Annotated in this window: 45 protein-coding genes, 3 tRNA genes and 2 pseudogenes (2 of these 50 cut by a window edge); 37 read left to right on the top strand and 13 right to left on the bottom strand. The window is 68.5% G+C overall.

From position 1 onward, the window contains the following. From AC5Y6X_RS11815 to AC5Y6X_RS11830, 4 genes are all read left to right on the top strand, one after another. Positions 1-118 carry the end of an HpcH/HpaI aldolase/citrate lyase family protein gene (locus AC5Y6X_RS11815; RefSeq protein WP_499986629.1) on the top strand. It extends 698 nt beyond the left edge of the window, so the window shows 118 of its 816 coding nt (coding positions 699-816); its start codon lies off the left edge, out of view; the stop codon is at positions 116-118. A gap of 224 nt (positions 119-342) precedes the next feature. Next, positions 343-1,434: a pyruvate dehydrogenase (acetyl-transferring) E1 component subunit alpha gene (gene pdhA, locus AC5Y6X_RS11820; RefSeq protein ID WP_499986630.1), complete on the top strand. Its 1,092-nt coding sequence runs from the start codon at positions 343-345 to the stop codon at positions 1,432-1,434. After that, positions 1,431-2,486, top strand: a complete 1,056-nt coding sequence (gene bkdB, locus AC5Y6X_RS11825; RefSeq protein ID WP_499986631.1) for a 3-methyl-2-oxobutanoate dehydrogenase subunit beta — start codon at positions 1,431-1,433, stop codon at positions 2,484-2,486. The genes pdhA and bkdB overlap by 4 nt, the downstream gene beginning before the upstream one ends. Further along, a complete protein-coding gene (locus AC5Y6X_RS11830; protein ID WP_499986632.1) occupies positions 2,483-3,655 on the top strand; it encodes a dihydrolipoamide acetyltransferase family protein in 1,173 nt (390 codons plus the stop codon). The genes bkdB and AC5Y6X_RS11830 overlap by 4 nt, the downstream gene beginning before the upstream one ends. A gap of 8 nt (positions 3,656-3,663) precedes the next feature. Here the strand turns inward: AC5Y6X_RS11830 and AC5Y6X_RS11835 are convergent, their stop codons facing one another. The 3 genes from AC5Y6X_RS11835 to AC5Y6X_RS11845 all read right to left on the bottom strand — a co-directional run bounded on the left by AC5Y6X_RS11835 (position 3,664) and on the right by AC5Y6X_RS11845 (position 5,082). Next, positions 3,664-3,954: an Mtp family mycobacterial-type pilin gene (locus AC5Y6X_RS11835; RefSeq protein ID WP_499986633.1), complete on the bottom strand. Its 291-nt coding sequence runs from the start codon at positions 3,952-3,954 to the stop codon at positions 3,664-3,666. Between the two features lie 95 nt (positions 3,955-4,049). Beyond that, the gene (locus AC5Y6X_RS11840) at positions 4,050-4,820 is read right to left on the bottom strand and encodes an enoyl-CoA hydratase (protein ID WP_499986635.1); all 771 of its coding nucleotides are present in this window, start codon (positions 4,818-4,820) and stop codon (positions 4,050-4,052) included. Positions 4,821-5,008: 188 nt separating this feature from the next. Further along, a tRNA-Arg gene (locus AC5Y6X_RS11845) sits at positions 5,009-5,082 on the bottom strand. A gap of 185 nt (positions 5,083-5,267) precedes the next feature. Here AC5Y6X_RS11845 and lipQ point away from each other — a divergent pair. From lipQ to AC5Y6X_RS11870, 5 genes are all read left to right on the top strand, one after another. Then, the gene (gene lipQ, locus AC5Y6X_RS11850; RefSeq protein WP_499986636.1) at positions 5,268-6,515 is read left to right on the top strand and encodes an esterase LipQ; all 1,248 of its coding nucleotides are present in this window, start codon (positions 5,268-5,270) and stop codon (positions 6,513-6,515) included. A gap of 130 nt (positions 6,516-6,645) precedes the next feature. Further along, a complete protein-coding gene (locus tag AC5Y6X_RS11855) occupies positions 6,646-8,118 on the top strand; it encodes a WS/DGAT/MGAT family O-acyltransferase (protein WP_499986637.1) in 1,473 nt (490 codons plus the stop codon). Beyond that, entirely contained in the window at positions 8,115-9,851 is a 1,737-nt protein-coding gene (locus AC5Y6X_RS11860) for an HAD-IB family hydrolase (protein ID WP_499986638.1), read from the top strand. Before AC5Y6X_RS11855 ends, AC5Y6X_RS11860 begins: the two co-directional genes overlap by 4 nt. Then, entirely contained in the window at positions 9,848-12,220 is a 2,373-nt protein-coding gene (locus tag AC5Y6X_RS11865) for a glycerol-3-phosphate 1-O-acyltransferase (protein WP_499986639.1), read from the top strand. Before AC5Y6X_RS11860 ends, AC5Y6X_RS11865 begins: the two co-directional genes overlap by 4 nt. 28 nt (positions 12,221-12,248) lie before the next feature. Beyond that, complete coding sequence (locus AC5Y6X_RS11870) at positions 12,249-14,279, top strand: bifunctional copper resistance protein CopD/cytochrome c oxidase assembly protein (protein ID WP_499986640.1); 2,031 nt, start codon at positions 12,249-12,251, stop codon at positions 14,277-14,279. Between the two features lie 61 nt (positions 14,280-14,340). Here AC5Y6X_RS11870 and AC5Y6X_RS11875 read toward each other — a convergent pair. From AC5Y6X_RS11875 to AC5Y6X_RS11885, 3 genes and pseudogenes are all read right to left on the bottom strand, one after another. Further along, positions 14,341-15,032: pseudogene (locus tag AC5Y6X_RS11875) on the bottom strand (DUF222 domain-containing protein); the annotation flags it as partial. A 164-nt stretch (positions 15,033-15,196) separates the two neighbouring features. Further along, a pseudogene (locus AC5Y6X_RS11880) lies at positions 15,197-15,412 on the bottom strand (type II toxin-antitoxin system Phd/YefM family antitoxin); the annotation flags it as partial. Between the two features lie 39 nt (positions 15,413-15,451). Continuing rightward, the gene (locus AC5Y6X_RS11885) at positions 15,452-16,969 is read right to left on the bottom strand and encodes an adenylate/guanylate cyclase domain-containing protein (protein ID WP_499986641.1); all 1,518 of its coding nucleotides are present in this window, start codon (positions 16,967-16,969) and stop codon (positions 15,452-15,454) included. Between the two features lie 238 nt (positions 16,970-17,207). Here AC5Y6X_RS11885 and AC5Y6X_RS11890 point away from each other — a divergent pair, with 238 nt between their 5' ends. The 5 genes from AC5Y6X_RS11890 to AC5Y6X_RS11910 all read left to right on the top strand — a co-directional run bounded on the left by AC5Y6X_RS11890 (position 17,208) and on the right by AC5Y6X_RS11910 (position 25,455). After that, positions 17,208-17,690 (top strand): single-stranded DNA-binding protein, encoded by a 483-nt coding sequence (locus AC5Y6X_RS11890; RefSeq protein WP_499986642.1) that lies wholly within the window; start codon positions 17,208-17,210, stop codon positions 17,688-17,690. An 80-nt stretch (positions 17,691-17,770) separates the two neighbouring features. Continuing rightward, positions 17,771-19,447: an energy-dependent translational throttle protein EttA gene (gene ettA, locus AC5Y6X_RS11895; protein WP_324680681.1), complete on the top strand. Its 1,677-nt coding sequence runs from the start codon at positions 17,771-17,773 to the stop codon at positions 19,445-19,447. 94 nt (positions 19,448-19,541) lie between these two features. Then, positions 19,542-24,386, top strand: coding sequence for an NAD-glutamate dehydrogenase (locus AC5Y6X_RS11900; RefSeq protein ID WP_499986643.1), 4,845 nt, complete (start codon positions 19,542-19,544; stop codon positions 24,384-24,386). Further along, on the top strand, positions 24,383-24,796 hold the full coding sequence (locus AC5Y6X_RS11905; protein ID WP_499986644.1) for an acyl-CoA thioesterase: 414 nt from the start codon (positions 24,383-24,385) through the stop codon (positions 24,794-24,796). Before AC5Y6X_RS11900 ends, AC5Y6X_RS11905 begins: the two co-directional genes overlap by 4 nt. Next, positions 24,784-25,455, top strand: a complete 672-nt coding sequence (locus tag AC5Y6X_RS11910) for a DUF8010 domain-containing protein (protein ID WP_499986646.1) — start codon at positions 24,784-24,786, stop codon at positions 25,453-25,455. Before AC5Y6X_RS11905 ends, AC5Y6X_RS11910 begins: the two co-directional genes overlap by 13 nt. Here the strand turns inward: AC5Y6X_RS11910 and AC5Y6X_RS11915 are convergent. Next, a complete protein-coding gene (locus AC5Y6X_RS11915; RefSeq protein ID WP_499986647.1) occupies positions 25,452-27,041 on the bottom strand; it encodes a glycoside hydrolase family 13 protein in 1,590 nt (529 codons plus the stop codon). The two genes, AC5Y6X_RS11910 and AC5Y6X_RS11915, sit on opposite strands and share 4 nt — an antisense overlap. Further along, on the bottom strand, positions 27,041-27,430 hold the full coding sequence (locus tag AC5Y6X_RS11920) for a globin (RefSeq protein WP_499986648.1): 390 nt from the start codon (positions 27,428-27,430) through the stop codon (positions 27,041-27,043). Before AC5Y6X_RS11920 ends, AC5Y6X_RS11915 begins: the two co-directional genes overlap by 1 nt. Positions 27,431-27,585: 155 nt before the next feature. Here AC5Y6X_RS11920 and AC5Y6X_RS11925 point away from each other — a divergent pair, with 155 nt between their 5' ends. The 3 genes from AC5Y6X_RS11925 (at position 27,586) to AC5Y6X_RS11935 (ending at position 28,981) form a co-directional block, all read left to right on the top strand. Further along, the gene (locus AC5Y6X_RS11925; protein ID WP_324680692.1) at positions 27,586-28,233 is read left to right on the top strand and encodes an HNH endonuclease; all 648 of its coding nucleotides are present in this window, start codon (positions 27,586-27,588) and stop codon (positions 28,231-28,233) included. Between the two features lie 66 nt (positions 28,234-28,299). Next, positions 28,300-28,527 (top strand): aa3-type cytochrome oxidase subunit CtaJ, encoded by a 228-nt coding sequence (ctaJ, locus tag AC5Y6X_RS11930; RefSeq protein WP_499987035.1) that lies wholly within the window; start codon positions 28,300-28,302, stop codon positions 28,525-28,527. Continuing rightward, positions 28,514-28,981, top strand: a complete 468-nt coding sequence (locus AC5Y6X_RS11935; RefSeq protein WP_324680693.1) for a DUF5130 domain-containing protein — start codon at positions 28,514-28,516, stop codon at positions 28,979-28,981. The genes ctaJ and AC5Y6X_RS11935 overlap by 14 nt, the downstream gene beginning before the upstream one ends. Positions 28,982-29,073: 92 nt before the next feature. On the opposite strand, the gene pepN is transcribed toward AC5Y6X_RS11935, so the two are convergent. Next, a complete protein-coding gene (pepN, locus tag AC5Y6X_RS11940) occupies positions 29,074-31,668 on the bottom strand; it encodes an aminopeptidase N (RefSeq protein ID WP_499986649.1) in 2,595 nt (864 codons plus the stop codon). Between the two features lie 100 nt (positions 31,669-31,768). Here pepN and AC5Y6X_RS11945 point away from each other — a divergent pair, with 100 nt between their 5' ends. From AC5Y6X_RS11945 to AC5Y6X_RS11955, 3 genes are read left to right on the top strand one after another with little or no spacing between them, the layout of a single operon-like run. Further along, complete coding sequence (locus AC5Y6X_RS11945; RefSeq protein ID WP_324680696.1) at positions 31,769-32,392, top strand: Rv2466c family mycothiol-dependent reductase; 624 nt, start codon at positions 31,769-31,771, stop codon at positions 32,390-32,392. A 35-nt stretch (positions 32,393-32,427) separates the two neighbouring features. Beyond that, on the top strand, positions 32,428-32,907 hold the full coding sequence (locus AC5Y6X_RS11950) for a ribose-5-phosphate isomerase (RefSeq protein WP_499986650.1): 480 nt from the start codon (positions 32,428-32,430) through the stop codon (positions 32,905-32,907). Between the two features lie 9 nt (positions 32,908-32,916). Beyond that, the gene (locus AC5Y6X_RS11955) at positions 32,917-33,723 is read left to right on the top strand and encodes an Fpg/Nei family DNA glycosylase (protein ID WP_499986651.1); all 807 of its coding nucleotides are present in this window, start codon (positions 32,917-32,919) and stop codon (positions 33,721-33,723) included. Here AC5Y6X_RS11955 and AC5Y6X_RS11960 read toward each other — a convergent pair. From AC5Y6X_RS11960 to AC5Y6X_RS11970, 3 genes are all read right to left on the bottom strand, one after another. Next, positions 33,714-34,931 (bottom strand): serine hydrolase domain-containing protein, encoded by a 1,218-nt coding sequence (locus AC5Y6X_RS11960; RefSeq protein WP_499986652.1) that lies wholly within the window; start codon positions 34,929-34,931, stop codon positions 33,714-33,716. The two genes, AC5Y6X_RS11955 and AC5Y6X_RS11960, sit on opposite strands and share 10 nt — an antisense overlap. Positions 34,932-35,037: 106 nt before the next feature. Further along, complete coding sequence (locus tag AC5Y6X_RS11965; RefSeq protein ID WP_499986653.1) at positions 35,038-36,222, bottom strand: serine hydrolase domain-containing protein; 1,185 nt, start codon at positions 36,220-36,222, stop codon at positions 35,038-35,040. A 31-nt stretch (positions 36,223-36,253) separates the two neighbouring features. After that, positions 36,254-36,324 (bottom strand) — tRNA-Gly (locus AC5Y6X_RS11970). 144 nt (positions 36,325-36,468) lie between these two features. Between AC5Y6X_RS11970 and AC5Y6X_RS11975 the strand changes: the two genes are divergently transcribed. The 4 genes from AC5Y6X_RS11975 (at position 36,469) to clpP2 (ending at position 39,317) form a co-directional block, all read left to right on the top strand. After that, positions 36,469-36,542: transfer RNA gene (locus AC5Y6X_RS11975), tRNA-Pro, on the top strand. 37 nt (positions 36,543-36,579) lie between these two features. Continuing rightward, a complete protein-coding gene (gene tig / locus AC5Y6X_RS11980) occupies positions 36,580-37,968 on the top strand; it encodes a trigger factor (RefSeq protein WP_499986655.1) in 1,389 nt (462 codons plus the stop codon). A gap of 108 nt (positions 37,969-38,076) precedes the next feature. After that, positions 38,077-38,685 carry an ATP-dependent Clp protease proteolytic subunit gene (locus tag AC5Y6X_RS11985; RefSeq protein ID WP_499986656.1) on the top strand — a complete coding sequence of 203 codons (609 nt, stop codon included), beginning with the start codon at positions 38,077-38,079 and terminating at the stop codon, positions 38,683-38,685. Then, positions 38,682-39,317 (top strand): ATP-dependent CLP protease proteolytic subunit ClpP2, encoded by a 636-nt coding sequence (gene clpP2 / locus AC5Y6X_RS11990; protein WP_324680710.1) that lies wholly within the window; start codon positions 38,682-38,684, stop codon positions 39,315-39,317. Before AC5Y6X_RS11985 ends, clpP2 begins: the two co-directional genes overlap by 4 nt. Before the next feature lie 62 nt (positions 39,318-39,379). On the opposite strand, the gene mmuM is transcribed toward clpP2, so the two are convergent. Further along, positions 39,380-40,270, bottom strand: a complete 891-nt coding sequence (gene mmuM, locus AC5Y6X_RS11995; protein WP_499986657.1) for a homocysteine S-methyltransferase — start codon at positions 40,268-40,270, stop codon at positions 39,380-39,382. Between the two features lie 290 nt (positions 40,271-40,560). Between mmuM and clpX the strand changes: the two genes are divergently transcribed. The 13 genes from clpX to rpmA all read left to right on the top strand — a co-directional run. Next, positions 40,561-41,841 carry an ATP-dependent Clp protease ATP-binding subunit ClpX gene (gene clpX / locus AC5Y6X_RS12000; protein WP_324680714.1) on the top strand — a complete coding sequence of 427 codons (1,281 nt, stop codon included), beginning with the start codon at positions 40,561-40,563 and terminating at the stop codon, positions 41,839-41,841. Positions 41,842-42,100: 259 nt separating this feature from the next. After that, positions 42,101-44,062, top strand: coding sequence for a 2-oxoacid:acceptor oxidoreductase subunit alpha (locus tag AC5Y6X_RS12005; protein WP_499986658.1), 1,962 nt, complete (start codon positions 42,101-42,103; stop codon positions 44,060-44,062). Next, positions 44,059-45,153: a 2-oxoacid:ferredoxin oxidoreductase subunit beta gene (locus tag AC5Y6X_RS12010; protein WP_499986659.1), complete on the top strand. Its 1,095-nt coding sequence runs from the start codon at positions 44,059-44,061 to the stop codon at positions 45,151-45,153. Before AC5Y6X_RS12005 ends, AC5Y6X_RS12010 begins: the two co-directional genes overlap by 4 nt. Positions 45,154-45,156: 3 nt before the next feature. Further along, positions 45,157-45,771, top strand: coding sequence for a molybdenum cofactor guanylyltransferase (gene mobA, locus AC5Y6X_RS12015; RefSeq protein WP_499986660.1), 615 nt, complete (start codon positions 45,157-45,159; stop codon positions 45,769-45,771). A gap of 1,115 nt (positions 45,772-46,886) precedes the next feature. Further along, positions 46,887-47,549, top strand: coding sequence for a transglycosylase family protein (locus AC5Y6X_RS12020; protein WP_499986661.1), 663 nt, complete (start codon positions 46,887-46,889; stop codon positions 47,547-47,549). Between the two features lie 90 nt (positions 47,550-47,639). Beyond that, positions 47,640-48,899 (top strand): saccharopine dehydrogenase family protein, encoded by a 1,260-nt coding sequence (locus AC5Y6X_RS12025; protein ID WP_499986662.1) that lies wholly within the window; start codon positions 47,640-47,642, stop codon positions 48,897-48,899. 26 nt (positions 48,900-48,925) lie between these two features. After that, on the top strand, positions 48,926-51,592 hold the full coding sequence (locus AC5Y6X_RS12030; RefSeq protein ID WP_499986663.1) for a valine--tRNA ligase: 2,667 nt from the start codon (positions 48,926-48,928) through the stop codon (positions 51,590-51,592). Then, positions 51,589-53,031 (top strand): bifunctional tetrahydrofolate synthase/dihydrofolate synthase, encoded by a 1,443-nt coding sequence (gene folC / locus AC5Y6X_RS12035; RefSeq protein ID WP_499986664.1) that lies wholly within the window; start codon positions 51,589-51,591, stop codon positions 53,029-53,031. The genes AC5Y6X_RS12030 and folC overlap by 4 nt, the downstream gene beginning before the upstream one ends. Continuing rightward, a complete protein-coding gene (locus AC5Y6X_RS12040; protein WP_499986665.1) occupies positions 53,028-53,444 on the top strand; it encodes a DUF4233 domain-containing protein in 417 nt (138 codons plus the stop codon). Before folC ends, AC5Y6X_RS12040 begins: the two co-directional genes overlap by 4 nt. Positions 53,445-53,473: 29 nt before the next feature. Beyond that, complete coding sequence (gene ndk, locus AC5Y6X_RS12045) at positions 53,474-53,884, top strand: nucleoside-diphosphate kinase (protein WP_499986666.1); 411 nt, start codon at positions 53,474-53,476, stop codon at positions 53,882-53,884. Between the two features lie 319 nt (positions 53,885-54,203). Next, the gene (gene rne, locus AC5Y6X_RS12050; protein WP_499986668.1) at positions 54,204-56,996 is read left to right on the top strand and encodes a ribonuclease E; all 2,793 of its coding nucleotides are present in this window, start codon (positions 54,204-54,206) and stop codon (positions 56,994-56,996) included. A 157-nt stretch (positions 56,997-57,153) separates the two neighbouring features. Further along, positions 57,154-57,465 carry a 50S ribosomal protein L21 gene (rplU, locus tag AC5Y6X_RS12055; protein ID WP_324680736.1) on the top strand — a complete coding sequence of 104 codons (312 nt, stop codon included), beginning with the start codon at positions 57,154-57,156 and terminating at the stop codon, positions 57,463-57,465. A 19-nt stretch (positions 57,466-57,484) separates the two neighbouring features. Beyond that, positions 57,485-57,671 carry the 5' portion of a 50S ribosomal protein L27 gene (gene rpmA, locus AC5Y6X_RS12060; protein ID WP_499986669.1) on the top strand. 71 nt of this gene lie beyond the right edge of the window, so only the first 187 of its 258 coding nucleotides appear in the window; the start codon lies at positions 57,485-57,487; its stop codon lies beyond the right edge, outside the window.

Consider the following 57,671-nt stretch of genomic DNA (forward strand, 5'->3'; position numbering starts at 1 on the left):
GGTTTTGGCGGCGGCGCAGACCGAGCGAGGGGTGTTCGCGTTCGAGGGACAGATGGTCGACTCGCCGGTTCTGAAGCACGCGGAAATGGTGCTGCGGCGGGCCGGAAAGCCGGCCTGAAGCGCGCGCGACACGTTCGGTCGGGATCCGCGATCAACGAGGTCTCTTCGCATTTGAGCGCATAATGGAAAGTGCGTCAGTGTCGCGGCGAGGTGAGCCCCGACCGTGGTTTTGCTGCGGGTTTGTCACGGCACTTGCGCGCAAAAGGCACAGGACGGAACGCAGGGCGAATCGAGAGGGCGGCATTTTTCAAACGGCGTGACCCCTGGAGCTGGGGAGGCGGTATGGCACAGGCAACTCAGGCGCCGATGACTGTCGACCTCGACCCGGTGCAACTCGTCGCCCCGGACGGCACGTCGACGGCCGAACGCCGCTACAGCCGCGACCTTCCCGCCGAGACACTGTGCTGGCTCTACGAGACGATGGTGGTCACCCGGGAGCTGGACATCGAATTCGTCAACCTCAAGCGCCAGGGGCAACTGGCGCTGTTCGCGTCGTGCCGCGGCCAGGAGGCCGCCCAAGTCGGCGCGACCGCCTGCCTGCGCAAAACGGACTGGTTGTTTCCGCAATATCGCGAGCTGGGCGCCTTCCTGGTGCGCGGCATCCCGCCTGGGCATGTGGGCGCCGCGTGGCGCGGAACCTGGCACGGCGGGCTGGAATTCACCAAGAAATGCTGCGCCCCGATGGCGATTTCGATCGGCACCCAGACCCTGCACGCCGTCGGTGCGGCGATGGCCGCGCAACGCCTCGGCGAGGACTCGGTGACGGTGGCCTTCCTCGGTGACGGCGCCACCAGCGAGGGCGACGTGCACGAGGCGCTCAACTTCGCCGCGGTGTTCACCACGCCGTGCGTGTTCTACGTGCAGAACAACCAGTGGGCGATCTCGGTGCCGATCTCCAGGCAGACGGCCGCACCGTCCATCGCGCACAAGGCGATTGGCTACGGCATGCCGGGACTCCGGGTGGACGGCAACGACGTGCTGGCGTGCTACGCGGTGGTCGCCGAGGCCGCCGCCCGGGCCCGCTCCGGCGGCGGCCCGACGCTGATCGAGGCGGTCACCTACCGGCTGGGCCCGCACACCACCGCCGATGATCCGAGCCGGTACCGGACGCGGGAAGAGGTCGAGCGCTGGGAGGCGCTGGACCCAATTCCTCGTTACCGCGCCTACTTACAGGGCCAGGGGCTGTGGTCGGAACGCCTGGAGGAGCGGGTCGCGGCCCGGTCGAAACGACTGCGCGCCGAGCTGCGCGACGCGGTGTTCGATGCGCCCGACATCGACATCGACGAAGTCTTCACCACCGTCTACGCCGAAATCACTCCCGGATTGCAGGCGCAGCGCCAACAGCTGCGCGCCGAGCTGGGGAGGCTTGAATGACCCAGCTCGCCGATCGTCCGGCCGGTTCGGATGAAACGCTAAGGGCGACAGCCGAAGACGGCGCGCTGGGCGCGCGGCCGCTGACGATGGTGCAGGCGCTCAACCGCGCGCTGCATGACGCGATGGCCGCCGACGATCGGGTCCTGGTGTTCGGCGAGGACGTCTCGGTCGAGGGCGGGGTGTTCCGGGTGACCGAGGGACTGGCCCGGACGTTCGGCGAGGACCGATGCTTCGACACCCCGCTGGCGGAGTCCGCGCTGATCGGGATCGCGGTCGGGCTGGCCCTGCGCGGCTTCGTGCCCGTGCCCGAGATCCAGTTCGACGGCTTCTCCTATCCGGCGTTCGACCAGCTGGTCAGCCACCTGGCGAAGTACCGCACCCGCACCCGCGGCGAGGTGAACATGCCGGTCACCGTCCGAATCCCGTCGTTCGGCGGTATCGGTGCGGCCGAGCATCATTCGGATTCCACCGAGGCGTACTGGGCGCACACCGCCGGCCTGAAGGTGGTGGTCCCGTCGAATCCGTCCGACGCCTATTGGCTGCTTCGACACGCGATCGCCTGCCCCGACCCGGTGATCTTCCTGGAACCGAAGCGGCGCTATCACGGGCGCGGTGCGGTCGACACCGATCGGCCCGAACCGCCCATCGGCCAGGCGATGGTGCGCCGCCCGGGCACCGACGTAACCGTCATCACCTACGGCAACCTGGTGAACACCGCCGTCGCCACCGCGGAAGAGGCGCAGCGCCAACGCGGTTGGAGCCTGGAGGTCATCGATCTGCGATCGCTGGTCCCGTTGGACTTCGACACCGTCGCGGCCTCGATTCATCGAACCGGGCGCTGCGTGGTGATGCACGAGGGGCCGCGCAGCCTGGGCTACGGGGCCGGCCTGGCCGCCCGCATCCAGGAGGAGATGTTCTACGAGCTGGAGGCACCGGTGTTGCGGGCCTGCGGATTTGACACGCCTTACCCGCCGGCGCGGCTGGAGCGGTTGTGGCTGCCCGGCCCCGACCGGCTGCTGGACTGCGTCGAGCGCGCGCTGGAGCAGTCGTGAGCGCCGACGAGCGGATCAAGGCATTCCGGGTTCCCGATCTCGGCGAGGGACTCGAAGACGTCACCGTGACGCGCTGGAACGTCGCGGTCGGTGACGAGGTCGAGCTCAATCAGGTCCTGTGTTCGGTGGAGACCGCCAAGGCCGAGGTGGAAATCCCGAGCCCGTATGCGGGCCGGATCGTCGAAATGCACGGCGCCGAGGGCGATGTGCTCGACGTGGGCGCGGTGCTGGTGCGGATCGAGACTGCCCCGGCGAGCGCGGAGGCCCCCGCGGCCAACGGCCAATCCACGGCGCCCACGCTGGTCGGTTATGGCGCGAATGACGACATCGACGTCAGCCGGCGCCGGGGCCGGCCGCGCGCCGCGCCTCCGGTGCGCAAACTGGCCAAGGAGCTCTCCGTCGACCTCGCCTCGATCCAGCATCGTGGGGTGATCACCCGCGCGGACGTGATCTCGGCCGCCGAGGGCTCAAGGGCCGCCCCCGACGTTCGGCCCGTGCAGGGCGTGCAGGCGCGGATGGCGGAGAAAATGACGTTGTCCCACAAGGAGATTCCGGCCGCAAAAGTCAGTGCGGGTGTCGATTGCTCCGAATTGCTGCGGTTGCGCGACCGGTTCCGCCCTGCGCAGCCGGAGATCACGCCGTTCGTGCTGACGCTGAGGCTGCTGGTCATCGCGCTGTCCCACAACGGGGTCCTCAACTCGACGTGGGTCGATTCCCCGGATGGGCCGCAGGTGCACGTACACCGCCACGTGCACCTCGGCTTCGGGGTGGCCACCGAACGCGGCCTGCTCGTCCCGGTGATCACCGATGCCCACAAGAAGACAACACGCGAACTGGCCGGCCGGACAGGCGAATTGATCGCCGAAGCGCGCGAGGGCACGCTCGCGCCCACCGAGCTGCGCGGCTCGACGTTCACCGTGTCCAACTTCGGCGCCCTGGGCGTCGACGACGGCGTGTCGGTGATCAACCATCCCGAGGCCGCGATCCTGGGCATGGGAGCGATCAAGCCGCGGCCGGTGGCCGTCGGCGACAAGGTGGTGGTGCGTCCGGTGATGACGCTGTCGTGCGTATTCGACCACCGCGTGGCCGACGGGGCCCAGGCGGCCCAATTCCTCTGCGAGCTCAGGGATCTGATCGAGTCTCCCGAGACCGCGCTGCTGGATCTTTAGCCCGCTCGTCAGGAGTGCGGCGGCACCGGGCACCAGAAGAGGCCGCAGTTGAAATTCGGCTGGTGGAACGGCGGTGGCGGCGGGTAGGACGGCGGGTTGTCGGTGTCCCAGCACTGATTCCAGTATTTGTTGTCACCCCACGCCGGGTTCCACGGCTGGTTCGGGCACCAATAGACCTGCGGCGCAACGCCGGGCTGGGCCTGCGCGGTTCCTGCGGCCAGCCCGAACCCGGCCATCGCGACACCGCTGGACAGCAGCGATCCGGCGACAAGCCGCTTCAGAGTGGGGGTGGAGATCATGCTGTGCTTCCTTTGCTAGGGGCGCCGCCTCGCGCGGCGTCTTCGCGGCAAGTTCACCCGGGACGGATCGCTACCGATCCCAAAAACACGCAACGCTAGCGGCGCCGCGCCGCGGCCAGCCGGGCGGCGAACTCGGGGGACTGGATGGACTTGGCCTGCGGCCCCAACTCGGCGCGCATCGTCAGTTCGTGTTGCTCGTTGTCCAGCGAACCAGGGCTGAACGTGGCGCGCATCGTGGCCTTGGTTGCCAGCACCACGTCGCGCGGCGCGCCCGCGGGCCCGGACGCCAGTTCCCGCGCGGCCGCGACGGGGTCGTCGGCGACGCTGAGCGCCAGCCCGTGCCGCACGGCGGAGTCGGCGTCGAAGCACATGCCGAACAACAGGGCCGCCCGGGCCACCTGCGGGCCGACCGCTCGCTGCAGCATCCAGGTCGCGCCGCCGCCGGGATGCAGGCCGAGCTTCTGGAAGCGGGCGTCGAACAGTGCGGCCGGCCCGGCGATGCGCACGTCGGCGGCCAGCGCCAGGTTGAGTCCGGCGCCGACGGCCGGGCCGTTGACCGCGGCGATGGTGGGCAGCTTGCATTTGCTCACGGCCATGAAGCCGTCGTAGATCAGCGTCAGCCCCGACTCGGCCGCCCCGCCGCCCGCGGCGCCCAGCGCGCTGAGGTCGGCGCCAGCGCAGAACGCCTTGCCCGCGCCCGTGACCACCACGGCGTGCACGCCGGGATCGGCTTCGGCCCGCTCGACGGCCGCGCGTAGCAACGCCGACATCTCCGCGGTGAACGCGTTACGCCGGTCGGGGTCGTTGACGGTGATGAGCGCGACGTGATCGTCGACGCTGTACAGCACGAGTTCGGGTTCGGCCACCGGGCACCTCCGCGGGTTTCAGGGGTTTGCTGGCGGCGTCCCGGGCGGATGACCGGAGATCGATGCCAGGCACCTCATTGCCCAGCAACATTAACTTCGCAGCCCGTTGGCCCCACCGGGGCGGTCGAAAGCGACGGCCATCAAGTCACGCCGGCGCTCGAACTGATGTGCCCCGGCACGAACTGATGTGCCCCCGGCACGACTCGAACGTGCGACCTAGGGATTAGAAGGCCCTTGCTCTATCCACCTGAGCTACGGAGGCAATATGCAGGTCAGTGTATCCAACCGGGCCGCCGATCCGATTCCGCGCCCGCCACGCGGACGAAAAGTGTTCCGGCGCCGAGGTTATCCGTTATGGTGTGACCCTCGACACACGCACAACATCGGTTGGTAAACAGCCGTTAACCGCAACGAGGCGTGTGCCTAACGTCGAGGGGTGGCGTTGCTATGAGCGTGGCCATTAACGTGACCTCGCGGGTCTCGTGGGCCGGTGCCCAGGCACAGCGCCTGGCGGCCGATGCCAGGGACACGTATCGCGCCGGCGCGCTGTTGCTGCGCGGCTCGCCGTTCGCGCTCGGCTGGTTCGCCGGCTGGCTGTCCGCGGAGTTTCCGCCGCACGTGTTGACCGGCCACGCGCTGTCCCGGGTATCGCGCCCCTCCATCGGCCGCGTCGGCACCACCTGGGCCGCGCAGCGGGCGGACCAAACCCTCACCGCCGCGCTCGAGGAGTCCTTCGGGCCGGACTTTCGCGAGCTGGTGTGCCATCCGACCTGCGAACAGTCCGAATGCGCGCCGCGCGACGGGTTATTGCGCATGCCGGGGCCACACCGCAGGTACGCGAGGCACACCTCCGACATCTCCTATGGCCCCGGTGGTCGCGACAATCTGCTGGACATCTGGCGGCGACACGACCTGGCGCCCGGTCGCCGCGCGCCGGTGCTGATACAGGTTCCCGGCGGGGCGTGGGCCGTCAACGGCAAGCGCGGGCAGGCTTACACGCTGATGAGCCGGATGGTCGAGCTCGGCTGGATCTGCGTCTCGATCGACTACAGCAGGAGCCCGCGCAGCACATTTCCGGCGCACATCATCGACGTGAAGCGGGCCATCGCGTGGGTCCGGGAAAACATCGCCGACTACGGCGGCGACCCGGGTTTCATCGCGATCACCGGCGGTTCCGCGGGCGCACACCTGGCCTCGCTGGCCGCGCTCACCCCCAACGACCCGGCGTTTCAGCCCGGGTTCGAAGGCGCCGACACGACGGTGCAGGCGGTGGCCCCCTACTACGGCGTCTACGACTTCACCGACGTCGAGAACATGCACGCGCTGATGATGCCGTTCCTCGAGCAGTTCGTGATGCGCGCCCGCTACGCCGAAGATCCCGAGCGGTTCCGGGCGGCATCGCCGATCTCCTACGCGCACGCCGAGGCACCCCCGTTCTTCGTCCTGCACGGGGAGAAGGACGAACTGGTTCCCTGCGGGCAGGCCCGGGAATTCTGCGCGGCCCTGCGTGCGGCCGGGGCGCCCACGGTGGCCTACGCCGAGCTCACCAACGCGCACCACGCGTTCGACATCACCCCGACGGTTCGATCGCGGCTGGCCGCCGACGCCGTCTCGGACTTCTTGGGTGTCGTCTACGCGCGGCGCGCCAGCTCGCTACTGGATTCGTTGTCGCTGCCGGCGACGTCGGCCAGCTGATCCCGCGAGCCTCATCGCGCCTTTCACCAGCGCGTCGAGCCGACTAGCGTTGTGTTGGCAACTGGGTTGGCAAGTCCGAGGCAGGAGGCTTGATCGGCGGTGACAAGGCTGACGCGTCGAGTAAACGATCATGACTGAGCCCGTCGAGGCCGTGGGATTGTCCGACGAACTCGGACCGGTCGACTATCTGATGCACCGGGGCGAGGCGAACCCCCGGACCCGGTCGGGGATCATGGCGCTGGAGCTTCTCGACACGACGCCGGACTGGGAGCGGTTCCGGACCCGGTTCGAAAACGCCTCCCGACGGGTGTTGCGGCTGCGGCAGAAGGTGGTGGTGCCGACGCTGCCGACGGCGGCGCCGCGCTGGGTGGTCGATCCGGATTTCAATCTCGACTTCCACGTGCGCCGGGTGCGCGTGTCGGAACCCGGCACCCTGCGCGAGGTGTTCGATCTGGCCGAGGTCATCCTGCAGTCGCCGATGGACATATCGCGGCCGCTGTGGACCGCGACCCTGGTCGAGGGTCTGGCCGACGGCAGGGCCGCGACGCTGCTGCACGTCAGCCACGCCGTCACCGACGGCGTCGGCGGCGTCGAGATGTTCGCGCAAATCTATGACCTCGAGCGCGATCCACCGCCCAAACCGACTGCCCCGCAACCCATTCCGCAGGACCTGTCACCCAACGACCTGATGCGGCAGGGCATCAACCACCTGCCCTTCGCCATCGTCAACGGCGCCCTGGGCGCGCTGTCCGGGGCCGTATCGGTGACCGGGCGCGCGGTCTTGGACCCGGTGTCCACGGTGTCGGGGATCGTGCGCTACGCCACGTCGGGCATGCGGGTGATCAATCGGGCCGCCGAGCCGTCGCCGCTGCTGCGCCGGCGCAGCCTGGCCACCCGCACCGAAGCGATCGACATCCCGCTCTCCGATCTGCACAAGGCCGCGAAGGCCGGCGGCGGATCGATCAACGACGCCTACCTCGCCGGCCTGTCCGGCGCCCTGCGCCGCTACCACGAGGCCCTCGGCGTCCCGATCAGCACGCTGCCGATGGCGGTGCCGGTGAACCTGCGGGCCGACGCGGACACCGCCGGCGGCAACCGGTTCACCGGCGTCAACCTGGCGGCACCGTTGGGCACCGCCGATCCCGTCGCCCGGATGAGGAAGATCCGCGCGCAGATGACCCAGCGCCGCGAGGAGCCGGCGATGAACATCATCGGCTCCATCGCGCCGGTGCTGAGCGTCCTGCCGACCGCGGTCCTGGAGGGGATCACCGGCTCGGTCATCGGCTCCGACGTGCAGGCCAGCAACGTCCCGGTCTACCCGGGAGACACCTACATCGCCGGTGCAAAGATATTGCGGCAGTACGGGATCGGCCCGCTCCCCGGGGTGGCGATGATGGTGGTGCTCATTTCCCGCGGCGGCTGGTGCACCATCACCGTGCGCTACGACAGGGCGTCGGTGCGCAACGAGGCGCTGTTCGCCCGGTGCCTGCTCGACGGCTTCGACGAGATCCTGGCGCTGGCCGGCGACCCGCCGCCGCGCGCGGTCCCGGCGTCGTTCGCCGAACCCGCCGCCGCGGCGTCGCGATCGGTGTCGGGCTCATGAGCGCCACCGGCGAGCGGAAAGCCGAGGGCGCCAAGCCCAAGGCGGCGGAGGACATGCGGTTGCCCGGCTCGGTCGCCGAGATCATGGCCAGCCCCCCCGGCCCCAAGATCGGTGCGTTTTTCGACCTCGACGGCACGTTGGTCGCCGGCTTCACCGCCGTCATCCTCACCCAGGAGCGCCTGCGCCGCCGCGACATGGGCGTCGGTGAGCTGCTCAGCATGGTCCAGGCGGGCCTGAGCCACACGCTCGGCCGAATCGAGTTCGAAGACCTCATCGGCAAGGCCGCCTCGGCGCTGGCCGGGCGGCTGATCGACGACCTGGAGGAGATCGGCGAGCGGCTCTTCGTCCAGCGGATCGAGTCGCGGATCTACCCGGAGATGCGCGAGCTGGTGCGGGCACATGTGGCCCGCGGCCATACCGTGGTGCTCAGCTCGTCGGCGTTGACCATCCAGGTCAATCCGGTGGCCCGCTTCCTCGGGATCAGCAACATGCTCACCAACAAGTTCGAGACCAACGAAGACGGGTTGCTCACCGGCGGGGTGGTGAAGCCGATCCTGTGGGGGCCGGGCAAAGCCGCTGCGGTGCAACGGTTTGCCGCCGAGCACGACATCGACCTCAAGGACAGCTACTTCTACGCCGACGGTGACGAGGACGTCGCCCTGATGTACCTGGTCGGCAATCCGCGCCCGACCAACCCCGAGGGCAAGATGGCCGCCGTCGCCAAGAAGCGTGGCTGGCCGATCCTGAGATTCGACAGCCGGGGTCGCGTGGGCCTGCGCCGGCAGGTGCGCACACTCGCCGGCCTGGGCTCGATGTTCCCGGTCGCGGCCGGCGCGGTGGGAATCGGTGTGCTGACGGGCAGTCGGCGCCGCGGGGTGAACTTTTTCACCTCCACGTTCTCCCAATTGGCGTTGGCGATCAGTGGTGTGCATTTGAACGTCATCGGCAAGGAAAACCTGACCGCGCAGCGCCCCGCCGTCTTTATCTTCAACCACCGCAACCAAGTTGACCCGATCATCACAGGTGCGTTGGTGCGGGACAACTGGACCGCGGTGGGCAAGAAGGAACTGGCCAAAGACCCGATCATGGGCACGATTGGCAAGGCGATGGACGCGGCGTTCATCGACCGCGACGACCCGGTGGCCGCCGTGGAGTCGCTGCACCAGATCGAAGAACTCGCCAGAAAAGGGCTGTCGATCGTCATCGCCCCGGAAGGCACCCGGGTCGACACGACGGAGGTGGGACCGTTCAAGAAGGGCGCGTTCCGCATCGCGATGGCGGTGGGAATTCCGATCGTTCCCATCGTGATTCGCAATGCCGAGATCGTGGCGGCCCGAAACTCCTCCACGATCAACCCCGGCACGGTCGACGTCGCGGTGTTCCCGCCGGTCCCGGTCGACGACTGGACACTGGACACCTTGCCGGAGCGCATCGCCGAGGTGCGCCAGCTGTATCTGGACACCCTGGCCAACTGGCCCGTCGACGAGCTGCCCGAGGTCGGCCTGTACGCCGAGCGGAAGGCGGCGAAGAGGGCCAGGGCCAAGCCTGCTGCCAAGCCGGCCGCCAAGGCCGCCGCGCGCAAGGCCCCGGCGAAGAAAACCACCGCGAAGAAAACCACCGCGAAAAAAACCGCGACCAAGGCAAAGCCGGCCAAGGCGGATCCGAACGCGTCCAAGGTCGCTCTCAAAGACGGTGAGGTGCAACAGCCTTCGCGTCCCAGAGGGCGGCCGTGACACAACCGGCCGCAGATGCCAGCGCGGTACTGACCGCGCAGGACTCGCTGGTACTGGCGTCGATGCGGACCAGCATCGAACGGGAGCTGGTCATGGATTGGCTGGGCAAGCAGCGGGCCCGGCATCCCGAGACCAGGTTCGACATATTGAAGTTGCCGTCGCGCGATGCGCCGCCGGGGGCGCTGACCGCGCTCGCCGAGCAGCTCGAGTCCGACCCCGAATCCGCCGACGATCGGCTGGTGGTGCCGGTGCGGGTGTTCTGGCTGCCGCCGGCGGAACGCGGCAGGATGGCCAAGCTCGCCGGGCTGTTCCCGGGCCGAGATCCCTACCACCCCAACGAACGTCAGCAACGACACATCGTGCGCGATGCACCGCACCGGGCGCGGGTGGTGGCCGGCGAACCCGCCAAGGTGTCCGAGCTGCGCCAGCAGTGGCGCGACACCACCGTCGGGGAGGACAAGCGCGACTTCGCGCATTTCGTCAGGCGCCGCGCCATCCTGGCGATGGAGCGCGCCGAGTACCGCATCCTCGGACCGCACTACAAGTCTCCGCGGCTGGTCAAGCCGGAAATCTTGGCGTCCACGCGGTTTCGCGCCGGGCTGGAAAAGATCCCGGGCGCCACCGTCGAAGAGGCCGGGAAGATGCTCGACGAACTCGCCACCGGGTGGAGCCGGGTGTCCGTCGACCTGGTCGGTGTCCTCGGCAGGGCGCTCAGCCGCGGATTCGACCCGGACCTCGACTACGACGAATATCAGGTCGCGGCGATGCGTGCGGGGCTCGAAGCGCATCCGGCGGTACTGCTCTTCTCGCACCGGTCCTACATCGACGGCGCGGTGGTGCCGGTGGCGATGCAGGAGAATCGGCTGCCGCCGGTGCACGTGTTCGCCGGCATCAACCTGTCGTTCGGGTTGATGGGGCCGCTGCTGCGGCGCTCCGGCGTCATCTTCATCCGCCGCAACATCGGCGACAACGCGCTCTACAAGTACGTCTTGCGCGAATTCGTCGGCTACATCGTCGAGAAGCGGTTCAACCTGAGCTGGTCGATCGAGGGAACGAGGTCGCGTACCGGAAAGATGTTGCCGCCCAAGCTCGGTCTGATGTCCTATGTGGCCGATGCCTACCTGGACGGCCGCAGCGAGGACATCCTGCTGCAGCCGGTGTCGATCAGCTTCGACCAGCTGCACGAGACCGCCGAGTACGCCGCCTACGCGCGCGGGGGCGAGAAAACACCCGAGGGCATCCTGTGGCTGTACAACTTCATCCGCGCGCAGGGCGAACGCAACTACGGCAAGATCTACGTGCGCTTCCCCGAGGCGGTCTCGATGCGCGAGCACCTCGGTCCTCCGCACGGACCGCTGGCCCAGGATCCGGACGCCAAACGCCTTGCCCTGCAGAAGATGTCGTTCGAAGTGGCGTGGCGGATCTTGCAGGCAACGCCGGTGACGGCGACGGGCTTGGTGTGCGCGTTGCTGCTGACCACCCGGGGCGCGGCGTTGACGCTCGACCAGCTGCACCACACCTTGCAGGATTCGCTGGACTATCTCGAGCGCAAGCGAAACCCGATGTCCACGAGCGCGTTGCGGCTGCGCTCGCGCGACGGGGTGCGGGCGGCGGTGGACGCCCTGTCCAGCGGCCACCCGATCACCCGGGTCGACAGTGGCCGGGAGCCGGTGTGGCTCATCGCGCCCGAGGAACAACACACCGCGGCGTTCTACCGCAACTCGGTGATCCACGCCTTTCTGGAGACTTCCATCGTCGAGCTCGCGTTGGCGCACGCCAGGCACGTCGACGGCGCCCAAGCCGACCGCATGGAGGCCTTCTGGACCCAGGCGATGCGGCTGCGCGATCTGCTGAAATTCGATTTCTACTTCGCGGACTCGGCCGCGTTTCGCGACAACATCGCCGAAGAGATGGCGTGGCACGACGATTGGGAGGCCCACGTGGGCGCCGGGGGAGGTGACATCGACGCCATGTTGTTCGCCAAGCGTCCGCTGATGTCGGAAGCGATGTTGCGGGTGTTCTTCGAAGCGTATGCGATCGTCGCCGACGTGCTGTGCGATGCGCCGGCGGATATCGCTCAACAGGATCTGACCGAGTTGGCGCTCGGCGTCGGGCGGCAATACGTGGCGCAGACCCGGGTCCGCAGCAGTGAGTCGGTGTCGACGCTATTGTTCGCCACCGCGTATCAGGTCGTCGCCGACCAGGATCTGATCGCACCCGCCGCCGACCTGGCCGAGAGACGGATAGCGTTCCGGCGGGAATTGCGAGACATAATCCGCGATTCCGACCACGTCGGGAACATCGCGCGCGCCCAATTCGTCGCCCGCGAACGGGCCCGGCACAGCCGTCCGGACAGCCAAACTCCGTAGTGGGTGGCCCCGCCCATACCCTGGGTACATGACGGTTGCCAGGCCCGCCGGCAAGCCCGCTGCGCTGGTGTGGCCCCTGTTGATCGGCGTCGCGGTGCTGGCGGGCTGCACGGCCGCCGGAATCGGCGCGCTGTCACTGGCCGACGCGTTGAATCTCACCGGCTTGCCCAATCCTGGCCCGGCAACCACGATGGGGCTGCCGTTCGTCCGGGCGGCCGGTGAGATCGCGGCGGCGTTGGCCGTCGGATCCTTCCTTTTCGCCGCGTTTCTGGTGTCCCCGCAGGCCAGCGGTGTGCTGGACGCCGGCGGATATCGCGCGCTTCGGCTGGGCACGGTGGCGTCGGGGGTGTGGGCGGTGTGCGCGGCCCTGCTGGTTCCGCTGACCATTTCCGACGTATCCGGGCAACCACTGGCCGACCACCTCAACCCGGTGACGATCTGGAGGCTGGCCGACCTGATCTACACCGCGTCGGCGTGGCGCTGGACGGCGTTGTTGGCCGCGACGGTGACCCTGGCGAGCCTGTCGGTGCTGCGCTGGTCGTGGACGCCGCCGCTGCTCGCGGGGTCGCTGGTGACGCTGATTCCGCTCGGGCTGACCGGCCACTCGTCGGCGGGCGGCGCCCACGACCTGGCCACCAACAGCCTGCTGATCCACCTCGTCGCCGCCACCCTGTGGGCCGGTGGCCTGCTGGCCCTGCTGACGCACGCGCTGCGCGGCGGCGAGCACCTCGGGCTGGCGGCGCGGCGCTTCTCGGCGATCGCGCTGTGGTGCTGGGTGGCGATGGCGCTCAGCGGTTTGGTCAACGCCCTCGTGCGGGTGACGCCCGCCGACACGCTGAGCACCGGTTACGGGCGGCTGGTGGTGGCCAAGTTCGTCGCGCTGTGCGTCCTGGGTGTCGTCGGCTGGCGCCAGCGACGCACCGGAGTCGCTGCGCTGCAAGCGGATTCGAGTCCTCCCACGGTCGCGCGTGCTGCCCTGATTCGGCTGGCGCTGACCGAGGCCGTCGTTTTCGGCCTGACATTCGGTGTGGCCGTCGGGCTGGGCCGCACCCCGCCGCCGCCACCGCCGCTGCGGTTGCCGTCGATTCCCGAGGCCGAGATCGGCTACAACCTCGAGGGGCCGCCCACCCTGGCCCGCATCCTGTTCGACTGGCGCTTCGACCTGATCTTCGGCACGGCCGCGCTGGTCCTCGCCGGCCTGTACGTGGCGGCCGTGGTGCGGCTGCGCCGCCGCGGCGACCGCTGGCCGCCGGGGCGGGTCGTGGCCTGGCTGCTCGGCTGCCTGGCCTTGCTGTTCGTGACGTCGTCGGGGGTGGGCCGCTACATGCCGGCGATGTTCAGCATGCACATGGTCGCCCACATGGGCCTGTCGATGCTGGTGCCGATCCTGCTGGTGCTCGGCGCCCCGGTCAGCCTGGCGTTACGGGCGCTGCCCGCCGCCGGCCGGGGTGATCCGCCGGGGATGCGGGAGTGGATATTGGCCGCGCTGCACAGCCGGTTGTCGCGGCTGCTGACCAACCCGGTGGTCGCCACGGTGCTGTTCGTCGCGGGCTTCTACGGGCTATATTTCTCGAACCTTTTCGACACCACGGTGAGCAGCCACGCCGGCCACATGGCCATGAATCTGCACTTTCTCCTCAGCGGTTACCTGTTCTACTGGGTGGTGATCGGGGTGGACCCGACGCCGCGGCCGATCCCGCCGCTGGCCAAGGTGGGCGTGGTGTTCGCCTCGCTGCCGTTGCATGCGTTCTTCGGGGTGGAGCTGATGGGCACCCGGACCGTCCTCGGGGCCGCCTACTACCGGTCGCTGGGTCTGCCCTGGCACACCGATTTGCTGGGGGACCAGCGACTGGGCGGCGGAATCGCTTGGGCGGCAGGGGAAATGCCGCTGGTGATCGTCATGATCGCGCTGCTCGTGCAGTGGGCGCGCAGCGATGCGCGCACGGCGCGGCGGCTGGACCGGGCCGCCGATCGCGATGACGACGCGGAGCTGACCGCCTACAACGCGATGCTGGCCGAACTGTCGCGGCGCGAAACGCCCGGCCCGCGTGGGTCATAGACCGGACGATCAGTCCGCGATCAGTGACGCGATATACGAGTCTTGTGGTCCGAACGAATTTCTGGATGTCCCACCCGGCCTCGACCAGCCGCATAAACGCCTCGATGGTGCCCGGCAGCGGCGGAGCGTTATCCGATGCCGGCCCGTGGTTGTCGCGGTCGTGTTTCCACTCGGCGATCAGCGCATCCAAATGCGATTGCAGCGCCGCGTCGAACTTGGCCGCGTCGTCGTGGCCGAGTTTGATCCGATAACACGCGGAATTCTCATCGGCGGTCTTGGTGATCGAGCGCGCGGGTGGTGTCCAGCACTCGGGATCGGGGGGCTCGGGTTCGGGTCGCGGTTCGAGTTTGACCGCGGTGCGCAACTGGCCCACCGTGGCCACGGCGGCCAACTGCGCGTAATGCTCATCGGATCCATCGCCGGCCCGCCCGGCGATCACGCCGATCTGATCCAGCGACAGCCGGCCCTCCCGCATGCCCGCCACGCAGCGCGGAAACTGCTCAACCCGGGCCGCCACGGTCGCGATCGCGTGGGCGTTGGTCGACGACAAACCCAGCTTCCACGCCACCAACGCCGGTAGCGAACGCGCGCCGGTGGCACCCCACAACTGGTCACCATCAATCTCGGCGACGATGTCCACGATGCGCCCATCAATCGCGTTGCGCTGACCGGCCAACTCCGCCAACTCCTCAACAGCACCCCCAGGCGATCGGCAGGGCGCAACTCCGAGTCAAGCGCTGCGGTCGACGACATGACCACATCAAAGCAGAGGGCTACGACAAGTTTCGGCCACAATCCGCACCGGCCCCCAGGCCCCACATGGACCGCGATGAGCTTGTTGATTTGCTTGAGCACCGTCCGGCGTGCGGCGTGCCAATGCAGGTAGTCCTTCCACGCCTGAGGCGAGAAGACAAACTTCAATCGGCGAATTCGCCCGGGATTCCGGGGCTCTGGTCCAAGGCGTCGGCGGCGTCCAGGAGTCGGCGCGCATTGCCCCGGGATCGGAACAAGTACGCCGTCTCCTGCCACGCTTCCCAGTCATCGGCGGACGTCAACACCGTGCGCCCGGCGTTCGACGCGATCTCAACCGAACTCCGGTCGGCATTCACTTTCTTAGTCAGAAGGAACAGGTTCTTGCGCGCCTGATTCCCCCGCTAGTTGATGAGGCAAACTCACGCGTCGGCCTCTTGTCCGAGCCCGAACACCTGTATCGCCGCCGACTTTCCTTTCAGCACATGGAATCCCCGGTCGATGAGTTTGGGCGGCCGGGACGCTAAGGCGTCGATGCACTGCTGGGTGAGAAGGATGGCATCACCGGTGGATTTGGTGAGCTGCTCGACGCGGGCTGCCACGTTGACGGTGTCACCGATAAGGGTGAACTCGAGCTTGCCGCCGCCGCCGATGGTTCCCGCGATCACCGCGCCGGTGTTGATCCCGATGCCGATGCGAAGCTCCCCGCCGAATCGCTCGGCGACACGGCGGTAAATCAATTCCGCGGCGCTCACGGCGGCATCGGCATGCCCCGCGAGGTCGTTCGGGGCGCCGAAGACGGCCAGCGCCCCGTCGCCGAGAAACTTGTTGACGTGCCCACCGGCGTCGACGACCGCAGGCACGACAATTTCGAACAACGCATTCAGGCGCGCGACCGTGTCCTCGGCGGTGTTGGCCTCGGCGAACGGGGTGAAATCGCGGATGTCGACAAACATCACCGTCACCTCCCGGCGCTCACCGGTGAACACATCGTCGCCCTGCTCAAGCAACCGCGCCGCGAGGGCCGGGTCGACGTAGGTTCCGAACGCTCCCTGAAGTCGTTGCCGCTCAGCCAAACCCGCCTGCATGCGGTTGAACGACGCGGCCAATGCGCCGAGGTCATCGTCCTGAACGACCGGCAGGCGCTGGCTGTAGTCCCCGGCCGCGACGCGTTCGGCGCCCTTGGCGAGGTCGCGAATGGGCTGCAAAGAACGCGAGAAGCCAAGTCCGACGGAGACCGGCACCGCGAATACGACCGTCAACGCAGCTCCGATCACCAGCGACAGAACGGGGGCCGCACTGACTCGATTCGATACGGCGGCAAGCAATGCGCCACCGACGGCGTACCCAAAGGCGACGGCAACCATGGACACGTTCGACCTTGTTGCGAAAGTCGGGCGAGAGCGGGGCAGCGAATCGCCGATCCCCGTTTCACCGACGAGGGCGACCCTGGCTGGCCACCACGCTGCTTCCACGCTGTTATGAAGCGCGACCAGTTGGACCGCTACTGCGATGGCGGCAGCCAAAACCCCGTATTGCACCAGCCGTAACCAACTCGCTCCCGCGATCGCGCCGACAACGACCGCCAACGCGGCGGCCCAGACACCGGCGGCCCACATCGTGCGAGAAGTCGCCCTGCGGGCAAAGACATAGGTGCCCTCTAGGGCCGCTGCTCGATCGACGTCTTTGCCGGCCGCCCACTGCTCGGCCAGTCGTGCCCATCGGCGATCGGGAAGAACCATGATGCATGCGAGCACCAGTACGGCCACGACGGTGACTGCCGCCGCGTCAACGTAGCGATCAGATTTCTCAAAAGCGATGATCGGAAACGACACGAAGGTGAGGTAGATCGGCAGCGAGATCAGAAATGCGCCCACCCCACCCGCCCAGATGTACCTCGCCCCGTACCGATCCCAGGTCCACTGCCAGATGCGGTCCATGCCGGCAGACTAAGCGACCACCCGCCATGTGCTGCGCGTTTGAACGCGCGTCGGTGGCGGCACCATCGCTCGCGATCACGCCGGCCGGCAGGCTTATCCACAGTCTCGGTTCTTTCCACAGGTTTGCCGACCGGGCCCGAGTTCGGCACGGGACCCGTCGGTGGTACGGCGCTGAATGGTGGCCAGATAGGGCGCGGTCACCGCGCGAAGAGAAAGCAAAACGAGAAGGGACAAGCCAATGTTCGAAACCCCGCTGACCGTCGTCGGCCACATCGTCAACAACCCCGAGCGTCGACAGGTCGGCACCCAGGAGGTCATGAAATTCCGGGTCGCCAGCAATTCGCGCCGCCGCACCGCTGATGGCAGCTGGGAGCCGGGCAACTCACTGTTCATCAACGTCAACTGCTGGGGCAAGCTGGTCACCGGCGTGGGTGCCGCGTTGGGCAAGGGCGCGCCGGTGATCGTGGTGGGCCACGTCTACACCAGCGAGTACGAGGACCGGGACGGCAATCGACGTTCGTCGCTGGAGATGCGCGCGACGTCGGTAGGCCCGGATGTGTCGCGGGCGATCGTGCGCATCGAGAAGCCGGGCTACACCGGTCCAACCGCCGACGAGACCACCGCGCCCACCGCGGATGCGTCCGACGCCGCTGGTGAGGACACCGATGCCGATGACACCCTCGAGCCCGCCGCAACGGGGCCGGTGTCGCTGTCCGCTTAGCTGCCCGGTCAGCGCCGCGGGGTGATGCCTAGGATGGTTCGCGAGGCAATTCTGCACGACCAGAGAGGCAAACCCGCGGCATGGCTGAGTTCATCTACACGATGAAAAAGGTCCGCAAGGCGCACGGCGACAAGGTGATCCTGGACGACGTCACGTTGAGCTTCTTGCCGGGAGCCAAGATCGGCGTCGTCGGCCCCAACGGGGCCGGTAAGTCGAGCGTCTTGCGGATCATGGCCGGCCTGGACAAGCCGAACAACGGCGAAGCCTTCCTGGCCAACGACGCCACGGTCGGCATCCTGCTGCAGGAGCCGCCGCTGAACGAGGAGAAAACGGTTCGCGGCAACGTGGAAGAGGGCCTCGGCGACATCAAGGTCAAGCTGGACCGCTTCAACGAGGTCGCCGAGTTGATGGCCACCGACTACTCCGACGAGTTGATGGAAGAGATGGGCCGGCTGCAGGAGGAGCTGGACCACGCCGATGCGTGGGACCTCGACTCACAGCTGGAGCAGGCCATGGACGCGCTGCGCTGCCCGCCGCCGGACGACCCGGTGACGAATCTGTCCGGCGGCGAGCGACGCCGCGTGGCGCTGTGCAAGCTGCTGCTGTCCAAACCCGACCTGCTGCTGCTCGACGAGCCCACAAACCACCTCGACGCCGAAAGCGTGCAGTGGCTCGAACAGCACCTGGCCGCCTACCCCGGCGCGATCCTGGCCGTCACCCACGACCGCTACTTCCTGGACAACGTCGCCGAATGGATCCTGGAACTCGACCGCGGGCGCGCGTATCCGTACGAGGGCAACTACTCGACCTACCTGGAGAAGAAGGCCGAGCGGCTGGCGGTGCAGGGACGCAAGGACGCCAAGCTGCAAAAGCGGCTGGCCGACGAGCTGGCCTGGGTCCGGTCCGGGGCCAAGGCCCGCCAGGCCAAGGGCAAGGCGCGGCTGCAGCGCTACGAGGAGATGGTCGCCGAGGCGGAGAAGACCCGCAAGCTCGATTTCGAGGAGATCCAGATTCCCGTCGGGCCACGGCTGGGCAACGTGGTCGTCGAGGTCGAACACCTCGACAAGGGCTACGACGGGCGCACCCTGATCAAGGACCTGTCCTTCACCCTGCCCCGCAACGGCATCGTCGGCGTCATCGGCCCCAACGGGGTCGGCAAGACCACGCTGTTCAAAACCATCGTCGGGCTCGAGCAGCCGGACAGCGGCACCGTCAAGGTCGGCGAGACCGTCAAGCTCAGTTACGTGGATCAGGCCCGCGCGGGCATCGATCCGAAGAAGACGGTGTGGGAGGTCGTCTCGGACGGGCTGGACCATATCCAGGTCGGCCAGAGTGAGATACCGTCGCGGGCCTACGTGTCGGCGTTCGGCTTCAAGGGCCCCGACCAGCAAAAGCCGGCCGGCGTGCTGTCCGGCGGCGAACGCAACCGGCTCAACCTCGCGCTGACGCTCAAGCAGGGCGGCAACCTGATCCTGCTGGACGAGCCGACCAATGACCTGGACGTCGAGACGCTGGGTTCGCTGGAGAACGCGCTGGAGAAGTTCCCCGGGTGCGCGGTGGTGATCTCGCACGACCGCTGGTTCCTGGACCGGACGTGCACGCACATCCTGGCGTGGGAGGGCGACGACGACAACGAGGCGAAGTGGTTCTGGTTCGAGGGCAACTTCGGTGCGTATGAGGAGAACAAGGTGGAGCGGCTCGGCGAGGAAGCCGCCCGGCCGCACAGAGTGACCCACCGCAAGCTCACACGCGACTAGTGTCAGCTCTGCCAACGCCACGTGACGACGCGGCCGGACGGGCCGTCGAGGAGCGGGGCGCACTGGCATCCGTCGCGAGTTGGGAGCAATCGGCATGACGATCGATCCCGGAGCAAAGCAGGAACACAAGCCCTGGACCGCGTTCACCAACAAAGACGACATTCCCGACTGGATCGCGAAGGCCTACATAGAGAGCTACCGGGGCCCGCACGGTGAGGAGCCGGGCGCAGAAACCGGCACCCTCGACCTGACTGTCCCGGCCCGGATGGTGACCCCCGCCATGCTGAGCGCTCACTACCGGCTCGCCCAATGCCGCCCGGCCGGCTGCAGCTGCGTATGCGTCCACCCCCCGGACGATCCCGCGGGATTCGGGCCGGCGCTGCAGGTCGTCACCGACCACGGCGGCATGCTGATGGACTCCGTCACGGTGCTGTTGCACCGGCTCGGGGTGCAGTACTCGGCCATCATGACCCCGGTCTTCGAGGTGCGCCGCAACGCGCAAGGGGATTTGCTCAGCGTGGAACCGAAGGCCCCCGGCACGCCGCAATACGTCGGCGAGGCTTGGATATACGTCCAGCTGTTGCCTTCGGTCGACACCAAGGCCCTCGCCGAGGTCGAGAAACTGTTGCCCAAGGTCCTCGGCGACGTGCAACAGGTCGCCAGCGACGCGGCGGCGTTGATCGCCGCGCTCGGCAACCTGGCCGCCGACGTCGAAGCCAACAAGGAAGGCCACTACACGGCGCCGGACCGCGAGGATGTCGCGGCGCTGCTGCGCTGGCTGGGCAACGGGAACTTCCTGCTGCTGGGCTACCAGCGGTGCCGGGTGCACGACGGCAGGGTCTCCGGCGACGGGTCACCCGGCCTCGGCGTGCTGCGCACCCGCACCGGTTCCCGCCCCCGATTGACCGACGACGACAAGCTGCTGGTTCTGGCCCAGTCCGTCGTCGGCAGCTACCTGCGCTACGGCGCCTACCCGTACGCCATCGCGGTCCGCGAAAACGTCGACGACGGCATCATCGAGCATCGCTTCGTCGGCCTGTTCACGGTCGCCGCCATGAACGCCGACGTGCTGGAGATCCCGTCGATCTCGAACCGGGTCCGCGAGGCGCTTTCGATGGCCGACAGCGATCCGGCCCACCCGGGCCAGCTGCTGCTCGACGTCATCCAGACCGTTCCGCGCTCGGAGCTGTTCACGCTCAGCGCCGATCGGCTCTTCGCGATGGCCAAAGCCGTGGTGGACCTGGGGTCGCAGCGCCGCGCGTTGTTGTTCCTGCGCGCCGATCGGTTGCAGTACTTCGTGTCCTGCCTGGTGTACGTGCCGCGCGATCGCTACACCACCGCCGTGCGGCTGCAGATCGAGGACATCCTGGTCCGCGAGTTCGGCGGCACGCGGCTGGAATTCACCGCCCGCGTGAGCGAATCACCTTGGGCGCTCATGCATTTCATGGTGCGGCTGCCCGAACACGCCACCCCGGTCGACGTTTCCGAGGCCAACAGGTCCCGGATACAGGCGCTGTTGAGCGAAGCCGCGCGGACCTGGGGCGACCGGCTCATCGGGGCCGCGGGGACCGGCGCCGTCTCGCACGACGACGCCGAGCATTACGCGGCCGCCTTCTCCGAGGCCTACAAGCAGGCCGTCACCCCCGACGACGCTATCGAACACATCGCCATCATCAACGAGCTGACCGACGACTCGGTCAAGCTGGTGTTCTCCGATCGCGGTGAGGACGGGCTCGCCCTGCTGACCTGGTTCCTGGGGGGACGCACCGCGTCGTTGAGCCAGTTGCTGCCCATGCTGCAGAGCATGGGCGTCGTGGTGCTCGAGGAGCGACCGTTCTCCGTCACCCGCCCGGACGGGCTGCCGGTGTGGATCTATCAGTTCAAGATCTCACCGCACCCGACCATCCCGCTGGCGTCGACGACGGCCGAACGGGACGCGATGGCCGAGCGATTCGCCGACGCGGTCACGGCGATATGGCAGGGCCGCGTGGAGATCGACCGGTTCAACGAGCTGGTGATGCGCGCGCGGCTGACGTGGCAGCAGGTCGTGCTGCTGCGCGCCTACGCGAAATACCTGCGGCAGGCGAACTTTCCCTACAGCCAGTCCCACATCGAAACGGTGCTCAACGACCACCCCTCCACCGCGCGGTCGCTGGTCCTGTTGTTCGAGGCGCTCTTCGACCCCCGTGCTTCGTCCGTTAAGGGATCGCCGACGAGCCGCGACGCGCAAGCGGCCGCCGCGTCGGTCGCCGCGGACATCGACGCGGTGGTGGGTCTGGACACCGACCGGATTTTGCGTGCGTTCGCGTCGCTGGTGCAGGCGACGTTGCGGACCAATTACTTTGTGACGCGCGAGGGTTCGGCCCGCGCGCGCAACGTGTTGGCGCTCAAGCTCGACGCCCAGCTGATCGAGGAGCTGCCGCTGCCGCGCCCCAAGTTCGAGATCTTCGTGTACTCGCCGCGCGTGGAAGGCGTGCACCTGCGGTTCGGCCCGGTGGCCCGCGGCGGCCTGCGCTGGTCGGATCGCCGCGACGACTTCCGCACCGAAATCCTGGGCCTGGTCAAGGCGCAGGCGGTGAAGAACGCCGTCATCGTGCCGGTCGGGGCCAAGGGCGGGTTCGTCCTCAACCGCCCGCCGCTGCCCACCGGCGACGCCGCCGCCGACCGCGAGGCGCTGCGCGCCGAAGGCGTGGCCTGCTACCAGCTGTTCATCTCCGGGTTGCTGGACGTCACCGACAACGTCGACCACGCCACCGGAAAGGTAAGCGCGCCACCGGAAGTCATACGCCGCGACGGCGACGACGCCTACCTGGTGGTCGCCGCCGACAAGGGCACCGCCACCTTCTCCGACATCGCCAACGACGTCGCCAAGTCCTACGGCTTCTGGCTGGGCGACGCGTTCGCGTCCGGGGGCTCGGTGGGTTACGACCACAAGGCGATGGGCATCACCGCCAAGGGCGCGTGGGAGGCGGTCAAACGACACTTCCGGGAGATGGGCGTCGACACCCAGACCGAGGACTTCACCGTCGTCGGCATCGGGGACATGAGCGGCGACGTGTTCGGCAACGGCATGCTGCTGAGCGAGCACATCCGACTGGTCGCCGCCTTCGATCACCGGCACGTCTTCCTCGACCCGAACCCCGACGCCGCGTCGTCGTTTCGAGAACGCCGGCGGATGTTCGACCTGCCGCGGTCCAGCTGGGACGACTACGACAGGTCGCAGATCAGCGAGGGCGGCGGCGTGTACAGCCGTGAGCAGAAGTCCATCCCGATCAGCCCGCAGGTGCGCGACGCCCTGGGCATCGAGGGCGAAACCAGCGAGATGACCCCGCCGAACCTGATCAAGGCGATCCTGCAGGCGCCGGTGGATCTGCTGTTCAATGGCGGCATCGGCACCTACATCAAGGCCGAAACCGAGTCCGACGCCGACGTCGGCGACCGCGCCAACGACCCGGTGCGGGTCAACGCAAATCAGGTGCGCGCCAAGGTCATCGGCGAAGGCGGCAACCTCGGCGTGACGGCGTTGGGCCGCGTCGAATTCGACCTGGCGGGCGGGCGCATCAACACCGACGCGATGGACAACTCCGCTGGCGTGGACTGTTCCGACCACGAGGTCAACATCAAGATTCTGATCGACTCGCTGGTCACCGCCGGCAAGGTCAAAGCGCAGGAGCGCAAGCAACTGCTCGAGTCGATGACCGACGAGGTCGCGCGGCTGGTGCTGACCGACAACGAGGACCAGAACGATCTGATCGGCACCAGCCGCGCCAACGCGGCCAGCCTGCTCCCGGTGCACGCAATGCAGATCAGGTACCTGGCCGAGGAACGCGGCGTCAACCGCGAATTGGAGGCGCTGCCGTCGGAGAAGGAGATTCACCGGCGGACCGAGGCCGGCATCGGGCTCACCTCGCCCGAGCTCTGCACGCTGATGGCGCACGTCAAGCTGGGGCTGAAAGAGGAGATGCTGACCACCGAGCTGCCGGAGCAGGACGTGTTCGCGTCCAGGCTGCCGGAATACTTCCCGAGGCCGCTGCGGGAGCGGTTCACCCCGGAGATCCGCACGCATCAGCTGCGCCGGGAGATCGTCACCACGATGCTGATCAACGATCTGGTGGACACCGCCGGCATCAGCTATGCCTTCCGGATCACCGAGGACGTCGGCGTCGGGCCGATCGACGCCATTCGCACCTACGTGGCCACCGACGCCATCTTCGGTGTGGGTCACATCTGGCGGCGGATCCGCGCGGCGAACATGCCGGTCGCGGTGTCCGACCGGATGACGCTGGACACCCGGCGGCTGATCGACCGCGCCGGACGGTGGCTGCTCAACTATCGTCCGCAGCCGCTGGCCGTCGGCGCCGAGATCAACCGGTTCGCCGCCATGGTCAAGGCGATGACGCCGCGCATGTCGGAGTGGCTGCGCGGCGACGACAAGGCCATCGTCGAAAAGGAAGCCGCCGAATTCGCCTCGCAGGGTGCGCCGCGCGACCTGGCCTACCGGGTCGCGACCGGCCTGTACCGCTACAGCCTGCTCGACATCATCGACATCGCCGACATCACCGAGATCGACACCGCCGAGGTCGCCGACACCTATTTCGCGCTGATGGACCGGCTCGGCACCGACGCCCTGCTGACCGCGGTGTCCGAGCTGCCCCGATATGATCGCTGGCATTCGTTGGCGCGCTTGGCGATTCGCGACGACATCTATTCCTCGCTGCGGTCGTTGTGCTTCGATGTGCTGGCGGTCGGGGAGCCCGACGAAAGCGGGGAAGAGAAAATCGCCGAGTGGGAGCACATCAGCGCGTCCCGGGTGGAGCGGGCGCGACGGACCCTCAACGAGATCCAGGAAAGCGGCGCAAAGGATCTCGCGACGCTGTCGGTGGCCGCGCGGCAGATCCGCCGCATGACCCGCACCAGCGGCAGGGGATCGTCGAGTTGAGTGTTGGATTCGTCGCGCCGGTGCCGGTGCGCTGGTCGGACATCGACATGTACCAGCACATCAACCACGCCACCATGGTCACCATCCTCGAGGAGGCGCGGGTCCCGTTCCTCAGGGAGCCGTTCGCGGCCGACATCACCACCATCGGCTTGCTGATCGCCGACGTTCGGGTCACCTACAAGGATCAGCTGCGGCTGGCCGATTCGCCCCTGCAGGTGACCATTTGGACCAAGCGGCTGCGGGCGGTCGATTTCACGCTCGGCTACGAGGTGCGTTCTGTCAACGCCGATCCCGGGTCCAAGCCCGCCGTCATCGCCGAGTCGCAGCTGGCCGCGGTCCACATCGAGGAGCAGCGGCTGGTGCGGCTCTCCCCACAGCATCGGGAGTATCTGCAACGTTGGGTGCGGTAGCCGAGCGCGGACTGTGGCTGGGGCCGGAACACCGGGAGGCCCACCGCGCGGACCTGGCCGCATTCGTCGACCATGCGATGCGGCTGGACGACGCCGCGGTCATCCGCCTGCGCGCCCGATCCGCCGGACTGCTGACGGCATGGGTGGCAACGGGTTTCGACGTGCTGGCCAGCCGGGTGGTGGTGGGCAGGCTGCGGCCGGGGGACGTGACCGTGGGCGCCGACGGGTTGGCGCGCGGGCTGTCCGCGATGGACGATTCGGGCCACGTCGACCCCGGCTTCGCGATGGACTCAGCGTGGCGATCGGCGTTGCCGCCGGAGTCCGGCTTCGTCCATCTCGACGACGTGCCCGCCCGGGTGATGCTGGACCTGGCGCAGCGCGGCGCGCGACTTGCTCAGGAACACAGCAGTTCTCACGGCCCGCCGGTCTCGCTGCTCGACCAGGAGGTCATTCGGGTCAGCGCGGCCGACGTCAGCGTGGGCCTGCCGATGCGCTGCGTGTTCGCGTTGACCGCGATGGGCTTTCTGCCGCAGTCGCCGGATGCGATCGACAGCGACGAAGTCATCCGCGTCCGGATACTGCCGGCGTGGTTGCGCCTCGACGCCAAATTCGGCTCGGTGCACCGGCGTCGCGGTCATGCGGCGCTGGTGCTGCGCTAAGCGCAGATCACCCAGGCCGCGCCGTCGGCCGGCAACTTGCCGCGTTCCAGCGGCGCGCTGGCCAGGATGAGCTCGCCCGGTGGCAATGCGATCGGGCGCCGGCCGGCGTTGAGCGCGCACACCACGCCCCGGGCGCCGCGCCGGAATGTCAGCGCATCGCGCGGCGCGCTCAGCCACTCGATGTCGTCGCCCTCGAATTCGGCTCGTGTACGGCGTAATTCGATCGCCTTCCGGAAGAACGACAACGTCGACCCGGGATCCGCGGTCTGCCTTTCGACGGTCAGCGCCGCCCAGTCCGCCGGCATCGGCAGCCAGGTGTCGGCGTTCGTCGAGAAGCCGAACGGGGGAGTGTCGCCCGACCACGGCATCGGGACCCGGCACTTGTCGCGGCCGCGCTCGGTATGTCCGGAGCGTTCCCATGTCGGGTCCTGCAGCACATCGTCGGGCAGCTCGACGTCGGGCAGGCCGAGTTCCTCACCGTTGTAGATGAACACCGCGCCCGGCAGGGCGAGCATCACCATCGCCATGGCCCGCGCCCGGCGCAGCCCGATCTCCCCGCCGCCGTAGCGGGTCACCTCGCGGCCCACGTCGTGGTTGGACAGCGTCCACGTCGGGACGGCGTTCTCGAGAGCCGTTGCGGCCAGCGAGTTCTCGATCGCCTCGCGGATCTCGGCGGCGTCGAAGCCGACCTTCGCAAGCCGGAAATTGAAGCCGAGATGCAGCTCGTCGGGCCGCAGGTACTCCGCCCAGCGGACGTTGTCGGTGACCCAGACCTCGCCCACGGTCACCGCCGCCGGATAGTCGTTGACGACCCTGCGGATGTCGCGGTGAATCTCGTGCACGCTCGGGTGGTTGAAGCGCGGGTCGTCGTCGCTGTGGTGCAACACCTTCGCGTCGACGGCCGGCGAGTCCGGCAGGCCGGGCGGCTTGGCCATCCCGTGCGCCACGTCGATGCGAAACCCGTCCACGCCGCGTTCCAGCCAGAACCGCAGCGTCTTCTCGAAGTCGTCGAAGACATCCGGGTGCTCCCAGTTCAGGTCCGGCTGCTCGGCATCGAAGAGGTGCAGATACCACTGGCCGGGCTTGCCGTCGGGCTCGACCACCCGCGTCCACGCCGGCCCCCCGAACACCGACCTCCAGTTGTTCGGCGGCAGCTCCCCGTCGGCGCCCCGGCCGTCGCGGAAGAAATAGCGTGCCCGCGCGTCGGCGCCCGGGCCCGCGGCCACGGCCGCCCGGAACCACCCGTGGGCCGAGCTGGTGTGGTTGGGCACCACGTCCATGGTGATCTTCATGCCCCGCTGGTGGGCCGCGGCGATCAGCCGTTCGATCGCGGCCATCCCGCCGAACAGCGGGTCGATGTCGCGGGGATCGGCGACGTCGTAGCCGTGGTCGGCCATGGGCGAGACGGTGACCGGGTTGAGCCAGATGGCGTCCACGCCGAGCCGCTCCAGGTGCCCCAGCCGGGCCGTCACCCCGTCCAGGTCGCCGACGCCGTCGCCGTCGCTGTCGGCGAACGACCGCGGATACACCTGATAGAAGACCGCGCTTGACCACCACGGCCTGGAGTCCATTGCGTTGGCCGACATCAAAACGGCGAGTTGACGAGCGAGTGGGCGGCCATTTCCAGATAGTCGAGCAACTCCCGGCGGTGCTCGTCGTCGAGGGTCTGCGAGTCGATGGATGCGACGGCCGTGTGCATGCAGCGCAGCCAGGCGTCGCGCTCGATGGGGCTGATGCGGAAAGGGACGTGGCGCATCCGCAGCCGGGGATGCCCGCGCCGGTCGGAGTAGGTTCGCGGGCCGCCCCAGTACTGCTCGAGGAACATGCGCAAGCGCTCCTCGGCGCCCTCGAGGTCGTCCAGCGGATACACCTCGCGCAGTATCTCGTCCTCGGGAACCTGTGCGTAGAAGCGCGAAACGATCGCTCGGAACGTCTCGGCACCGCCGACAGCGTCGTAGAAGCTCACCTGATCCATCGCCGTCCATTGTGGTGCATCGCCGGCCCGACAAGGCGCGGCGGGCTTCGACAACCGCCCAGCCACGCCCGCCGTTCACCGGATCGACACGGCGTTCACCTGCAAGAGACGTGCGATTGGCGGCGAATCATGGTGGACTGTTCCGCGGAGGATCTATGGCGCAGCGCAAGAGACGCCGCAGCCACCGAAGTTCCGGTGCCGCGGCAGGGCTAACCGGGCCCGTAACAGCGCCATGCCTGCACAGCGTCGACACCCACGCGCCGACCCGCCACGAGAGCGCGTCGATCTGGAGCCGCCGGCGGGTGCTGCTGCTGAATTCCACCTACGAGCCGCTGACCGCCCTGCCGATGCGGCGGGCGATCGTCATGGTGATCTGCGGCAAGGCCGACGTGGTGCACGACGATCCGGCCGGGCCGGTCATCCACTCGGCGACCAGGTCGATCGTGGTGCCGTCGGTGATCCAGCTGCGGAAGTATGTGCGGGTGCCCTACCGCGCCCGCGTCCCGATGACCCGCGCCGCGCTCATGCACCGCGACCGGTTCTGCTGCGCCTATTGCGGCGCGAAGGCCGACACCGTCGACCATGTGGTGCCACGCAGCCGCGGCGGTGACCATTCGTGGGAGAACTGCGTCGCGTGCTGCTCGACCTGCAACCACCGCAAGGGCGACAAGCTGCTCACCGAGCTGGGCTGGGCGCTGCGGCGCGCGCCGCTGCCCCCGACGGGACAGCACTGGCGACTGCTGTCCACCGTCAAGGAATTGGATCCCGCCTGGGCCCGATACCTCGGTGAAGGCGCCGCCTGAGGACGACTCGGGTCCTGAGTGCGTGTGTTCGCCGCGCGGTGGGTTACGGTTTGCGTCGTGAGCGTTGTGCAGATCCACCTGTTGTTCGTCGGCATCCCGTTGTTGATCGTGGTCGTGCTTGCGGGGCTGATCTGGTCGCACAAGGGGCCACACCCGGCGACCTACACGATGTCGGAGCCGTGGACCCATCCGCCCATCCTGTGGGCGGCCACCGACGAAGCCGTCGGCGGCGAGCACGGCGGGCACGGCACGTCGGAGTTCTCGGTCGGGGGTGGCGCCAGTGGCACGTGGTGAGGTAGCGACGGTCGAGCCCGCCGAGCTGCCCAAGGGCTCGGTGATCACCACCAGCGGACGCATCTCGGGGGTCACCGAGCCCGGGGACGTGTCGGTGCACTACCCCTTCCCGATCAAGGACCTCGTCGCCATCGACGACGCGCTGAAATACGCCTCGCGGTCGTCCATGGCGCGGTTCGCCATCTACCTCGGCGACCTGGGCAGCGACACCGCCGCGCGGGCCCGCGAAATCCTGGCCCGGGTGCCCACGCCCAACAACGCGGTGTTGCTCGCGGTCTCGCCGAACCAGTCCGCCATCGAGGTCGTCTACGGCGCGCAGGTGCGCGGGCGCGGCGCCGAGTCGGCCGCGCCGCTCGGGGTTGCCGCGGCCGCGTCGGCGTTCCAGCAGGGCGACCTGGTCGACGGGCTGGTCAGCGCGATCCGCGTGCTCAGCTCCGGGATCTCGCCGGCCTGATCCGCCGGCCGCCCCGCGGTCGCGAGCGTCCCCAAAATGCCGTGCAACACGGCGTGTCGGCGTACAAATGAGCGCGCTCGCGGGAGGCAGTATCAGGAACCGTCGAAGCGGCGGGCTTTCAGTGACCGCTTCACCCCCGCCTGGCCCTCCAGCACCAGCCGGCGCAACGCGGGCGGCACCTCGGACTCCGGGGCCTGCAGGAACCGGTCGGCGGCCGCGACGCCGTCGTCGCTGATGTCCCAACCCGGGTACAGCCCGATCACCACGGTCTGGGCGACCTCGCTGGACCGTCGCGCCCAAACGCCGGGGATGGCCTCGAAGTAGCGCTCGGTGAACGGCTTGAGCAGCTCCTGCTGCCCCGGCGCCGCGAAGCCCGCGATGATCGAGCGCGCGGTGACGTTGGGCAGGGTGTCGTCCTCGACCACCGTGGTGAACGCCTCCTCCTTGACGCGCAGCTGCGGCCGGGCCGCCGCCGCCTGCGCGCCGTGGCGCTTGCCGGCCGCGGTGGGGTCACGCTGCACCTCGGCGTCGATGAACGGCGTCGCCGGCCCGTCGGCGTCGATCGCGGCGGCGGTGGCCAGCGCGGTCACGATGCGCCAGCGCAGGTCGGTGTCGATCTGCAGGCCGGTCAGCCCCAAGTCGGCGGGTTCCCGGTCGAGCAGGCCGGCCAGCACCTCGACGTGCCGGGGCGACAGCACCGACGCGCACAGCGCGTTGAGGAACGCGAGCTGCCGATCCGATCCGGGCTCCGCGCCGCGGGCCAACTCCAGCAGCCGGTCCGCGAACTGCGGCCAGCCATGCTCGCGGGCCCAGGCCGGCTCGGCGTAGGAGCCCAGCGCCGTCTGGGCCTGCATCAGCAGCCGCTGCAACACCGCGACCTCGGTTTCGGCGTGCACGCCGCGCGACACCAGCGCCACGAAGTCGCGGGCCCTCAGCTCGGCCTCGCGGGTCATCTCCCAGGCCGCCGACCACACCAGCGTGCGCGGCAGCGCCTCGGTGATGTCGGCGATCCGGTCCAGCGCCGTCCGCAGCGACTGCGCGTCCAGCCGCACCGAGCAGTAGGTCAGGTCGTCGTCGTTGACCAGAACCAGCTTGCCGCGCGAAACGCCAACCAGCGCAGGGACTTCCGTCTCCGGGCCCTCGACGTCGAGTTCCTCGCGGTGCACCCGCACCAGCTTGCCGGCGCCATCGTCGACCGAGTCGTCGTAGATACCGATCGCCAGCCGGTGCACCCGCGTCTCGCCCGCACCGGGCGCGGCGCCGCCCTGGCGAACCACGAACCGGGTGAACCTGCCGTCGGGGCCGTCGTCGTCGACGTCGAAATCCGCCGAAAGCGTGTTGAGCCCGGTGGTTTTCAGCCACTGCCGGCCCCAGTCCGACAGGTCGCGGCCGGACGCCTTCTCCAGCGCGGCCAGCAGGTCGTCGAACGTGGCGTTGCCGTACGCGTGGGCGCGGAAGTAGTCGCGCAGCCCGGCCAGGAACTGCTCCAGCCCGACGTAGGCGACCAGCTGCTTGAGCACCGAAGCGCCCTTGGCGTAGGTGATTCCGTCGAAGTTCACCTCGACGGCGGCCAGGTCGGGGATGTCCGCGGCGATCGGGTGCGTCGACGGCAGCTGGTCTTGGCGGTACGCCCAGGACTTCTCGACGGTGGCGAACGTCGTCCAGGCCTCGGTGAATTCGGTTGCCTCGCTTTGGCAGAGCACCGACGCGAACGTCGCGAACGACTCGTTCAGCCACAGGTCGTCCCACCACCTCATGGTGACCAGGTCGCCGAACCACATGTGCGCCATCTCGTGCAGCACCGTCTCGGCGCGCCGCTCGTAGGACGCGCGGGTGACCTTGCTGCGAAAGACGTAGTCCTCCAGGAACGTCACCGCGCCGGCGTTTTCCATTGCGCCGGCGTTGAATTCGGGCACGAACAACTGGTCGTACTTGCCGAACGCATACGGCAGCCCGAAGTTTCGGTGGTAGAAGCCGAAGCCCTGTTTGGTCTGGGTGAACAGCCGGTCGGCGTCCATGTACTGCGCCAGCGAGGCCCGGCAGTAGATGCCCAGCGGGATATCGCCGTGTTCGTCGGTGTAGGTGTCTTTCCACTCGGCGTACGGCCCGGCGATCAACGCCACCAGATACGTGCTCATCCGCGGGGTGGTGGCGAAGGTGTGCACCCCGTGCTTGTCGAAGTCTTGCACCGACACGGTCGCGCCGTTGGAGATCACCCTCCAGTGCCTGGGCGCCCTCACCTGGATGGCGAACGACGCCTTGAGGTCGGGCTGGTCGAAGCAGGCGAACATGCGCTTGGCGTCGGCGGTTTCGAATTGCGAATACAGGTATGTCTCGTCGTCCACGGGGTCGACGAAGCGGTGCAGCCCCTCGCCGGTGTTGGAGTAGCGGCAGTGCGCGTCGACGACCACGACGTTGCGGTCGGCCAGCCCGGCCAGCGGGATGCCGGTCGATTCGTCGTAGCCGGAGACGTCGAGCTCGCGGCCGTTGAGGGTGGCGCTGTGGATGGCGTCGGCGGCGATGTCGATGAACGTGTCGGCGCCGGCCAGCGCGTCGAACACCACGGTGGTGGTGGACCGGAACGTGCGGTCGCCGTCGGTGAGATCGAGGTTGATCCGGTAGCTGTCGACGGTGATCAGGGCGGCGCGTTCGACGGCCTGGTCCCTGGTGAGGTTAGGAAGGGCCACGCGTCCAACTTAGAGCGTGCGGGACCGGCGCCGCAGGGCGGGAACAGGCGTGCGCCGTCTACGGTTGTGCTCAACGGTGCCGTTGACGAGAGGACTGGCAATGCCCGAGAAGGCCCCCGTGAAAAACCAAGCCGATTTCTGGTTCGACCCGCTGTGTCCGTGGTGCTGGATCACGTCGCGCTGGATCCTCGAGGTGGAGAAGGTCCGCGACATCGAGGTGAACTTCCACGTCATGAGCCTGGCGATACTCAACGAGAACCGCGAAGGCCTGCCCGACAAATATCGCGAGTTGATGAAGCATGCGTGGGGGCCGGTGCGCGTGGCGATCGCCGCCGAGCAGGCCCACGGGGCGGGCGTTTTGGACCCGCTGTACACCGCGATGGGCACCCGGATTCACAACGAGGACAACAAGGACCTCGAGGAGGTCATCAGGTTGTCGCTCGCCGACGCCGGGCTGCCCGCGGAGCTGGCCAAGGCCGCGGACAGCGACGCCTACGACGACGCGCTGCGCAAGAGCCATCACGCCGGGATGGACGCCGTCGGTGACGATGTCGGCACGCCGACCATCCACGTCAACGGGGTGGCATTCTTCGGTCCGGTCCTGTCGAAGATCCCGCGCGGCGAGGAGGCCGGCAAGCTCTGGGACGCGTCGGTGACCTTCGCCTCCTACCCACACTTCTTCGAGCTCAAGCGGACCCGCACCGAGAAGCCGGAATTCGACTAGCCTCGGCGGCCCGCGGCTGTGTAAGGATTGCGGGCATGCGCGTCTACCTCGGCTCTGACCACGCGGGATTCGAGCTCAAGCAGCAGATCGTCGAGCACCTCGAGAAGACCGGGCACGAGCCGATCGACTGCGGCGCCTTCGGTTACGACCCCGACGACGACTACCCGGCGTTCTGCATCGCCGCCGCGACGCGCACGGTGGCCGACCCGGACAGCCTGGGCATCGTGCTGGGCGGCTCGGGCAACGGCGAGCAGATCGCGGCCAACAAGGTCCCCGGGGCCCGCTGCGCGCTGGCGTGGAGCGTCGAGACCGCGACGCTGGCGCGGGAACACAACGACGCGCAGCTGATCGGCATCGGCGGCCGCATGCACACCGTCGACGAGGCGTTGTCCATCGTGGACGCCTTCCTGACCGCGCAGTGGTCGAAAGCCGAACGCCACCAACGGCGTATCGACATACTCGCCGAGTACGAACGCACGCATCAGGCGCCGCCGGTGCCCGGCGCCCAGGCCTGAGGTCGTCTCGTGCCCGAGGGGCATACCCTGCACCGGCTGGCACGGCTGCATCAGCGCCGATTTCGCGACGCGCCGGTGGCGGTGTCCAGCCCGCAGGGCCGGTTCGCCGATTCGGCGGCCGTGGTGGACGGCCGGGTGCTGCGCCGCGCCAGCGCCTGGGGCAAGCACCTGTTCCATTACTACGCCGGCGGCCCCATCGTGCACGTGCACCTCGGCCTCTACGGCACCTTCACCGAATGGGAACGGCCTGACGACGGCACGTTTCCGGAAGCGGTGGGGCAGGTGCGGATGCGGATGGTCGGCGACGGCTACGGCACCGACCTGCGCGGCCCGACGGTGTGCGAGGTCATCGACGAGGCACAGGTCTCCGACGTGCTCGCCCGGCTCGGACCCGACCCGCTGCGCGCCGACGCCGACCCGGCCTGGGCGTGGGCCCGGATTGCCAAGTCGCGCAGGCCGATTGGCGCGTTGCTGATGGACCAGACGGTGATCGCCGGGGTCGGCAACGTGTACCGCAGCGAGTTGCTGTTCCGGCACGGCATCGACCCGTTCCGGCCCGGCCAGAAGATCGGCGACGCCGAGTTCGACGCGGCGTGGACCGATCTGGTGGCGCTGATGAGGGTCGGCCTGCGCCGCGGCAAGATCATCGTGGTGCGGCCCGAACACGATCACGGTCCGCCGTCGTACGGGCCCGGGCGGCCGCGGACGTACGTGTACCGGCGAGCCGCCGAGGCGTGCCGGGTGTGCGGCGACCCGATCCGCACCGCGGTCCTGGAGGGCCGAAACGTGTTCTGGTGCCCCACCTGTCAGACGTGAACTCCCAGCGCGGCGTAGACCTCGTCGATGAGGGCGACGCTGCGCGGGTCGGCATTGGCCTGGGTCATGTCGTAGTAATCCATCACGTAGGCGTAACCGATCCGGTGTTCCAGGTCGACGAATCCGAACGCGCCGCCCGAGCCGCCGTGGCCGAAGATGCGCGGGTTTGGTCCGACGACGCGGCGCTGGTTGAGCATGTAGCCCAGACCCCAGCCGTGGTCTGCGACCCGGGAACCCAGCACCAGGTCCCGCTCGAAGCCACCCTGCGATGTGCGGATCAGGTCCATGTGGCGGCGGCTGAGCAGCCGCTCCTGCGCGAGCGCGTTGTAGAAGCCCGCCAGTCCCAGCGCCGACACGTGCGCGTTGCTGGCGGGGAGCTCGATCTCCCGCCACAACCGCATGTCGTTGGCGCGCAGCGCCTCATCCGGCACAAACCCCAAGCCCAGTGCGACGGCGACGCCCGCCTTCGGATGGTCGGCCAGCGAAACGGGGGAGCCGGCGGGAGCCTGGGCGTCGATCAGCGTTTTGTGGAACTGGAACTGGTTCACCATCTCGGCGCAGCGGCGGTGCTCGCTGACGGGCAGGCCGATGTGCACGTCGATACCCAGCGGCTCGGCGATTTCGGTGCGCAGGTACTGGCCGATCGTGCGGCCGGTGGCACGGCGGACCACCTCGCCGAGGATGAATCCGAAGGTGACCGCGTGGTAGCCCTGGGCGGTCCCCGGCTCCCACCACGGTTCCGCGGCGGCCAGCCGCTCGCAGACCAGATCCCAGTCGGCGACTTGTTGCCAGGTCAGCCGGGCACGCGGGCCGATCACCCCCGACCGGTGACTCATCACCATCGCGATGGTGATGGCCTCCTTGCCCGCCTGCCCGAACTCGGGCCAGTAGCGGGCCACCGGCGCATACAGGTCGAGCTCGCCGCGCTCGACGAGCTGGTGCACGCACGTGCTGGTCAGCCCCTTGGTGGCGGAGAGCAGGGCGGCCAGCGTGTCCCGCCGCCATGGCCGAGAGCGGGCGGCGTCGGCCCAACCGCCCCATAGGTCGACGACGAGATCGCCGTCCACATAGACCGCGACCGCGGCGCCGACCTCGTCGCGCACCGCAAAGTTTTGCGCAAACGCCTCGCGAACCCGCTCGAACCGCGCCGCACACGAGCCCCGAATGTCGACGTCGACGACGGTGCTTCCTGGCCGATTCGTTGTCATCCTCAGCCTCGCGGGCCTCTTATAAGCGGTGCAGAGCGCAAATGTACGTCGCGGCGCACAGCAAATCCAGAGGACGCCGTCCCCGGGCGACGGGCCGGCCCCAGCGTCAGCCCGACGTCACTCCCAGCGCGGCGTAGACCTCGTTGCTGAGCGCCAGGCTGCGGGGGTCCGCGTTGGACTTGGTGGCGTCGAAGCGGTTCGCCACATACGCGTAGCCGATGCGGTGTTCCAGGTCGACGAACCCGAATGAGCCACCCAGCCCGCCATGGCCGAAGATCCGCCGGTTGGGCCCGTTGATGCCGCGCCGGTTGAGCATGTAGCCCAGGCCCCACCCGTGATCGGCGACCCGCGGCCCGAGCACCAGGTCGGTCTCGTCGCCGCCCTGGCACACGCGGACCTTGTCCATGTGCTCCCGGCTGAGCAGCTTCTCCTGGGCCAGCGCGTTGTAGAACGTCGCCAATCCCAGCGCCGACACCTGACCGTTGGTGCCGGGAAACTCGAGCTCTCGCCACAACTGCAGGTCGTTGGAGCCGAGTTCGTCGTCGGGTGCGAATCCCATCGAGACCGACAACCCCGCCTTGGGGTGTTCGGCCAGGCTGGTCGGGTGGCCGGGGGCCTGCACGTCGGCCAACAGATCCCGCGCGTGCGGCTTGTTGACCCGTTCGGCACACCGGCGCTGTTCGGCGGGGGACAAGCCGATGTGCACGTCGGCGCCGATGGGTTCGGCGATCTCGGTGCGCAGGTATTGACCGATCGTGCGACCGGTGACCCGGCGGAATACCTCGCCGAGGATGAAACCGAAGGTGGTCATGTGGTAGCCCTGGGCGGTGCCCGGCTCCCACCAGGGTTCGGCTGCGGCCAGCTGCTCACAGACGAAGTCCCAGTGGGCGACCCTGTCCCAACTCATCCGGGTGCGCGGCCCGATCACGCCGGATCGGTGGCCCATCACCATGGCCAGGGTGATGTCTTGCTTGCCGGCCTGCGCGAACTCGGGCCAGTAGCGCGCCACCGGCGCGTGCAGGTCCAACTCGCCGCGGTCCGCGAGCTGATGGACGCAGGTGGCCGACAGGCCCTTGGTGCCGGACAGCACCGTGGTGAGGGTGTCCTCCCGCCACGGGCGGGCGCCGGCCGCGTCGGCCGAGCCGCCCCACAGGTTGACGACGAGCTCGCCGTCGACCCACACGGCGACCGCCGCGCCGACCTCGTGTCGGTGCGCGAAGTTGCGCGCGAACGCGTCGCGCACCCCGTCGAAGCCCTCGACGCATGAGCCGTGTATGTCGACGTCGCTCATGGCGCCTTTCTGTCGAGCAGCCGCCCAGCAGAGCGGGCGACGGGAATCGAACCCGCGTCGCTAGTTTGGAAGACTAGGGCTCTACCATTGAGCTACGCCCGCATTCATTAGTCGAGCGAAACTGTATCTGGCGAAGAACATCAAATCTAATCGAAGCGGGTCCGTTATCGCTCCGTGAGGTCCTGAGGTCTTGGAAGGTGCCAGCGACGCCGCCGCCGCCGGGCCGTAGCATCGTCGAGGTCAGCGCGGGGTGTAGCGCAGCTTGGTAGCGCATCCGCTTTGGGAGCGGAAGGCCGCAGGTTCAAATCCTGTCACCCCGACCGGACCGCCAGTAACGACCACCGAGGAGCACACCCCGTGAAGAGCAGCGTCGAGCAGTTGAGCCCCACCCGGGTGCGCATCAATGTGGAGGTGCCGTTCACCGAGCTCGAGCCCGATTTCCAGCGGGCGTACAAGGAGCTGGCCAAGCAGGTGCGGCTACCCGGATTCCGGCCCGGCAAGGCGCCGGCGAAGTTGCTGGAGGCCCGGTTCGGCCGGGAGGCGATGCTCGACCAGGTCGTCAGCGAGGCCCTGCCCGCCCGGTACGGGCAGGCGGTCGCGGAGTCCGAGGTCCATCCGCTCGGCCAGCCCGACATCGAGGTGACCAAGAAGGAGTACGGCCAGGAGCTGGCGTTCACCGCCGAGGTCGACGTCCGTCCCCAACTCAGCCTGCCGGACCTGAGCGCGCTGCGGATCTCGGTGGACCCGATCGAGGTCAGCGACGACGACGTCGACGCCGAGCTGCAGTCGCTGCGCGCCCGATTCGGCACCCTGACCGGGGTGGACCGGCCGGTGGCCGACGGCGACTTCGTTTCGATCGACCTGTCGGCGACCGTCGACGGCGAGGAGGTGCCGGGCGCCTCCGCGCAGGGACTCTCGCACGAGGTCGGCTCCGGCCGGCTCATCGAGGGGCTGGACGAGGCGCTCATCGGCATGTCCGCAGACGAGTCCAAGGAGTTCACCGCGAAGCTGGCGAGCGGCGAGCATGCCGGGCAGGACGCACAGGTCACCGTCACCGTCAGGTCGGTCAAGGAACGCGAGCTGCCCGAGCCCGACGACGAATTCGCCCAATTGGCAAGCGAATTCGACACCATTGAGGAGCTGCGGTCCAACCTGCGCGAGCAGGTGAGCCGGCTCAAGCGGGCCCAGCAGGCGGATCAGATCCGCGAGGCCACGCTGGACGCGCTGCTCGAGCAGGTCGACGTGCCGCTGCCGGAGGCCGTCGTGCAGGCGCAGTTCGACAACGCCATGCACGGCGCGTTGCACGGCCTCGACCACGACCAGGCCAAGTTGGACGAGGTGCTCGCCACCCAGGGCAAGTCGCGCGAGGAGTTCGAGGCCGAGACGCGCGATGCCACGGAGACGGACCTGCGCCGCCAGCTGCTGCTGGACGCGCTGGCCGACCAGCTGGAGGTCCAGGTCGGGCAGGACGACCTGACCGAACGACTGGTGATGACCTCTCGGCAATACGGAATCGAGCCGCAGCAGCTGTTCGCCTATCTGCAGGAGAACAACCAGCTGCCGGCCATGTTCGCCGACGTGCGCCGCGGGCTGGCCATCGCCGCGGTGGTCGAGGCGGCGACGGTCACCGACACCGAGGGCAACACGATCGACACCAGCGAGTTCTTCGGCAAGCGCGCCCCGGTCGCCGAGGCGGGCGAGGAGGCCGACGAGGCGTCCCAGCCGTCCGGCGACGCCGCGGAATGACGCTGTGAGCGAACGCGCCCGTTTATCGGGTGCGTGGCCGCCAAACCGTGGGCTCGGTTGGATAGTGTCGGTGCATACGGATTTTCGAGAGAAGCAGGTGCCACCTAAATGAGAGATGTGACTGACATGCGTACGAACTCGCAGGGTCTCAACCTCACGGACTCGGTCTATGAGCGCTTGCTCTCCGAGCGGATCATCTTCCTGGGCTCGGAGGTGAACGACGACGTCGCCAACCGGCTGTGCGCGCAGATTCTGCTGCTCGCCGCCGAGGACCCCGCCAAGGACATCTCGCTGTACATCAATTCGCCCGGCGGTTCGATCAGCGCCGGGATGGCGATCTACGACACCATGGTCCTGGCGCCCTGTGACATCGCCACCTACGCGATGGGCATGGCCGCCTCGATGGGTCAGTTCCTGCTCGCCGCGGGCACCAAGGGCAAGCGCTACGCATTGCCGCACGCCAGAATCCTGATGCACCAGCCGCTGGGCGGGGTGACCGGCAGTGCGGCCGACATCGCCATCCAGGCCGAGCAGTTCACGCTGATCAAGCAGGAGATGTTCCGGCTCATCGCCGAGTTCACCGGTCAGCCGGTCGAGCGCATCGTGACCGACTCCGACCGCGACCGCTGGTTCACCGCCGCCGAAGCCCTGGAATACGGCTTCGTCGACCACATCATCACCCGCGCCGCACACCTCACCAACGGAGAAGCCCAATGAACCCCGAAACCCAACCCCAGGCGCGCTACATCCTGCCGTCGTTCATCGAGCACTCCAGCTTTGGCGTCAAGGAATCCAACCCGTACAACAAGCTGTTCGAGGAGCGCATCATCTTCCTCGGCGTCCAGGTCGACGACGCCTCGGCCAACGACATCATGGCGCAGCTGCTGGTGCTGGAGTCGCTGGATCCCGACCGCGACATCACCATGTACATCAACTCCCCGGGCGGCGGTTTCACCTCGCTGATGGCGATCTACGACACCATGCAGTACGTGCGGGCCGACATCCAGACCGTGTGCCTGGGTCAGGCCGCCTCGGCGGCGGCGGTGCTGCTGGCGGCGGGGACGCCGGGCAAGCGGATGGCGCTGCCCAACGCGCGGGTGCTGATCCACCAGCCGTCTCTTCAGGGTGTCATCCAGGGCCAGTTCTCCGACCTGGAGATCCAGGCCGCCGAGATCGAGCGGATGCGCACGCTGATGGAGACCACGCTGGCCCGTCACACCGGAAAGGACGCCTCGGTGATCCGCAAGGACACCGACCGGGACAAGATCCTGACCGCCGAAGACGCCAAGGACTACGGGATCATCGACACCGTCCTGGAATACCGGAAGCTGTCCGCGCAGACCGCCTGACGCCCGGCCTATCGCCGAGCGTGAAACTGTTGCGAATCCACCGCCGAGTTTTCGCAACAGCTTCACATTGGGCGTAGAGCCGAAGCGACGTCGGCGATCTCCGCCGGCCCCACCCGGCAGCACCCGCCGACGATGCGGGCGCCGGCCGCCACCCACTCCAAAGCGCGCCGCACGGAAAACGTGCGCGGCCCCGCCCACGTGTTGCCGTCCCAGTGCTCGCCGCTGTTGGGGTAGACGATGATCGGCTTGCCGACGTCGGCGATCTCGATGGCGGTGAGCACGTCGTCGGGCGCACAGCAGTTGACGCCGACGGCGACGATCTCGTCGACGCCGGCGGCCACCGCGAACGCGTCGGCCAGCGGTTGCCCGGCGCGGGTCCGAGTTCCTTCGATGGTGTAGCTGAGCCAGGCCGGCACCCCGAGCGTGCGCACCAGGTCGACCAGAGCCTCCGCCTCGTCGACGTCGGGCACCGTTTCCAGCGCGAGCACGTCCGCGCCCGCGTCGGCCAGAACCTCCAGCCGCGGACGATGCCAGCGCGTCAGGGCCGCGACGGACAGCCCATAGCGGCCGCGGTATTCGGATCCGTCGGCCAGCGCCGCGCCGTAGGGTCCGACCGACGCGGCCACCCACAGGTCCCCTCCGGCGGCGTCCCGCGCGGCCTTGGCGAGCTCGACGCTGCGGCGCAGCAGCGCGGCGGCCTGGTCCCGGGCGATCCCGCGGGCCGCGAAGCCTTCGAACGACGCCTGGTAGCTGGCGGTCGTCGCGATCGCGGCGCCGGCGCGAAAGTACGCGGCGTGCACCGCGACGATCTGCTGCGGATCGTCGGCCAGCAGCCGCGCCGACCACAGCGGGTCGGACAGGTCGTGACCGCGCGCTTCGAGCTCGGTGGCCAGGCCGCCATCGGCGATCAACACGGATTCGCCGGGCCCCCCGAATTGGACAGCCAAACCCACATCGCCACTGTAGGGTGGGTTGCCTGGTGGCCCGCCAAAAGCCATCGGGTTCGGGGGCGTACGAGCCTCGGTCGGGTAACGACCGCGACACGCCAAAGACACGCTGTGCGCGTCTTTGACGAGTGACTGGCGCCGTCGGGCTATATGTTTCATTCAGACGGACACAGATGAATACCACCGACGCGATTCGGCGCTAACGGTCGCGTGGGGCCCGAGCAAGCGGGTAGCGTCGGGGATTACATGCGGCACAGCACGACGGACGGCGAACAGGAAGTAGGCACTCAAGCACCATGGCGCGCATCGGAGACGGCGGTGACTTGCTGAAGTGCTCGTTCTGCGGGAAGAGCCAAAAGCAGGTCAAGAAGCTCATTGCTGGCCCCGGTGTGTACATCTGCGACGAGTGCATCGACCTGTGTAACGAGATCATCGAAGAGGAACTTGCCGACGCCGACGACGTCAAGCTCGACGAACTGCCCAAGCCCGCCGAGATCCGGGAGTTCCTGGAGGGATACGTCATCGGGCAGGACACCGCCAAGCGAACGCTGGCGGTCGCCGTGTACAACCACTACAAGCGGATCCAGGCGGGCGAGAAGGGTCGCGACTCCCGGTACGAGCCGGTCGAGCTGACCAAGTCCAACATCCTGATGCTCGGGCCCACCGGCTGCGGCAAGACCTACCTGGCCCAGACGCTCGCCAAGATGCTCAACGTGCCGTTCGCCATCGCCGACGCCACCGCGCTGACCGAGGCCGGATACGTCGGTGAGGACGTCGAGAACATTCTGCTCAAGCTGATCCAGGCCGCCGACTACGACGTCAAGCGCGCCGAGACCGGCATCATCTACATCGACGAGGTCGACAAGATCGCGCGCAAGAGCGAGAACCCGTCGATCACCCGCGACGTCTCCGGCGAGGGCGTGCAGCAGGCCCTGTTGAAAATCCTCGAGGGCACCCAGGCGTCGGTTCCCCCGCAGGGCGGGCGCAAGCACCCGCACCAGGAGTTCATCCAGATCGACACCACGAACGTGCTTTTCATCGTCGCGGGGGCGTTCGCCGGCCTGGAGAAGATCATCTACGAGCGCGTCGGCAAGCGCGGGCTGGGCTTCGGCGCGGAGGTCCGCTCCAAGGCCGAGATCGACACCACCGACCACTTCGCCGACGTGATGCCCGAGGACCTGATCAAGTTCGGCCTGATCCCCGAGTTCATCGGGCGCCTCCCGGTGGTCGCGTCGGTGACCAACCTGGACATGGAGTCGTTGGTGAAGATCCTGTCCGAACCTAAGAACGCTTTGGTGAAGCAGTACACCCGGCTCTTCGAGATGGACGGCGTCGAGCTGGAGTTCACCGACGACGCGCTGGAGGCCATCGCCGATCAGGCGATCCACCGCGGCACCGGCGCCCGCGGGCTGCGCGCGATCATGGAGGAAGTCCTGCTGCCGGTGATGTACGACATCCCGAGCCGCGACGACGTCGCCAAGGTCGTGGTGACCAAGGAGACGGTGCAGGACAACGTGCTGCCGACGATCGTGCCGCGCAAGCCGTCCCGCACCGAGCGCCGCGACAAGAGCGCGTAGGCCGCTCAGCGCCGCGCCGATCGAAGTGACCAACACCACAGTTTGACGCCTACTCGTCGGTAGCACGCCGCTGACTTCGGCATTGCCGGTAAACACGCAGCGTGCGAGGGATATGAGACGCCCATGCTCACCTAAAAGCAGTGCCATACTCGGTACTAGCAGTGACACACAAGCTCGAGGGCGCGGGAGTCACTCCAACGGCGCGTAACCTAAAGCTTCAGTGGAGTGCCTATCCGGTTGAGAAATGGAAGGCGGAGACGTGGATCCGAACGGCAGTGGGGCCGGGTCAGATTCTCATAGCGAGGCCCCTCGCAACGGGTCCGACCGTCAGCGGCTGGAACAAGTTGTCATCCGCTTCGCCGGGGACTCCGGCGACGGCATGCAGCTGACCGGCGACCGGTTCACCTCGGAGGCAGCGCTTTTCGGCAACGACCTGGCGACTCAACCGAACTACCCCGCCGAGATCCGGGCCCCCGCGGGCACGCTGCCCGGCGTCTCGTCGTTCCAGATTCAGATCGCCGATTACGACATCCTGACCGCCGGCGACCGGCCCGACGTGCTCGTCGCCATGAACCCCGCGGCGCTGAAGGCCAACCTCGGCGACCTGCCGCGCGGCGGCATGGTGATCGCGAACTCCGACGAATTCACCAAGCGCAACCTGACGAAGGTCGGCTACGTCACCAACCCGCTGGAGTCCGACGAGCTCGAGGAGTACGTCGTGCACTCGGTGGCGATGACCACGCTGACGCTCGGCGCCGTCGAGGCCATCGGGGCGTCGAAGAAGGACGGCCAGCGCGCGAAAAACATGTTCGCGCTTGGCCTTTTGTCGTGGATGTACGGGCGGCCGATCGAAGCCAGCGAGAAGTTCATCCGGGAGAAGTTCGCCCGCAAGCCCGACATCGCGGAGGCCAACGTGCTCGCGCTGAAGGCGGGCTGGAACTACGGCGAAACGACCGAGGCCTTCGGCACCACCTACGAGGTCTCCCGCGCCACATTGCCCGCCGGTGAATACCGGCAGATCTCGGGCAACACCGCGCTCGCCTACGGCATCGTGGCAGCGGGTCAGCTCGCCAACATTCCCGTCGTGCTCGGCAGCTACCCGATCACGCCGGCCTCGGACATCCTGCACGAGCTGTCCAAGCACAAGAACTTCAACGTGATCACCTTCCAGGCCGAGGACGAGATCGGCGGCATCTGCGCGGCGATCGGCGCTTCCTACGGCGGCGCCCTGGGCGTCACCAGCACGTCCGGGCCGGGCATCTCGCTGAAGTCCGAGGCGCTGGGCCTGGGCGTGATGACCGAGTTGCCGTTGCTGGTCATCGACGTGCAGCGGGGCGGACCGTCGACCGGGCTGCCCACCAAGACCGAGCAGGCCGACCTGCTGCAGGCGTTGTACGGCCGCAACGGGGAGTCGCCGGTGGCAGTGCTGGCGCCGCGGTCGCCGTCCGACTGTTTCGAGACCGCCCTCGAGGCGGTGCGCATCGCCGTGTCGTATCACACCCCGGTGATCCTGCTGTCCGACGGCTCGATCGCCAACGGCTCTGAGCCATGGCAGATTCCGGATGTCGGCTCGCTGGAGCCGATCAAGCACGTCTTCGCCAAACCCGATGAGCCGTTCCAGCCCTACAACCGCGACCCGGAGACGCTGGCGCGTCAGTTCGCCGTGCCCGGCACTCCCGGCCTGGAGCACCGCATCGGTGGTCTGGAAGCCGCCAACGGCAGCGGCAACATCTCCTACGAGCCGATCAATCACGACCTCATGGTCCGGTTGCGCCAGGCCAAGATCGACGGCATCTCGGTTCCCGATCTGGAGGTGGACGACCCGACCGGAGACGCCGAGCTGTTGCTGATCGGCTGGGGCAGCTCCTACGGCCCGATCGGCGAGGCCTGTCGTCGGGCGCGGCGCAAGGGCATCAAGGTCGCGCATGCGCACCTGCGCCACCTCAGCCCCTTCCCGCCCAACCTGGGCGAGGTGCTGCGGCGCTACCCGAAGGTGGTGTGCCCGGAGATGAACCTGGGTCAGCTGGCGCTGATCCTGCGGGGCAAGTATCTGGTCGACGTGCAATCCGTCTCGAAGGTCCAGGGTGTCGCGTTCCTGGCCGACGAGATCGGGCGCGTGATCCGCGCCGCGCTGGGCGGAACATTGGCCGAAATCGAGCACGACAAGACGATGGTCGCCAGAATGGCGGCAGCGACAGTAGGAGCGGGAGCGGAAGAATGACCGACCTGATCGGTGGCGATCTGGCGGGCACGGACCTCGGCTTGACCCCGAGGCTGACCAAGAACGACGGTGTGCCCACGACGGACGAGCCGCAGAAGGGCAAGGATTTCACCAGTGACCAGGAGGTCCGCTGGTGCCCGGGCTGTGGTGACTACGTCATCCTCAACACCATCCGCAACTTCCTGCCCGAGCTGGGGCTGCGCCGGGAGAACATCGTCTTCGTCAGCGGCATCGGCTGCTCCAGCCGGTTCCCGTACTACCTGGAGACCTACGGGTTCCACTCGATCCACGGCCGCGCGCCGGCGATCGCGACCGGGCTGGCGCTGGCCCGCGAGGATCTGTCGGTGTGGGTGGTCACGGGTGACGGCGACGCCCTGTCGATCGGTGGCAACCACCTGATCCACGCGCTGCGTCGCAACGTCAACATCACGATCCTGCTGTTCAACAACCGGATCTACGGCCTGACCAAAGGGCAGTACTCGCCGACGTCGGAGGTCGGCAAGATCACCAAGTCGACCCCGATGGGATCGCTGGATCACCCGTTCAACCCGGTGTCGCTGGCGCTGGGGGCCGAGGCGACGTTCGTCGGTCGCGCGCTGGACTCCGACCGCAACGGGCTGACGGAGGTCTTACGCGGGGCCGCCGCCCATCGTGGCGCCGCCCTGGTCGAAATCCTGCAGGACTGCCCGATCTTCAACGACGGCTCGTTCGACGCGCTGCGCAAGGAGGGCGCCGAGGAGCGGCTGATCAACGTCCGCCACGGGGATCCAATTGTCTTCGGCGCCAACGGCGAATACTGCGTGGTGAAGTCCGGCTTCGGCCTCGAGGTCGCCAAGACCGCCGACGTGGCGGTCGAGGAGATCGTCGTGCACGACGCGCAGGCCGACGACTCGGCCTACGCGTACGCGCTGTCGCGGTTGTCGGACCAGAACCTCGAGCACACGGTGCTCGGTATCTTCCGGAACATCAACCGGCCCACCTACGACGACGCGGCCCGCGCCCAGGTGCGTGCCGCCCAGTCGTCGAAGCCGTTCGACTCCGCCGCATTGCAGTCGTTGTTGCGCGGGCGCGACACCTGGACCGTCGAGTAAGGGGTGGCTGCGCTGGTGCCCGACGCAGTATCACTGGCCGGGGTAGTACTCGCTGGAGGCGAGTCGCGGCGGATGGGCCGCGATAAGGCCACCCTTCCGTTCCCGGGGCCTTCCGGCGCCGGCGAGACCATGGTGGAGCACGTGGTCGGGGTTCTCGGCCGGCGCTGCAAGCCGGTCCTGGTGATGGCCGCGCAGGGGCAGCCGCTGCCCGCGTTGCAGGCCCGCATCATCCGCGACGAGCTGGGCGGACAGGGGCCGTTGCCGGCGACCGCGCGCGGGCTGCGCGCCGCCGCGGAGGCCGGCGCCCGGCTGGCCTTCGTCTGCGCCGTGGACATGCCGCTGCTGGCCGTCGAATTGATCGACGACCTCGCTCGCCGGGCCGTCGAGACCAACGCCGAAGTGGTGTTGCCGTGGGACGGCCGGGACCACTATCTGGCCGCGGTGTACCGGACCGAGCTGGCCGACAGGGCCGAAGCCCTGGTGGCCGCCGGGGAGCGCAAAATGCGTGCCCTGGTTGACGTTTCGGACTCGCAGCGAATCGTGATGTCGGATTCGCGTCCGTTGACGAACGTCAACAGCGACGCGGACCTGCGTGCCCTGGTGCGGCCCGGGGCGTGACGCGAGCCAACCGCGGGGCCGGATGAAATTCCGACGCGCTTTTTGCACCTTTAGATTTTGCCGAAACAATTGCTTAATCGCGGTCCGACATTGATTTTTGCGCTTGGAAATTGTGGATAATTGAGTGCCAGAAACTATTGACTCTAGTTAGCTTTTGAATTTACCGCAGAGTAAATCGCTCCGCTTGCCGCGTGGGCCATCGTAAGACGTTGGCGCAGTGGCGATTTGGGGTGTGTCCCGACGTACATCGTACCAGATCGGATTAGGGCATGACGGGTCCGGCGTCCGCGACCGCGAGTCACGCGTGGCAAATTGCGCCGCGCAAATCGCCCATCCCCGGCCGGGCGTTTTGGCCGGGCAACGGCGGGCCTGTGGCCGCGATCGGCGCCGCTGCATCCGTGGACGCCAAATCGCCTGGGGCAGTTGGCAATCCGTGACAACCTCATTCCTCGCCTCACGGACCGTGCCGCATCGGCGCAAACACTTTCCGGCAGTCCCCGTCGCGCGGACGGTTTGCGACGAATGTGGCTGAGACACTTTGACTTTCGAAGTGCCGCCGTGCCTGCGTCCTTCGCGTCTTCGGCGTGTCGGGCGGAAATCGGCTCGATCGCGGTGTAGCCTGTGCGCCCTGCCGCCGCGGGCGGCGCGCAATGGCCCCGGCCGTCGCGCCGCAAACCGTGGTCCAGCTCACAAAATGTACGTGATTCGGCTCACGATAACCCGGCGGCACCGCTCGTAAGGTCTTCGCCGGGAAATGGCGGCTGACCTGCCGAGTTATTTCTGCTATCGCGCCGTGATCGGCTCGTTATCGAACCGAGATGTCCATTTTCTCGAGATGACGAATGCAATCGGTTCTCGTACGGTCCCTCTTAGCCCAAATCGGGCGATGTGAGTAACGAAAAATTGAATCCACGGACCCGCGTGTGAGCGGGGCTGCGATCGGCGACAGCCGCCGCGCGGCCGGTGGGCAACAGCCCGCCGGGCGGATCAGCCCCCGCTGTCGTGCCTGAACGAGACGGCACGCCCCAGAGCACTTATTCCGCTTGGAACATCAGCACCCCAAACCCGCATCCGCGGGTTTGCTTTGGCGCGCGCGCACCGCGAAAGGAACGAGATTGAAGAACGTCCGTAAGACGCTCATCCTGGCCGCGATCACCGGCTCGCTGGTGACACTGCCATCCGCCGCCGCGGGCGCGGAACCGATGGGCTTTGACCCGAACGTTCCCGCCGCCGGGCCCGCCCCCGACGCGCCCCCGCCTCCGGCGCCGGACGCCGCGGCTCCCGCGGGCTTCAACCCGAACGTTCCGCCGCCGCCTGCGGTCCCGGACGCCTTGGCCCCCGCTGACGCGCCGGCCCCGGCGGGATTCGACCCGAACCTTCCTCCGCCGCCCCCTCCGGCGCCGGAGGTCCCGCCGCCGCCGGCCCCCGCGGGCTTCGACGGCAACCCCCCGATGCCTCCGGTCCCGGCCGCTCCGGCGCCGCCGGCTCCGGACGCTCCGCCGCCGCCGGCGCCGGACGCGCAGCCCGCTCCTCCGGCCCGCAAGGCCTACAGCGTGAACTGGGACGCCATCGCGCAGTGCGAGTCGGGTGGAAACTGGGGCATCAGCACCGGTAACGGCTATTCCGGTGGCCTGCAGTTCACGTCGAGCACCTGGCACGCCAACGGCGGCTCGGGCTCTCCCGCCAGCGCCAGCCGGGAGGAGCAGATCCGGGTGGCCGAGAACGTCCTGCATTCGCAGGGCATCGGCGCGTGGCCGGTCTGCGGCCGCCGCGGCTGACCGACCGACGCAAACACACGGCTTGCGCCGTCATACGGGTAATGCCGGGCCTTGGGCCCGGCATTACCTGTCCCGGGTAGCGTCGGGCCGGTGACCGCAACGCCGCGCGAATTCGACATCGTGTTGTACGGGGCTACCGGCTTCGTGGGAAAGCTGACCGCCGAATACCTGGCGCGCGCCGCGTCGGGCGCGCGGATCGCGCTGGCGGGCAGGTCGACCGACCGGCTGCGCGCCGTCCGCGACGGCCTCGGCGAATCCGCGCGGTCGTGGCAGCTGCTGAGCGCCGACGCGACATCGCCGTCGACGCTGGACGAGATGGCGGCCCGCACCCGAGTCGTCGTCACCACGGTCGGGCCCTACAGCCGCTACGGGCTGCCGCTGGTGGCGGCGTGCGCCGCCGCCGGCACCGACTACGCCGACCTGACCGGGGAGGCGATGTTCATCCGCGAGAGCATCGACCTGCACCACAAGCAGGCCGCCGACACCGGCGCCCGCATCGTGCACTGCTGCGGATTCGACTCCGTCCCCTCGGATCTGAGCGTGTACGCGCTGCACCGGGCGGCCCGCGACGACGGGGCGGGCGAGCTGCTGGGCACCGACTTCGTGGTGCGCTCATTCTCCGGCGGGCTGTCCGGCGGCACCATCGCGTCGATGATGGACGTGCTGCAGGCCTCGTCCCGCGACCCCGAGGTGCGTGACCTGCTGGCCGACCCGTACACGTTGAGCGCCGACCGCGCCGCCGAGCCCGACCTGGGCCCGCAGCCGGACATGCCCTGGCGTCGCGGCCGGCAGATCGCGCCGGAACTGAACGGCGTGTGGACCGCCGGATTCGTGATGGCGTCGATCAACACGCGAGTCGTCAGGCGCAGCAACGCGTTACTCGAATGGGCATACGGTCGCGGGTTCCGCTACAGCGAACACATGAGCCTGGGCTCGTCGCCGCTCGCGCCGCTGGCATCGGCGGTGTTCGCCGGCGTCGGCAAGGCGACGTTCGGATTGGGGGCCCGTTACTTCCGGCTGCTGCCCCGGCGGCTGCTGGACCGGTTCGTCCCCAAGCCCGGCACCGGTCCCAGCGCGGCGGCGCGCGAGCGCGGCTTCTACAAGATCGAGACCTACACCACCACGACGAGCGGCGCCCGCTACGTGGCGCGCATGGAGCAGCGGGGCGACCCCGGCTACCAGGCGACCTCGGTGTTGCTGGGGGAGTGCGCCCTGGCGCTCGCCTTCGATCGCGACAAGCTGTCCGACCTGCTCGGCGTGCTGACACCGGCGGCCGCGATGGGCGACGCGCTGCTGGACCGGTTCCCGGCCGCCGGCGTGTCGTTGGAGGTTGACCGGCTGACCGGATGACCGCCCCGCATCCCTAGAATTGACCGGTGACCGCCAGCCCCACCTCCGCCGACCTGCCCAAGTCGTGGGATCCGGGCGCGATGGAGAGCGCGATCTACCAGAAGTGGCTGGATGCCGGCTACTTCGAGGCGGATGCGGCCAGCACCAAACCCGGCTATTCCATCGTGCTGCCGCCGCCGAACGTGACCGGCAGCCTGCACATGGGGCACGCGCTCGAGCACACCATGATGGACGCGCTGACGCGCCGCAAGCGCATGCAGGGTTACGAGGTGCTGTGGCAGCCGGGCACGGATCATGCGGGCATCGCGACCCAGAGCGTGGTGGAAAAGCAGCTCGCGGTCGACGGCAAGACCAAGGAGGACTTCGGCCGGGACCTGTTCATCGAGAAGGTCTGGGATTGGAAGCGTGAGTCGGGCGGCGCCATCGGCGGCCAGATGCGCCGTCTCGGCGACGGGGTGGACTGGAGCCGCGACCGGTTCACCATGGACGAGGGCCTGTCCCGCGCGGTGCGCACCATCTTCAAGAGGCTCTACGACGCCGGGTTGATCTATCGGGCCGAGCGGCTGGTCAACTGGTCGCCGGTGCTGCAGACCGCGATCTCGGACCTCGAGGTCAACTATGTCGACGTCGAGGGCGAACTGGTGTCGTTCCGGTACGGTTCGCTCGACGACTCGCAACCTCACATCGTGGTCGCGACCACCCGGGTCGAGACGATGCTGGGCGACACCGCGATCGCGGTGCATCCCGACGACGAGCGCTACCGCCACCTGGTGGGCAGCACGCTGCCGCACCCCTTCATCGACCGGCAGCTCGTCATCGTCGCCGACGAGCACGTCGACCCCGAATTCGGAACGGGCGCAGTCAAAGTCACGCCCGCACACGACCCCAACGACTTCGAGATCGGGCTGCGCCACGAGTTGCCGATGATCTCGATCCTCGACACCAGGGGCCGGGTCGGGAACACCGGAACGCAATTCGACGGCATGGACCGCTTCGAGGCCCGCGCCGCGGTGCGGGAAGCCCTTGCGGCGCAGGGCCGCATCGTCGAGGAGAAACGCCCCTACCTGCACAGCGTGGGGCATTCGGAGCGCAGCGGCGAACCGATCGAGCCACGGCTGTCACTGCAGTGGTGGGTCCGGGTGGAATCGCTGGCCAAGGCCGCCGGCGACGCGGTGCGGAACGGGGACACCGTGATTCACCCCGCCAGCCTGGAACCGCGCTGGTTCGCCTGGGTGGACGACATGCACGACTGGTGCATCTCGCGGCAGCTGTGGTGGGGCCACCGCATCCCGATCTGGTACGGGCCCGACGGCGAGCAGATATGCGTGGGCCCGGACGACACGCCCCCCGACGGCTGGGAGCAGGACCCCGACGTGCTCGACACCTGGTTTTCCTCGGCGCTGTGGCCGTTCTCGACGTTGGGCTGGCCGGAAAAGACCCCGGAACTGGAAAAGTTCTATCCGACAAGCGTTTTGGTGACCGGCTACGACATCCTGTTCTTCTGGGTCGCGCGGATGATGATGTTCGGCACCTTCGTCGGCGACGACGACGCCATCACGCTGGACGGCCGCCGCGGCCCCCAGGTGCCGTTCACCGACGTGTTCCTGCACGGGCTGATCCGCGACGAGTTCGGCCGCAAGATGAGCAAGTCCAAGGGCAACGTGATCGACCCGCTGGACTGGGTCGACCAGTTCGGCGCCGACGCGCTGCGGTTCACGCTGGCCCGCGGCGCCAGCCCCGGCGGCGACCTGACGATCAGCGAGGACCACGTCCGGGCGTCGCGCAACTTCGGCACCAAGCTGTTCAACGCCACCCGGTTCGCGCTACTCAACGGCACCAAGCTGGCGCCGCTGCCGCCGCAGGCCGAGCTGACCGACGCCGACCGGTGGATCCTGGGCCGGCTGGAAGAGGTTCGCGCCGAGGTCGATTCGGCCTTCGACGGCTACGAGTTCAGCCGGGCCTGCGAGTCGCTCTACCACTTCGCTTGGGACGAATTCTGCGACTGGTACGTCGAATTGGCCAAGACCCAGCTCGCCGACGGCATCACGCACACCACCGCCGTGCTGGCCGCGACGCTGGACACGCTGCTGCGGCTGCTGCACCCGGTGATCCCCTTCCTCACCGAAGCGCTGTGGCAGGCCTTGACGAAGGGAGAGGCGAACCGGGAGTCGCTGGTGATCGCCGACTGGCCGGAGCCGTCCGGCGTGGTTCTGGATCGAGTTGCGGCGCAACGGATCAGCGATATGCAGAGGCTGGTCACCGAGGTCCGCCGGTTCCGCAGCGACCAGGGGCTCGCGGACAGGCAGAAGGTGCCGGCGCGGTTGACCGGCGTCGAGGACAGCGATCTGAGCACCCAGGTGGCGGCGGTGACGTCGCTGGCGTGGCTGACCGCGCCGGGTCCGGATTTCCGCCCGTCGGCGTCGTTGGAGGTCCGGCTCGGCCCGAAGCTGGATCGCACCGTCGTCGTCGAACTCGACACGTCGGGCACCATCGACGTGGCCGCCGAGCGTCGTCGTCTCGAAAAGGATTTGGCCGCAGCACAAAAGGAGCTGGCGTCCACCACCGCCAAACTTGCCAACGACGACTTCCTGGCCAAGGCCCCCGAGCACGTCGTCGGCAAGATCCGCGACCGCCAGCGGGTGGCCCGGGAGGAAACCGAACGGATCACCGCCAGGCTGGCCGGGTTGCAATGACTGAGCCGCCCGAGTGGGGACCGCGAGTCGGCGTGGCGCCCACACCGGACGAGATCGCGTCCCTCTTGCAGGTCGAGCACCTGCTGGACCAGCGCTGGCCCGAGACCAAGATCGAGCCGAGCCTGACCCGGATCAGCGCGCTGATGGACCTGCTGGGCTCGCCCCAGCTGGGCTTCCCGTCGATCCACGTCGCGGGCACCAACGGCAAGACCTCGGTGGTGCGGATGATCGACGCGTTGCTGATCGCGCTGCACCGGCGCACGGGCCGGACCACCAGCCCGCACCTGCAGTCGGCGGTCGAACGCATCGCGATCGACGGCGAACCGATCAGCCCCGCACGCTACGTGGCGACGTATCGGGAGATCGAACCGTTCGTGCAGATGATCGACGAGCAGTCGCGGGCCGCCGGCGGGCCGGCGATGAGCAAGTTCGAGGTCCTGACCGCCATGGCGTTCGCCGCGTTCGCCGACGCGCCCGTCGAGGTCGCCGTCGTCGAGGTGGGCATGGGCGGTCGGTGGGATGCCACCAACGTGATCAACGCGCCCGTGGCCGTCGTCACCCCGATCGGCGTGGACCACGTCCAGTACCTCGGCGACGACATCCGGGGGATCGCCGGGGAAAAGGCCGGCATCATCACCAAGGCGCCCGACGGTTCGCCCGACACCGTCGCGGTCATCGCGCGGCAGGAACCCGAGGCGATGGAGGTGTTGCTGGCCCAATCCGTGCGCGCCGACGCCGCGGTCGCCCGGGAGGACTCCGAGTTCGCGGTGTTGGGCCGCCGGATCGCGATCGGTGGGCAGGTGTTGCAGCTGCAGGGCCTCGGCGGGGTGTACTCCGACGTCTTCCTGCCGCTGCACGGCGAACACCAGGCGCACAATGCGGCCGTCGCGCTCGCGGCCGTCGAGGCGTTCTTCGGCGCCGGCGCGCAGCGTCAGCTCGACGTCGAGGCCGTCCGGGCCGGTTTCGCCGCCGTGACCAGCCCCGGCCGGCTGGAACGCATGCGCAGCGCCCCCACCGTGTTCATCGACGCCGCGCACAACCCGGCGGGCGCGGCCGCGCTGGCGCGGACGCTGGGCGAGGAGTTCGACTTCCGCTTCGTCGTCGGTGTTCTCAGCGTGCTCACCGACAAGGACGTGGACGGCATCCTTGCCGCGCTGGAGCCGGCGTTCGACGCGGTCGTGGTAACCCACAACGGGTCGCCGCGGGCGCTGGACGTCGAGTCGCTGGCGTCGGCCGCGCGGGCGCGGTTCGGGCCCGACCGCGTGACCACCGCCGAAAACCTGCGCGACGCCATCGACGTCGCGACCACCCTGGTCGACGACGCGGCCGCCGTGGGGGAGGCCGAGGGCGGCGCGTTCTCCGGCACCGGGCTCGTTGTCACCGGGTCGGTCGTCACCGCCGGCGCCGCCCGCACCCTGTTCGGTCGTGATCCGGCATGACCGACGAAAACCCGCGGGAGTCGACGCCGCCCGCCGACCCGCCGCCCGCCGACCCGTGGAAGAGCTTCGGCGCCGTGATGGCCGCGACGCTGATCCTGGAGGCGATCGTGGTGCTGCTGGCGATACCGGTGGTGGGTGCGGTCGGCGGCGGCCTGAACCCGGCATCGCTGGGTTATTTGATCGGGCTGGCCGCGCTGCTGATTCTGCTCACCGGGCTGCAGCGCAGACCCTGGGCGATCTGGGTGAACCTGGGCGCGCAGGCGGTGCTTCTCGCCGGCTTCGCGGTCTATCCGGGCGTCGGCTTCATCGGTTTGCTGTTCGGCGGATTGTGGCTGCTGATCGCCTACCTGCGCGCCGAGGTGCGGCGGCGGCAGCAGCACGGACGGCCACACCCCCAGCCGCCACCCGACTGAGGGCCGTTTCGTTCTGTACGCTGTCCGCCGTGACGGAACGGACCCTGGTACTGGTCAAGCCGGACGGCGTCGAGCGGCGGCTGATCGGCGAGATCATCGGCCGCATCGAGCGCAAAGGCCTCACCATCTCGGCCCTGGAGCTCCGGCACGTCGACGAACAGCTGGCCGGCCAGCACTACGCCGAGCACCAAGGCAAACCCTTCTTCGACTCGTTGCTGCAGTTCATCACGTCGGGCCCCGTGGTGGCAGCAATCGTGGAGGGTCCGCGGGCGGTCGCGGCGGTCCGGCAGCTCGCCGGCGGCACCGACCCCGTCGAGCAGGCTGCGCCCGGCACCATCCGCGGCGATTTCGGGCTGGAAACCCAGTTCAACCTGGTGCACGGGTCGGATTCGGTGGATTCGGCAAAGCGCGAGATCGCGCTGTGGTTCCCCGGCGCCTAGCCGGAGCGCGGCGGGTTTGCGGAGTCCCGAATCCGGAGTGCGGGTGAACCGGCCGAGTGATGTGGGATACTTGGAGCGGGTGAACGTCGCCGGACCGGTGTCGGACACCCGAATGAAGACTTAGACAAGCGCGACCACCGCGGATCCCCACGGTGTTGCGCGGCATGTCAGGCCGACATTCAGCACAGGCGCCGAGTGGGTTCTACCTGAGCCGCTCGGCGCGAGACCATCACATGCCCGGGGAAAGCGACCCGGGCCCATAGCGAAGCCCTCGCGTGGCCGCGTCGAAACGACGCGCCCGGGGGCTTGAGGAGAATACGTGGTAGACGGTGCACCACCTTCAGACCCATCACACGAGCCGATCCAGCACGAGGAACTGCCGGACCGCCTAAAGGTTCACTCGCTGGCCCGAACCCTGGGAACCACCAGCAAGCAGGTGCTGGACGCGCTGAACGCGCTGGACGGACGGGTCCGCAGCGCGCATTCGACCGTCGACCGCGACGACGCGGTCCGGGTCCGCGACCTGCTGGCCGCCGCCCAGTCGGAGGCGCCGGTCGCGGCCGGCGCGCCCGCCGCGGTCGGCGAACCCGCCGACGAACCCGAATCCCGGCTGATGCTTCAGACGCCGCAAAACCCCGCGGACCGGCCGCACTACATGCCGCTGTTCGTCGCGCCGCAACCGATCGAGAGCGACGACGACGACGGCAGCGCCGACGACGCCGCCGACTCCGATGAATCCGACTCCGACGACGACGATGACGAACAGGCCGACCGGCCCGCCAACCGGCGGCGCCGCCGCGGCCGCCGGGGCCGTGGGCGTGGCCGCGGTGAACAGGGCGGGCCCGACAGCCAGTCCGACAACGAGGGGGAGGGCAGGTCCGACTCGGACGACGACGACCAGGACTCCGAAGACTCCGACGACGGCGACGGCGACGAGGGTTCGTCGGAGGCGGCCAACCGGCGCCGCCGGCGCCGCCGGCGCCGCAAGTCGGGTTCGGGCGACGACAACGACGAGGGCCCGGCGCCGGACGATCCGCCGAACACCGTGGTGCACGAGCGGGCGCCACGTTCCGGCAAATCCGACGACAACGACTCCAATGGGTCCTCCACCGCCGAGATCAAGGGCATCAACGGCTCGACCCGGCTGGAGGCCAAGCGGCAGCGACGCCGCGACGGCCGCGACGCCGGGCGCCGCCGCCCGCCGGTGCTGACCGAGGCCGAATTCCTGGCGCGCCGCGAGGCCGTCGAACGCATGATGGTGGTGCGCGACCGGGTCCGCACCGAGCCACCCCACCCCGGCGCGCGCTACACCCAGATCGCGGTGCTCGAGGACGGCATCGTCGTCGAGCATTTCGTGACGTCGGCCGCCTCGGCCTCCCTGGTGGGCAACATCTACCTCGGGATCGTGCAGAACGTGCTGCCGTCGATGGAGGCGGCGTTCGTCGACATCGGCCGCGGCCGCAACGGCGTGCTCTACGCCGGAGAGGTCAACTGGGAGGCCGCGGGCCTGGGTGGCGCCGACCGCAAGATCGAGCAGGCCCTCAAGCCCGGCGACTACGTCGTCGTCCAGGTCAGCAAGGACCCGGTCGGGCACAAGGGCGCGCGGCTGACCACGCAGGTGTCCCTGGCGGGCCGCTTCCTGGTTTACGTGCCGGGCGCGTCGTCCACCGGGATCAGCCGCAAGCTGCCCGACACCGAACGCCAGCGGCTGAAGGAGATCCTGCGCGAGGTGGTGCCGTCGAACGCCGGCGTGATCATCCGCACCGCGTCCGAGGGCGTCAAGGAAGAGGACATCCGCAAGGACGTCACCCGGCTGCAGGAGCGCTGGACGCAGATCGAGGCCAAGGCGGCCGAGGTCAAGAAGAAGGCCGCCGGCGCCGCCGTGGCGCTCTACGAAGAGCCCGACGTCTTGGTCAAGGTCATCCGCGACCTATTCAACGAAGACTTCGCCGGCCTGATCGTCTCCGGCGACGAAGCGTGGAACACCATCAATGAGTACGTGAATTCCGTTGCCCCCGAACTCGTTTCGAAGCTTACAAAGTACGAGCCCGCCGCCGGGCCGGATGGCTCGGGCGGGCCGGACGTGTTCGCGGTGCATCGCATCGACGAGCAACTGGCCAAGGCGATGGACCGCAAGGTGTGGCTGCCGTCGGGCGGCACGCTGGTGATCGACCGCACCGAGGCGATGACGGTGATCGACGTCAACACCGGCAAGTTCACCGGTTCCGGCGGCAACCTCGAACAGACGGTCACCAAGAACAACCTCGAGGCGGCCGAGGAGATCGTCCGGCAGCTGCGGCTGCGGGATATCGGCGGCATCGTGGTCATCGACTTCATCGACATGGTGCTGGAGTCCAACCGCGACCTGGTGCTGCGGCGGCTGACCGAGGCGCTGGCCCGCGACCGCACCCGCCACCAGGTGTCCGAGGTGACATCGCTGGGCCTGGTGCAACTGACCCGCAAGCGGCTGGGAACGGGGCTGATCGAGGCGTTCTCCACGTCGTGCCCGAACTGCGGCGGCCGCGGAATCCTGATGCACGGCGACCCGGTCGATTCGGCCCCGGCGACCGGGCGCAAGTCCGAGTCCGGCGGGCGCCGCGGCAAACGCTCGAAGAAGGGCCGGTCCGACGAGCCCGCCGTCGCCAAGGTGCCCGCGCACGCCCCCGGCGAACACCCGATGTTCAAGGCGATGGCGGCCGGCCGTGGTGACGGCGAAACCGGCGAGCCCGGCGAGGACACGGATGCCACCGCCGAGGCCGAGGAGCAGGCCGAGGAGAAGGTTCCCGCCGGTCTCGAGGAAACCGACCGGGAGTTCGAGGACTCCGACGAGGACGTCGATTCCGACGAGGAAGACGAGGACTCCGACGACGAGGACTCCGACGACGAGGACGAGCTCGACGACGAAGACCTCGACGACGAGGATCTCGGCGACGACGACGAGGAACTCGATCTCGACGATGACGACCTGGACGTCGAGGATTCCGATTCCGACGACGACTCCGAGCCCGACACCGCTGGCGGCTCCTGGGCCGCCGCCGACGCCGGGCCCGCACGTTCGCGCCGGCGGCGCGCGGCGGGCAGGCCGGCCGGCCCACCGATCCACGCGGACTGACCCGGTTTGACCCTGTAGCCGCTGGTCACGTACCCTTGGACAGTTGCCGTCAGGCCCCCGGCCGACGACGGCGGGAGACACCAGGCCCCCGCCAAAGACCCACCACGCGCGCAACCGGTGCCGCGTGCCCACGACAGCAGACAGAGGTGCACCCACGATGGCGACCTACGCAATCGTCAAGACCGGCGGCAAGCAGTACAAGGTCGCCGTCGGAGACGTGGTCAAGGTCGAGAAGCTCGACTCCGAGCCCGGCGCCAAGGTGTCGCTGCCGGTCGCGCTGGTCGTCGACGGCGCCACCGTCACCTCGGATGCCGCGAAGCTGGCCAAGGTCGCGGTGACCGGCGAGGTGCTCGAGCACACCAAGGGCCCCAAGATCCGGATCCACAAGTTCAAGAACAAGACCGGCTACCACAAGCGTCAGGGACACCGTCAGCAGCTGACGGTCCTGAAGGTCACCGGCATCAAGTAGCGGTTGGGAGCGAGAAGACATGGCACACAAGAAGGGCGCTTCCAGCTCGCGCAACGGCCGCGATTCGGCCGCGCAGCGGCTGGGGGTCAAGCGGTTCGGCGGCCAGGTCGTCAAGGCCGGCGAGATCATCGTCCGTCAGCGCGGCACCAAGTTCCACCCCGGCGCCAATGTGGGCCGCGGCGGTGACGACACGTTGTTCGCCAAGG

This window comes from Mycobacterium sp. NGS26 (assembly GCF_059813025.1).

Coding starts and splice junctions, on each gene's coding strand:
- clpX (WP_324680714.1), top strand. CDS start 40,561: ATGGCGCGCATCGGAGACGGCGGTGACTTGCTGAAGTGCTCGTTCTGC.
- lipQ (WP_499986636.1), top strand. CDS start 5,268: ATGAGCGTGGCCATTAACGTGACCTCGCGGGTCTCGTGGGCCGGTGCC.
- AC5Y6X_RS12010 (WP_499986659.1), top strand. CDS start 44,059: ATGACCGACCTGATCGGTGGCGATCTGGCGGGCACGGACCTCGGCTTG.
- AC5Y6X_RS12040 (WP_499986665.1), top strand. CDS start 53,028: ATGACCGACGAAAACCCGCGGGAGTCGACGCCGCCCGCCGACCCGCCG.
- AC5Y6X_RS11985 (WP_499986656.1), top strand. CDS start 38,077: ATGAGAGATGTGACTGACATGCGTACGAACTCGCAGGGTCTCAACCTC.
- rplU (WP_324680736.1), top strand. CDS start 57,154: ATGGCGACCTACGCAATCGTCAAGACCGGCGGCAAGCAGTACAAGGTC.
- clpP2 (WP_324680710.1), top strand. CDS start 38,682: ATGAACCCCGAAACCCAACCCCAGGCGCGCTACATCCTGCCGTCGTTC.
- AC5Y6X_RS11915 (WP_499986647.1), bottom strand. CDS start 27,041: ATGTCGGCCAACGCAATGGACTCCAGGCCGTGGTGGTCAAGCGCGGTC.
- AC5Y6X_RS11925 (WP_324680692.1), top strand. CDS start 27,586: ATGGCGCAGCGCAAGAGACGCCGCAGCCACCGAAGTTCCGGTGCCGCG.
- bkdB (WP_499986631.1), top strand. CDS start 1,431: ATGACCCAGCTCGCCGATCGTCCGGCCGGTTCGGATGAAACGCTAAGG.
- AC5Y6X_RS11920 (WP_499986648.1), bottom strand. CDS start 27,430: ATGGATCAGGTGAGCTTCTACGACGCTGTCGGCGGTGCCGAGACGTTC.
- AC5Y6X_RS11860 (WP_499986638.1), top strand. CDS start 8,115: ATGAGCGCCACCGGCGAGCGGAAAGCCGAGGGCGCCAAGCCCAAGGCG.
- AC5Y6X_RS11890 (WP_499986642.1), top strand. CDS start 17,208: ATGTTCGAAACCCCGCTGACCGTCGTCGGCCACATCGTCAACAACCCC.
- ettA (WP_324680681.1), top strand. CDS start 17,771: ATGGCTGAGTTCATCTACACGATGAAAAAGGTCCGCAAGGCGCACGGC.
- AC5Y6X_RS11965 (WP_499986653.1), bottom strand. CDS start 36,222: ATGAGCGACGTCGACATACACGGCTCATGCGTCGAGGGCTTCGACGGG.
- AC5Y6X_RS11950 (WP_499986650.1), top strand. CDS start 32,428: ATGCGCGTCTACCTCGGCTCTGACCACGCGGGATTCGAGCTCAAGCAG.
- AC5Y6X_RS11855 (WP_499986637.1), top strand. CDS start 6,646: ATGACTGAGCCCGTCGAGGCCGTGGGATTGTCCGACGAACTCGGACCG.
- AC5Y6X_RS11960 (WP_499986652.1), bottom strand. CDS start 34,931: ATGACAACGAATCGGCCAGGAAGCACCGTCGTCGACGTCGACATTCGG.
- AC5Y6X_RS11885 (WP_499986641.1), bottom strand. CDS start 16,969: ATGGACCGCATCTGGCAGTGGACCTGGGATCGGTACGGGGCGAGGTAC.
- AC5Y6X_RS11870 (WP_499986640.1), top strand. CDS start 12,249: ATGACGGTTGCCAGGCCCGCCGGCAAGCCCGCTGCGCTGGTGTGGCCC.
- folC (WP_499986664.1), top strand. CDS start 51,589: ATGACTGAGCCGCCCGAGTGGGGACCGCGAGTCGGCGTGGCGCCCACA.
- AC5Y6X_RS11835 (WP_499986633.1), bottom strand. CDS start 3,954: ATGATCTCCACCCCCACTCTGAAGCGGCTTGTCGCCGGATCGCTGCTG.
- pdhA (WP_499986630.1), top strand. CDS start 343: ATGGCACAGGCAACTCAGGCGCCGATGACTGTCGACCTCGACCCGGTG.
- AC5Y6X_RS11900 (WP_499986643.1), top strand. CDS start 19,542: ATGACGATCGATCCCGGAGCAAAGCAGGAACACAAGCCCTGGACCGCG.
- AC5Y6X_RS11945 (WP_324680696.1), top strand. CDS start 31,769: ATGCCCGAGAAGGCCCCCGTGAAAAACCAAGCCGATTTCTGGTTCGAC.